Raw genomic sequence first — 56,566 nt, 5'->3', positions numbered from 1 at the left:
CCTGGAAGCGGCGGTCGGGCATGAGCGTCACCAGCACGCGCCAGAGCGGGGTGCGCAGCGACGGGACGGTCACGGGGTGGGCGGGGTCGGCACCGATGAGCTGGTCCTCGGTGGCCGCCGCGCCGAGCCATTCGGTCAGGCGGAACATGTGGCCCGTGACCGGCGCGGACTCCGAGGAGCGCAGCCAGTGCAGGACGCGTTCCTCGGCCGTGCGCTGGGCCTGGGAGAGCGCATCCCGGTCGACCAGCATCTTGTGGGCGAGCGTGCGCAGGCTGACCGGGTCCTCCGCGAACAGCCGGTGCACGGCCACCGCCAGCTCCAGCTTGTCCAGGCTGCGGAACAGGTTGTCCACGACCCGGACCATCGCGTGGTCGGCGTCGGTCGGCACGGGACTGGCGGGGACCGCCGGGGCGCTGGGCACAGGCGCGGGCACGGGCGCGGGGTAGCTCGGGGTCCCGTTGCTCTTGGAGGCGTTCGCCGCGCCGGGGACGGCGGGCATGGATCCCGTGCTGGGGCCGCCGGGGATCGCCGGCATAGAGCCGGTGCTGGGGCCGCCGGGGACGGCGGGCATGGATCCCGTGCTGGGACCGCCGGGGATCGCCGGCATGGACCCGGTGCTGGGACCGCCCGGGACGGCTGGCATGGAGCCGGTGCTGGGGCCGCCGGAGGCGGAGCCGTGGTCCTGGCGGCCGGGCTGAGAGCCTGCCTGGGAGCCGGATTGGGGACCCGCTGGGCGCTGCGGGGTGCGTTCGGGCTGGCCGGGGGCCGGGCGCGGCGGGAGGCCCTCGCCGGCGAAGCCCTGCCGCGGCTCCTCTCCCTGCTGCGGCGCGGGGAACGAACCGGTCTGCGGCTGGGCCGAGAACGAGCCGGTCTGCGCGGGGAACGACCCCGTCTGGCGCGGCGCCCCGCTGCCGTCCTGCCCCGGCTGGACCGGGAAGGAGCCGGTCTGGCGGCTCGGCGACGCGGGCGAGGAGCGGTCGGGCACCGCGGGGAAGGAACCGGTCTGCGGCCCCTGGCCGCTGTCCTGCCCCTGGGCGGCGAGCGGCCCGGTGCCCGGGGGCTGCTGGACCGGGAACGAGCCCGTCTGGCGCGGGCCCGCGGCGGCGGCCGGGCGCTGCGGCGCGGCGTCGGCGGCCTGGCCCTGGTTCGCGAAGGGGCGTTCAGCGGCGCCGCTCTGGGCGGCGAACATGCCGGTCTGGGGCACCGGGTCGGTTTGTACGGGGAAGGGGCCCGTGCCACGGACGAGCGGCCGGGTGACCTCGGGATGATCGGCCGCGGGGGCCTCACGCTGGGCCGGGATGCGGCCGAGGATCTCGCGGAAGACCGAGCCGATCACCACCTCCGGCGTCGCCGACGGCGTGCCCAGGTCGCTGGGGGACAGGCGGCGCAGCCGCTGCCAGCCGCCGAGCCCGGTGATCGCCGTACGGGTGGCCTCGGGCCAGCCCGGCAGCGCCGGATCGATGTGGTGAACCGTCAGCGCGGGCAGTAGGTCGGCCAGCGGCAGGTAGTCCCAGCGGGAGGAGGCCAGCCGCGCCAGGCGCTCGCAGATCCAGTCGAGCCCCGCCGTGCCGAGTGCCCTGGACAGCGCGAGGGAGTGCCACCATCCCGCCGGCAGCCGTGGATCGCCCAACGCCTCGGCCACCTGCTGTGGTCGGCTCCAGCGCAGAGCAGGGACTAGGTCGCTCAGGCAGATCGATGACTCGACTTCCATCGGCGGACCTTATCCTCCCCAGTGAGCCGCGTGGTGCTGACCGAAACGCGTGTGGCTAATGGTGCAGCTTACGCGGCAAGCTATCAATCAGTGTGAATAGGGTAAAGACGGTTCAGCTCCAAACCGTACCGTGGCCGACCGCCCACCTGGGCCACACATGCGGCACCAGCACGGCAACCTGCCTCCAAAGCCGCCTCTTCGCTGACACCCTGCAAAACCCCGGTGAGGTACCCGGCGGCGAACGCGTCACCCGCTCCCGTCGAGTCCACGACCTCGGTGGACGCGCCTGCCGCCGCCGCGACGACCTCGCCGTCCACCGCGGCCAGCGCGCCCCCCGCTCCCAGCTTCACGATCGCTGTGCCGTATGTCTCACTCAAGAGTACGGCGGCGCGCTCCGCCGTCGTGGCCCCACTGAGCAAGAGGGCCTCATCAAGATTCGGGAGGATCAGGCCGGCAGGGGCGGATTCGCGGATGAAACGTTCAACCCCGAAGTCGCGCAGCGGGCCGGTGGAGGCCGGGTCGACGCTGATCGCGATCCCCGCGGCGGCGGCCTCGGCCATCGCCAGCCTGGCCAGCCGCAGCCCGCCCTCGGCGAACAGCAGGTAGCCGGACAGGTGGAGCCGGGCGACGCCGTCGAGCAGGGCCGGGTCCCAGTCGGCCTCGGAGATCAGGCCGCCCGCGCCGCGGTTGGTGAGCATCGTCCGCTCGCCGCTCCGGTCCACCATCGCGATCACGACGGCGGTGGGGCGGTCGGGATCGACCGAGACGTACGGGCGCACCCCCGCCTTGGCCAGTTCGGCGGTGTGCCACTCGTTGCTGTCGTAGCCGAGTCTGGCCAGCAGGCGCACGTCGGCGCCGAGACGGGCGGCCCAGGCGGCGGTGTTCGCGCCGGAGCCGCCGGGGCGCAGGACGATGTCGGCGGCCGTGTCGGTGCCCGACATGACCGGCGAACCGTGCAACGCCACCACATCGGTGACCACGTCGCCGATGACGAGCAGAGCGTTGCCCGGCACGCTGCCCGTCGCGTCACGTCCCGTCGCATCACGTGTCGCATCGCCCGTCTGAGCGCCCGTGAGATCGCCCGTCAGGTCGCCGGTCTGGGCGCCCGTCAGGTCGCTGGTCCGGGTGCCCGTCAGGTCGCCTGTCCGGGCGCCTGTTTGGGCGCCCGTCAGGTCGTTCGTCATGGTCGTGCCCATGAGAGGGCGATCTGGGAGGCCAGGGCGACGTTGCCGCGTACGGCGGCCAGGTTGGCCTCCAGGGAGGCGCCGCCGGTGCCGTCCACCAGGTAGCCCAGCAGGAACGGCGTGATCGCCTGCCCCTTGACGCCCTGCCCCTCCGCGGCGGCCAGCGCCTCGGCCAGCACGCGGTCGTGGAGCTCGGGGTCGAGCTGCTGGTCCACGGGGACGGGGTTGGCGACGATCAGCGCCGTCTCCTGGCCGCCGAGCGCGTCCTGGCCGCGCATGATCGCCGCCGCCTCGGCGGGCGACTCGATCCGCCACTCGATCGGCTGGCCGGAGGAGTGCAGGTAGAAGCCGGGGAAGGTGTCCGTACGGTAGCCCGCCACGCTCACGCCGCGCGTCTCGAGGCGCTGCAGCGTCGCGGGCACGTCGAGGATCGACTTGACGCCGGCGCAGACCACGGTGATGCGGGTGCGGGCCAGCGTGTCGAGGTCGGCGGACTCGTCCTGGTCCTCGGTCCAGCCGCGGTGCACGCCGCCGAGGCCGCCGGTGGCGAAGACGCGGATGCCGGCGCGGGCGGCCAGGAAGGACGTGGCCGACACGGTGGTCGCGCCGCTGGCCTTCAGCGCCGCCGCCACGGGCAGGTCCCGCTGCCCCAGCTTGCGCAGGCCGGACTCGGTCGCGATGCGCTCCAGCCCGATCTCGTCGAGACCGATGCGGGGCACGCCGTCCAGCACGGCGATCGTGGCCGGGACGGCGCCGGCCGCCCGTACGATCCCCTCCAGCTCGCGCGCCACCTCCAGGTTGCGCGGCTGCGGCAGCCCGTGGGAGATGATCGTGGACTCCAGGGCGACGACGGGCGCGCCGTTCGCCAGGGCCTCGGCGACCTCGTCGGACGGCTGCAGAACGGAGTCGGGGGTGGTGCGCATGGTGAGTTTCGTGCTCCTTGGGTGGTCCGGGCCTACTAGGGCGAAAGACGTATTTTACGGGATTTGTCGGGAAAGTAGCTGGTTACGGCGCTGATCAAGTGGCGGTCCACCTGAGGATCACACAGGGACGCGGCGCCCGCCAGTGATCCCCTTGGTGTCGGGTGGGGCCGGGAGTTAGGGGAGAAATGTCCGCGATTGAGCGTTGACGGGTGGTGTGGGTGGGGTCGTATGGTGCGGAGATGGGGTCGTATGACGTGATCGTGGCCGGAGGCGGGCACAACGGGCTGGTGGCGGCCGCCTATCTGGCCGGGGCGGGGCGCAGCGTGCTCGTCCTGGAGCGGCACGACCACGTGGGCGGCCTGGCGATCTCCGCGCGGGCCTTCCCCGGCGTCGACGTACGGCTGTCGCGCTACTCCTACCTGGTCAGCCTCCTGCCTTCGGCGATCGTCCGCGATCTGGGGCTGGACCTGGAGCTGCGCCGCCGGCGCTACGCCTCGTACACGCCCACGGGCGAGACCGGCCTGCTCGTCGACAACGAGGACGCCGCGGCGACGGCGGCCTCCTTCCGGGGTGTCACCGGCGGTGAGGCCGACCACAAGGCGTGGCAGGACTTCTACGGCATGACCGCGCGGGTGGCGCAGGCCCTGGCGCCCACGCTGCTCGAACCCCTCCCGTCCGCCGCCGAGGTCGAACGGCTCGTCGGCCCCGAGGCGTGGCGAGACCTGTTCGGGCGGCCGATCGGCCGGACCGTGGAGGAGCGGTTCGGGCACGACACCGTGCGCGGCGTCGTGCTGACCGACGCGCTCATCGGCACGTTCGCCGACCCCGCCACCGATCTGGCGGCCAACCGGTGCTTCCTGTACCACGTGATCGGCGACGGCACCGGCGAGTGGAACGTCCCCGTCGGCGGCATGGGCGCCGTCTCGGGGGCCCTAGAGGCGGCGGCCAGACGGGCGGGCGCCGAGATCAGGACCGGGGCCGAGATCGTCGGGATCTCGCCGTCCGGCGAGGTCACGTTCGCGGACGAGGGCGGCGAGCACACGGTGAACGGCGGCCACGTGCTGGTCAACCTGCCGCCGGCCGTGCTCGACCGGGTGCTCGGCAGGCCCGGGAGGGTCCCCGAGGGCGCGCAGCTGAAGGTCAACATGGTGCTGACGAGGCTGCCCCGGCTGAAGGACGCGTCCGTGGACCCGCGGGCGGCCTTCAGCGGCACGTTCCACATCAACGAGAGCCGGGACCAGCTCGCCGCCGCCTACGGGCAGGCGGCGCGAGGGGAGATCCCGGAGGTGCCGCCGGCCGAGGTCTACTGCCATTCGCTGACCGACCCGTCGATTCTCGGGCCCGGGCTCAGGGGCGAGGCCGAGACGATGACGCTGTTCGGCCTGCACATGCCCGCCCGCCTTTTCCGGGAAAATCCGGATCAGGCGAGAAAGGCGGCCCTGGACGCCACCTTCGCCTCCATCAACTCCGTCCTCGCGGAGCCCATCGAGGACTGCCTGCTCAGGGCCCCCGACGGCACCCCGTGCGTCGAGGCCAAGACCCCGGTCGACCTGGAGAACGAGGCCGGGCTGCCGGGCGGCCACATCTTCCACACCGACCTGAGCTGGCCGTACACGGAAGCTGGCGAGAGGTGGGGCGTGGAGACCGAGCATGAGCGCATCCTGATGTGCGGCGCGAGCGCCCGCAGGGGCGGCGGCGTGAGCGGGATCGCCGGCCACAACGCGGCCATGTCGGTGCTGAAACGCTGACCCCGCGCGCCGCTCCTCCGCACCAGCCCCCGCCGCCAGCCCGGTGTGCCGGTCGCGTGCGGCAGTGCCCCTGGCGCTAGTCCTCCGCGATCAGTCTCGTGGCGACCTCCATGGCCACGGACGCCCGCTCCGCCTCCGGCACGTCCAGGTCGAAGAGGAACGGCACGCTGCCCAGGATCACCGCGAACACCGCCAGCCGGGCCTCGAACTTCCGCACCGGACCGGCGTCCGGGTCCTCCAGCAGGGACACCATCTTGACGATCCCCGTCTGCATTCGCTCGCCGGCCGGCAAGCCCTGCATCACGCCCTGGTTCACCTGCGCGAACTTGAACAGCGGGCGCCACTGCCCCTCCAGCAGCTCGCCGATCCGCCGCAGGATCTCCCGCCTGGACCCGGCGGTCTTGGGCTGCGCGTGCCCCCACTCCACCAGCTCGTCGATCGACTCGGCCAGCCGCTCCCCGACGCTCTCCAGGATCGCCTCTTTGGTGCTGAAGTGGTAGTAGAGCGCCGGCCTGGTGATCTGCAGCCGCTCCGCCACCTCCTGCAGCGTGGTCTGCTCGTAGCCCTGCTCGGCGAACAGCTCCAGCGCAACCTGCCGGATCCGATCCCTCGTGTCCGTCCGCCGCCCTGCCATTCCGCTCCCATCACTTGACGGCCGGCCCCACGATTGCTTACTTTCGCGTAAGTAAGCAATGCGATCCGGCTTGTAGGGAGCAGACTATGGCGGAAAACTTCCCTGTCCAGCGTACGTGCCCGTTCGCGCCCCCGCCCGAGTACGAGCGGATGCGCGAGCAGGCCCCTCTCGTGCGAGCCACGCTCCCCGGCGGGGACGTCTGGCTCGTCACCCGGCACGCCGCGGCGAAAGAGGTCCTGGCGGGCACGGGCATCAGCACCAACCCGGCGACCCCCGGCCACCCCAACTGGGCGTTCAGACCGGAGCCGCCCACTCCCGAGGAGCGGGCCGCGGCGGCGGAGTTCGCGATCGGCCACTTCATCGACCTCGACCCGCCCGAGCACAGCCGGTTCCGGCGGCTGCTCATCCCCGAGTTCACCGTCAGGCGGATCAAGGAGCTGCGGCCCGGCATCCAGCGCACCGTGGACGAGCTCATCGACGTCATGCTGGCCGAGGGCGGCGAGGCTGATCTGGTGGAGGCGTTCGGGCTGGCGCTGCCGTCGCTGGTCATCTGCCAGCTGCTCGGCGTCCCCGTCGACGACCGCGAGTTCTTCCAGTCGCGTACCCGGCAGATGCTCTCCCACGCCGACGGCCCCGAAGCGAGCCTCCGGGCGATCACGGAGCTCAGGGACTACCTCGGCACCCTGATCACCGAGGCGACCAAGCAGCCCAAGGACGACCTGCTCGGGCGGCTGATCGAGAGCGGCCGGCTCACGCACGCCGAGCTGGTGGGCGTGGCCTTCCTGCTGCTCGTCGCGGGCCACGAGACCACGGCGAACATGATCCCGCTCGCCGCCCTCACCCTCCTGCGCCACCCCGGCCAGCTCGCCGCCCTGCGCGAGAACCCGGACAAGTGGCCCATGGCGGTGGACGAGCTGCTGCGCTACCACTCGATCGTGGACTGGGTGGCCTTCGACCGGGTGGCCGTCGAGGACCAGGAGATCGGCGGACAGCTCGTCAGGAAGGGCGAGGGCATCTTCGTGCTCGGCGCCTCCGCCAACAGGGACGAGCGGGCGTTCGAGCGGCCGGACGAGTTCGACGTCGAGCGCGGGGCCCGCCACCACGTGGCCTTCGGGTACGGTGTTCACCAGTGCCTCGGCCAGAACCTGGCCAGGGCCGAGATGGAGATCGCGCTGCGCACGCTGTTCGAGCGCATCCCGGGCCTGCGGGTCACCGTGCCGGACGAGGAGCTGCCGATCAAGAGCGACGGCCCCATCTTCGGCCTCACCTCGATGCCCGTCGCGTGGTGATCCTCATGGAACGCGCATGAGTGCGTTTATCAGGTTTTCATGATGAGCCTCTAGCGTTTGTCGCATGAGTGAGCCCGTACGGTTGCTGGTAGTGGACGACGAGCCCGCGTTGCGCGAGGCACTGCAGTCGAGCCTGGAGTTCGAGGGCTACAAGGTCGTCACGGCCAACGACGGGCAGGCGGCGCTGGACGCGGTCGCGGCCGACTCCTTCGACGCGGTGCTTCTGGACGTCATGATGCCCCGGCTCGACGGCCTGACCGCCTGCCGGCGGCTGCGGGCCTCCGGCAACCACATCCCGGTCCTCATGCTCACGGCCCGCGACGCCGTGGGCGACCGGGTGTCGGGGCTCGACGCGGGGGCCGACGACTACCTCGTCAAGCCGTTCGAGCTGGACGAGCTGCTGGCCCGCGTCCGCGCCCTGCTGCGGCGGGGCGCGCTGAACGCGAGCCCCGCCGAGGGCGGCGACACTCTCACGTACGGCGACCTGCGCATGGACCTGGCGACCAGGGAGGTCACGCGCGGGGACCGCCGGCTGGACCTGACGCGCACCGAGTACCTGCTGATGGAGCTGTTCCTGGCGCATCCTCGGCAGGTGCTGACCAGGGACCAGATCCTCAGCGAGGTGTGGGGGTTCGACTTCGAGCCGACGTCCAACTCGCTCGACGTGTACGTGATGTACCTGCGGCGCAAGACCGAGGCCGGGCGCGAGCCCCGCGTGATCCACACGGTGCGCGGGGTGGGGTACGTCCTACGGACCACGCCGTGATCTGGCGCAGCCTCCGCACCCGCCTCACGCTCCTGGTCGCGGTGGCCGTCGCCCTGGCCATCGCGGTCAGCGCGGGCGCGTGCTTCATGATCGTGCGAGCGCAGCTCTACGAGCAGGTGGACCGGCAGCTCGGCAATCCGCCCGGCAAGAATCCGCGTCAGCAGTTCGAGTACCTCCAGCGGGTGTGCGGGCCGGTCCCGCGCTCCCAAGAGCACTATGGCCCGCAGCGCTCGACCCAGATCATCTTCGCCGACGGCAGCCCGTCTTGTTACGAGGGGCCCGCTCTCGTGATCACCGAGGAGGACAAGTGGGTGGCGGCAGGCGGGCGTGCGCATCCGCACAACGGCCTCAGGGCGGACGGCACGGAAATGCGCATTCTCACGGAGAGTGTGGCACCGGGCGTGGCCGTGATGGACGCCGTCCCCCTGGGCGAGCTGCGCAACACGCTGAAGATGGTGGCGTTGCTCCTCGGCGCGGTGGCCGCGCTGGGGGTGTTGGCCGCGGCGACCGCCGGGTTGCTCATCGCCCGTGCCGCGCTGCGCCCGGTGGGCAGGCTGACCAGGGCGGTCGAGCACATCGCGCGGACCGAGGACCTCGACACGCGCATCCCCGTCGAGGGCAACGACGAGATCGCCCGCCTCTCCTCCTCCTTCAACGCCATGACCACCGCCCTGGCCGGCTCCCGCGAGCGCCAGAAACAGCTCGTCGCCGACGCCGGCCACGAGTTGCGCACCCCCCTGACCACCCTGCGCACCAACATCGACCTCCTCCTGCGCAGCGAGCAGACGGGCCGCAGCCTCGACCCCGACGCCAAGAAGCGCCTGCTGACCAACGTCAAGGCCCAGTTCGCCGAGCTGTCCACGCTCGTCGCCGACCTCCTCCAGCTGGCCAGGGGCGACACCGAGCACGAGCCGCACGTCGAGCTGGCCTTCCACGAGATCGTGACGGCGGCCGTCGAGCGGGCCAGGCTGCGCGGCGCCGAGGTGGTCAGCGACCTGCGGCCCTGGTACGTCGTCGGCAGCGCCACCTCCCTCGAACGCGCCGTGCTCAACCTCATCGACAACGCCGCCAAGTTCAGCCCCGGCGGCCAGGTCGAGGTGTCGTTGTGGCAAGGCCGGCTGTCCGTGCGCGACCACGGCCCAGGGCTGCCGGAGGAGGAGCTGCCGCACGTCTTCGAGCGGTTCTGGCGCTCCCCGTCCGCCCGTGGCCTGCCCGGGTCCGGGCTGGGCCTGGCGATCGTGGCACAGGCCGTCACGGAGGCCGGAGGACAGGTAAGCCTGTCGAACGCGCCAGGTGGCGGAGCGATCGCGACTATGGACCTTCCCGGAACTCTCATGCGTAACTCAGAATCGGATAAGTCCCGTTAAAGACCCGACCCGTGAGCTGGCTGCATGGAGATAACAGCAGTGAGGACGCGCCTGGTCGAGGTGGTCGTCCCGGTCTACAACGAGCAGCGGGCGCTCCGTGCGAGCATCACCCGGCTGCAGACGTACCTGATGAGTAACTTCCCCTACGGGTTCCGCATCACGATCGCCGACAACGCCAGCACCGACAACACCTGGCAGATCGCCACCGAGCTCGCCAAGGAGCTCCGGCACGTGCGGGCCGTGCACCTCGACGAGAAGGGGCGCGGCCGGGCGCTGCGGCGGGTCTGGTCGCAGAGTGAGGCCGACGTCGTCAGCTACATGGACGTGGACCTGTCCACCGACCTCGACGCGTTCCTCCCGCTGGTCGCGCCTCTCCTGTCCGGCCACAGCGATCTGGCCATCGGCACCCGCCTGGCCAGGGCCTCCCGGGTGGAGCGGGGGCCGAAGCGCGAGTTCATCTCCCGCTCGTACAACCTGCTGCTGCGCTCGGTGATGGGGGCCGGGTTCTCGGACGCGCAGTGCGGGTTCAAGGCGGTCCGTACGGAGATCGCGCAGGCGCTGCTGCCGGGCGTCGAGGACGAGCAGTGGTTCTTCGACACCGAGCTGCTGCTGCTCGCCGAGCGGCACGGGCTGCGCATCCACGAGGTGCCCGTGGACTGGGTGGACGATCCGGACAGCCGGGTCGACATCGTTCAGACGGCGCTCGACGACCTGCGCGGCCTGGCCAGGGTCGCGCACAAGACGCTGTCGGGGGCGGCCCGCATCCCGGTGCCGGCCCGGGTCGAGCGGGCCGAGCTGCCGAAGGGGATGGCCAAGCAGCTGCCCAGGTTCGCGATCGTCGGGGTGGTGAGCACGCTGGCGTACCTGGCGCTGTTCTCGCTGCTGCGGCAGCTGGTCTCCCCGCTGGCCGCCAACGCGATCGCGCTGCTGGTCACGGCCGTGGCCAACACCGCCGCGAACCGCCGCTTCACGTTCGGCGTCAAGGGCTCGGGCGGGGCGATGCGGCACCAGTTCGAGGGCCTGATCGCGTTCTTCGTCGGGCTGGCGCTCACCTCGGGGAGCCTGTCGCTGCTGCCTGACGGCGTCTCGCACGGGGTGGAGCTGGTCGCGGTGATCATCGCCAACGCGGCGGCCACGCTGGTCCGCTTCCTGCTGCTGCGCGTGTGGGTCTTCAACCCCAAGCGGAGGTCGGCACGATGACCGACACCGCCATGCGGTCCGGGCACCGGGCCGCACCGAGCCGCAGCCTGCCCGCACGCGTCTTCCTGGGCGCCGAGGAGGACCCGCGCTGGTCGCGGCCCGCCATGTGGGCGGTGCTCGCCGTCGCTTTCGTCCTGTACGCGTGGGGGCTGAGCGGCAACGCCAACGAGTACTACGCCGCCGCCATCCTCTCCGGCACGCAGAGCTGGAAGGCGTTCTTCTTCGGCGCGCTGGACGCCGGGTCGTTCATCACCGTGGACAAGCCGCCGCTGGCGCTGTGGGTGATGGGGCTGTCCGCGCGGATCTTCGGTTACGGCACGTGGAGCATGCTGCTCCCGCAGGCCCTGGCCGGGGTGGCCGCCGTCGGCCTGGTCTACTCCGCCGTGCGCCGCGCCTGCTCCGGCAGGACGTACGCCGACGCGGCGGCCCTGGTCGCGGCCGTGGTCATGACGCTCACCCCGATCACCGTGGCGATCAACCGGGACAACAACCCCGACACGATCCTCGTGCTGCTGCTCGTACTGGCGGCCTGGTTCTGCCTGGAGTCGCTGCGTACCGGCCGTCTGCGGCCGCTGCTGATGTGCGCCCTCTTCGTGGGGCTGGGCTTCAACGCGAAGATGCTCCAGGCGTACCTGGTGGTGCCGGCCTTCGCGCTGGCGTACCTGCTGTGCGCCGGCCTGCCGTGGCTCAGGCGGGTGGGGCACCTGCTCGCGGCCGGCGTGGTCATGCTGGTGTCGAGCGCTTGGTGGATGGCGATCGTCGACCTCTGGCCCGCGGACTCGCGGCCCTACGTCGGCGGCTCCACGGACAACTCCGTCTGGGACCTGGTGATCGGCTACAACGGTCTCGGCCGGATCTTCGGCCAGGGCGGCGGTCCTGGTGGCGGCGCCGGTGGTGGGGGCGGTGGTGGCGGCTTCGGCGGGGAGTCCGGGGCCGGGCGGCTGTTCAACGACATCCTTGCGGGGCAGATCTCCTGGTTGCTGCCGTTCTGCGTGGTGGCGCTGGCGTTCGCCGTGATCATGCGGGTGCGCCGGATCGAGGGCCCGTCCGGGGCGGCGTGGCTGGTGTGGGGCGGCTGGCTGGTCGTCCACTACGTCGTGTTCAGCTTCTCCAGCGGCACCTTCCACCCGTACTACACGACCGCGATGGCGCCTGCCGTGGCAGCGCTGTGCGGGATGGGCGGGGCGGCCATGTGGCAGGAGTACCGGCGGTCGCGGACCTGGGCCTGGGCGCTGCCGCTGGCGGTGGCGCTGACGGGCGGCTGGTCGTTCGTGGTGCTGCGCCGCACGCCAGACTGGGCGCCGTGGCTGGCCTGGGTCGTGCTCGGGGCGACCTTGGCCGCCGTGGTGGTGCTGGTGCTGGCCAGGGTGCGGGCGCAGGTGACGGTCAGGATCGCCGCCGTCGCGCTGGCGGCCACGGTGGTCGCCGGCCTGGCCGGGCCGGCCGCGTTCGCCGTCACCCCGCTGGGGTCGCAGGTGAACGGGACGAACCCGACCGCCGGGCCGAACGCGGGACAGATGGGCTTCGGCCGGATGGGCGGCGGCCCGGGCGGCCAGTTCCCCGCCGGTCAGTTCCCCGGCCGCGACTTCCGCAACGGCCAGACCCCCAACGGCCAGACCCCCAACGGCCAGACCCCCAACGGCCAGACCCCCAACGGCCAGACCCCCAACGGTCAGCTGCCCGGCGGGCAGGACGCGGGTTCCGGGACGGGGCGGACCGGCCGGGCGGGCTTCATGGGCGGCGGCGGTCCCGGCGGCGGGATCGGCGACTCCATGGTCAAGTACCTCCTGGCGAACCAGGGCAAGGCCACCTGGCTGGTCGCGGTGAACAGCGCCATGCAGGCGTCGCCGACCATCCTGTCCACCCGCAAACCGGTGCTCTCCATGGGCGGCTTCACCGGCAGCGACGCGGCGATGACCGTGGATCGGCTCAAAGAGCTCACCTCCTCTGGTCAACTCCGCTACGTTCTGTCGGGCGGCGACCGCGGCGGTCCGGGCCGGGGCAACACCGAGGTGACGACCTGGGTCCAGCAGAACTGCAAGGCCGTGGACGGCCAGGACGGCCTCTACGACTGCGCCGCGTGACGGGAGAGGGGCGCCTCGACGGCGCCCCCACCACCAACCCGCTCATTCCTGGGCCATCTGCGCATAAAGGCCGAAGTCACCTCAAGACTGGATGAAATATGGCCAACGAGACCGGCATCTCCGCGCGTCGCATGCGGCTCTCCCGCCCGCCTGCCGCCTAACCTGCGGAAAGTCGAGCACTTACGAGGGAGACACCATGGCGATCAGCATCGTCAAGCGCCGTGCCTGGAACGCCCGCCCGCCGAGAGACCCGGACGACGTCATCCAGGTCCCGTGGTCGAAGCGCGTCGAGTTCGTCGTCCACTACACCGAGGGGCCGACGACGCAGACGCCGCGCGAGATCCAGGACTTCCACATGGACGAGCGGGGGTGGAACGACATCGGCTACAACTTCCTCGTACGGGACGACGGCACCGTGTACGAGGGGCGCGGCTGGGAGGTGCAGGGAGCCCACGCCACGAATCACAACGTCAGCGGCATCGGATGCGCCTACATCGGCCTGAACCATGCGAGCGACGAGGCGAAGCTGAAGATCCGCGCCCTGTACGACGAGGCGTGCGCCAAGGCCGGCCGTACGCTGGCCAAGCGCGCCCACACCCAGGTCGGCAACACCGACTGCCCCGGCACGAGGCTGCTGGCCTGGGTGGAGGCCGGCATGCCGGTCCCCGCCGCGACGGGCGCGGACCTGCCGTCGGACGACGACCGGCTCGCGTGACGGCGGGGACGGCACCTCAGTCCGTGACGCGGGACCTGTGCCACGGCGCGAACGCGTTGTCCACGCCGTGCAGGGCCGGGCGCAGCTCCGGATGGTGGCGCAGGATCACGGAGGCCATGGTGCTGTTCGCGATCCAGTCCAGCCCTGCCTTCGTGTAGACGCGCTCGGCGTAGTCGGGAGTGTAGAACCGGTCGCTGTTGAGCCGCCGGGAGGCCATGAGGATGAAGACCCGGAAGGCCGTGTCGCTGAAGGCGAACCCTTCCGGGCGCTTCTCGGCGAACATGCCCACGATCAGGTCGACGTCCTCCAGCCGGCCCTCGTACACCTCACGCAGCTCCTCCGCCAGCGCCGGATCGTCCGTGAGCGTGTCGAACCCGGTCGCCGGCTTCAGGTCGAGCAGCCTGCGGAACTCGTTGTAGCGGGGCACGCCCAGCTCCCGGCAGCGGATCAGGTCCGTGGCCGCCAGGTCCACCAGCTTGCCGTCGGGGCGTTCGAACTCCTGCAGCAGGCGCGGGAAGTTGTGCAGGACGATCGCGCCCGGGTGCTCGGTCCCGAAGGAGTACAGCAGGTCGGCGGCTGAGATGGCCGAGGCGACCCGCAGCGCCGCGGGGCCGGACAGCTCGCGCAGCGTGCTGTTGCGGATCCCGGAGTCGTCGCGCAGGTGGCGCAGGCTGTAGTCGTCGGGGATCAGCGGGTGCATCCGGTAGACGGCCGAGAACTCCTCGGTGATGCTGAACGGCACCCCGAAGTGGTCAGTCCGCGAACCCGGGATGCCGCTGATCGCCTCACTCCGGCTGATCCGTCCCAGCGCTCTGTTGATCCGCTCGGAGGCCAGGCCCCACCAGTTGGCCCGCAGGCCCGTCACCGCCGTGGGGTGGCTGATGGCCGCGGGCGTCCACTCCACGGTGTGGATCTTGGCGACGAGCGCGGCGTTGATCAGCCTGGCGCGCTCGAACAGCTCGTCGTCGCCCCAGGCGGGATACTCGGCGTGGAGCCGTTCGCAGATGGCGTTGTGCTCGTGCTCGAACAGGCCCTGCATCATCACCAGGCCGAGCCAGAAGCCCGGCTCGCGGGTCGGGTCGGCCTTGCCCCCGGCCATCGCGCGGGTCCCGGACGGGCGATGACGGATCCTGCCCCGGGTGCCGGTGCGCAGGGCGCGCTGCTCCTCGTCGCCGACGCCGTAGACCAGCGACAGGTCCCACCAGTGGGTGAGCGTGTTCAGCGAGGTCGCGGGCCCCTCGTAGCCGGGCGGGCGGGTCGGGTCGGGAGGGACGCGCGGGATCGTCAGCAGGGGCTGGGGCCAGTCGTCGCCCGGCTCCAGCGGGATGGTCCACGGGTCCTCCGACGGGCTGATCCCGTGGCTGAACCAGTCCCTGATCATGAACTGCAGCCAGGTCGCGGCCAGCACGTTGAGAGAGCGCGCGGGCTGGAACCGGGTGCGCGTCATGAGCCGCCGGCTGATCGTGCGCGGGTTCGGCGTCATGACCCGCTCGGGCGGCTCGGCGTAGGTGTGGTCGAGCGGGACGTTCCGCCCGAACCGGGTGCCGGCCATGCCCATGGAGGGCTGGTCCACGTCGTTGTACGAGCCGTCGGCGGTCCGCCGTACCTCGTGGCCCTTCGGGTCCGGGGCGGGTGGCGGCGGGCCGAGGGCGGGCAGGCGGCCGGTGTCGTACAGGTTGTGTTTACGCAGCCGGTTGCGGACGCCCACCAGGACCGCCAGGCCGAGCGGGGTGGGCAGCCGGTGCCAGCCGAAGCGGCGGTCGAGAGCGTGGGCCAGGGCCTCGTAGGCGGTCCAGAACCACGAGCGGCGGTAGCCCGCCCCGGCGACCGGCCGTTCCCAGTCGGCGGGCGGCCGGGCGCGCTCGGGCGCCTCGACGCGGGTGGACTCGGCGGTGGAGTCGGCGGTGGGCGCGGTGGCGTGGGCGGAGGCGGCCGTGAGGCGCGCGGCGGTACGCAGGCGGTGCTTCATCGGATCTCCCCGTGGGTGGTCGGCGGTCGGCTACGGCGCGGGAGTGACGTACTCGCGCGGCCGGGACGGGCTCAGCAGCCGGTCCGTCGCCGCGCGGTCGGGCGGCGGCAGCCGGTCCTGCCCGAGACCCAGCCCGACCACGGACTCCAGGCCCTCCCGGGACGGCGGGGGAGGCGTGGCCGAGGTGAGGAACCAGCTCTCCACGTGGTCGTCGAGCACCCCGCTCACGGACGGGAGGTAGGCCGTCAGGATCGGCCGGTCGCGGATGTCCAGCCGCTTCAGCCACGCCGCGCGTTCGTGCTCGCCGATGAGGAGCCGGTCCTCCGGGCCGCCGCCCCACGTCAGGCCCATCCGGCCGCGGAGCGCGACGGACGACTTCCAGAGCATCCCGCGGAAGGAGGCGTAGCCGGTGGCGGTGTAGCGCAGCGGCAGCCACGCCCGCGGCGGTCGCGGCACGTCCACGCGCATGACGAGCTGCCCGTCGAGGTCGTACTGGCTGCTGACCGTGGACTCGCTCGTCACGAAGTCGAGTGAGGCGCGGCGCTTGGGCATGCCCCAGATGCCGAGGCCGCCCTTGACGGAGATCTCCGTGCTCACCGGCATGTCGGCGATGTAGACGCCGGTGCCGAAGAGCGAGCCGAACAGCAGCGGCAGCAGCGGCGGCGCGGGCCGATCACCCGGCGTGCACAGGATCCCGGTGGCGAACTCCACGTACGTGCCGATCGGGGTGTCCTGGTAGTCGATGACCGCGATCACCAGCACCCCCTCGCCGCGCACCCGGTACGGGCTCAGCTCCTGCGGCAGCGCCTCACGCGCGCCGCGCGGGTCGATCGGGTACGCGGCGATGAGCGCCGGGCTGCCCAGCGTCCCCACCGGCATCCGGAACGGGATGCCGTCCACGTCGGCGAATCGGCCTGAGACTCTGCCGGCTGGGCGCCGGCGTCGTGCGATGAAGGTCATCGGTCCCCCCTGTGCCGGGCCGGCGTGCCGGCCAGCTCCTCGATGATCAGCGGAAAGACGTCGCGGTGGGCGCGCTCGCCGAAGAACACGTCCAGATGGCTGTATCCGCAAAGGAGATGGAGGGAGTGGTGGGAGGCGAAACGGGAGAAGAAGTCGTAGGAGCGGCGCTGGCTCTCCGGCAGGAAGCAGCGGTTCAGCTCGCCGGCCAGGAAGACGATCCGGGCGTCGGTACGCGGCTCCTGCGCCGTGTAGTCGTCCGGCAGGCCGTCGAAGTGCTCGTAGGCGACCAGGTGGCCGCTGCGCACGCATTTGTCCATCTGCTGGAAGAAGGTCAGCGGCACCGGGCCGAACTCGTGCGGGATCCAGAGGTCGTGCGTGGCCGCGCCGAGGTTCTCGTGCCGCCACAGCGCGGGGGCCCCGCTGCCGTACGTGAAGCTGACCAGCTTGCACACCGTGCTCCCGCACTCGGCGTGGGCCGCCTTCACCAGCTGGGTGATCAGCGCGGCCGCGCCCGGCGGCGGGTGGTCGCCCCAGGAGGGATCGAGGTACGGCAGGAACCTGCGCGTGACCGGCACCGCGTACCGGAGCTTGGCCCGCGACCAGCGCGGGACGACCGGATGCAGGGAGACCGCGTTCGTGACGATCGTGTCGACCTGGGGCACCAGGCCCGCGCACGCGGACATCATGAACGAGGTCGAGCCCTGGCAATGGATGATCGCCTTGATCCGGTCCGCGCCGGTCTCCTCGACGATCTTGCGCACCGCGGCGGGGTGGTCGTACTTCGCCGCCTGGTCCAGCGTCCACGGGTTGGGCGGGAGGTCGATGCTGGCCCGCCAGTCCTCCAGCCAGACGTCGTAGCCCTCTGCGACGAGCACGTCCACGATGCTGGCGGGTACGGGGGCGCGGAACACCCTGGACCGGACCCCCGCGCCGTGCGCGAGGATGACCGGGGCCTTCGCCGGCGGGGTGTGCCCGCGCACGTTGACGAGCCGCAGGCTTTTGCCGTCTCCGGCGGTGAAGGGTACGACGCGTTCGTGTGTAGCGGGTCGTCCATGCATACCGATCGCCATCTCGGGTTGCCGCCGGCCGCGGGCCGGCAGTCCTGGTCTGGACTCCTGATTCCGGTGCTCAGCTCACCGATCGGTTACTCTTGCATTCTACCTCTCCCCCCATTTCGGACCATTCCGGACGAGGGAGAGAACAATGCGCCATAACGGTCCTGACCTGGCAAGACGCCCTGCCGGTGAGCATGCCGACGTCGTCGTGGTGGGCTCGGGGTTCGGGGGCTCCGTGGCGGCCTACCGGTTCGCGGAGGCGGGGCTGCGGGTGGTCGTGCTGGAGCGCGGCCGGCCGTACCCGCCGGGCTCGTTCCCGCGGACGCCCGCCGCGATGGCCCGCAACCTGTGGGACCCGAGCGAGGGCTTGCTCGGACTGTTCGACCTGTGGAGCTTCCGCGGGCTCGACGCGGTCGTCTCCAGCGGGCTCGGCGGCGGCTCCCTCATCTACGCCAACGTGCTGCTGCGCAAGCCGGAGCGATGGTTCGTCAAGGAGAGCCCGCTGCCCGGCGGCGGCTACGAACACTGGCCGGTCACGCGCGCCGACCTCGACCCGCACTACGACGCGGTGGAGCGCATGCTGCAGCCCCAGCGCTACCCGCTCGGCCGGCCTCCGTACGACACCACGGCCAAGACCCTCGCCATGCGCGAGGCGGCCGGGCGGCTGGGGCTGGAGTGGGAGCTGCCGCCGCTGGCCGTCGCCTTCGCCCCCGAGCCCGGCGCCCAGCCCGCTCCCGGCCTGCCGATCCCGGACCCGGAGTACGGCAACCTGCACGGCCTGCCGCGTACGACGTGCAGGCTGCGCGGCGAGTGCAACCTCGGCTGCAACGACGGCGCCAAGAACTCCCTCGACCACACCTACCTGTCGGCGGCCCGGCACGCCGGCGCCGACCTGCGCACCCTGCACGAGGTGCGCTGGCTGGCCCCCGCCCCGGGCGGCGGCTACACCGTGAGCTACGTGGTGCACGAGCCGCGCGAGGGGCGGCGGCGGGTCAACACCCGGCGGCTGCCGCAGCGCACGATCACCTGCGACCGGCTCGTCCTGGCCGCGGGCACGCTCGGGACGACGTACCTGCTGCTGACGTGCATGTCGGAGTTCCCCGGCCTGAGCCCCATGCTCGGGGCCCGCTTCAGCGGCAACGGCGACCTCCTCACCTTGATCCTGGACGCCCGCGACGGCGCCGGCCGCCACCGCTCGCTGGAGGGCAGCCGCGGGCCGGTGATCACCAGCGCCATCCGGGTGCCGGACGCGGCCGACACGGGGCAGGGGGACCGCCGGGGCATGCTGGTCGAGGACGCGGGCTATCCGCCCTTCGCCGAGTGGCTGGGGGAGTTCGCCGGGGCGCGCGGCCAGGCCAGGAGGGCCGGCAGGTTCCTGCTGGGCAGGATCGGGGCCCTCCTCGGCCACTCGCCGCAGAGCCGCATCAACGCGGAGCTGGCCGCGCTGCTCGGCGACGGGCACCTGTCCGACGGGTCGCTGGCCCTGCTGGGCATGGGCCGCGACATCCCCGACGGCCTCATGCGCCTGCGCCGCGGCTTCCTCGACGTCGACTGGACGACCAGCACGTCCATGCCGTACTTCGGCACGCTGCGCTCGGTCATGCGGGACATGGCACGGGTCCTGCGGGCCGGCTACCGCGACAACCCCCTGTGGCTGGCCCGCAGGGTGATCACGGTGCACCCGCTCGGCGGCGCCCCGATGGGACGCCACCCCGCGGAGGGCGTCGTGGACGAGTACGGCGAGGTGTTCGGGCATCCGGGCCTGTACGTCCTGGACGGCGCGTGCATGCCGGGCCCGGTCGGCGTCAATCCGTCCCTGACCATCGCCGCCCTCGCGGACCGGGCCTGCGAGCACGTCCTGGAGACCGCGCCCCAGACGGCGTCCGTGACGGCGCCCCGGACGGCCTCCCGGACGGAGCGGCAGGCCGGGGCCGCGTCGTCGGGCCTGAGCTTCACCGAGGAGATGCGCGGCCACGTCATGCCCGGCTCCGCCGACCCGGAGGAGGGCGAGCGGCTGGGGCGCGCGAACGGGCACCCGCTGGCGGTCCACCTCACCATCTCCACCGGGGACGTCGAGCGGTTCGTGGCCGACGCCGGGCACGAGGCGTCCGTCGCCGGGTGGGTGACCTGCCCCGTGCTCGGCGGTGGCCGCCTGCGGGTGGAGGACGGGTCGTTCAACCTGTTCGTGGCGGGCGAGGAGCCGGCCCGCCGGCGCATGCTCTACCGCCTCCACTTCACCGGCGACGGCGACGCCCCGCTGACGCTCGCCGGGTTCAAGGACGTGCACGACGACCCCGGGGCCGACATGTGGCCCGACACCTCCACCCTGTACGTCCGGATCCTGCGCGGGCACACCCGCCCGGCGCAGGACGCGGAGGCCGAGGTGGTGGCCGCGGGGATCATCCGGATCCACCTGCCGGACTTCCTGCACCAGCTGACGACGTTCCGCACGTGGGGGCCCGACGGGGCCGCGGGGCTGGCGAGGTTCGGCCGGTTGTTCCTGGGCGAGCTGTGGGACGCCTACCACGACCTCGCTGCGGGGGCGCGGGTGCCGTAGACGGCCGGGCGGCCTTGACAACGATGTCAATCGCCTTCTTGATGTTCTTATGGCCGTACCACTGATCGCCGCCCACGGGATCATGAAGAGCTACGGCCATGTCGAGGCGCTGCGCGGCGCCGACTTCACCCTGCGGCCGGGCGAGGTGGTCGCCTTGATCGGCGACAACGGCGCGGGGAAGTCCACGCTGGCGAAGATCCTCTCGGGCGTCGAACGGCCGGACGCCGGGACGGTCGAGATCGACGGCGAGCCGGTGGCCTTCGGCTCCGCCGAGGAGGCCAGGGGCGCCGGGATCGAGACCGTCTACCAGGACCTCGCGCTCTGCGCCGACCTCAGCCCCGCGGCGAACTTCTTCCTCGGCAGGGAACTGCTCAGGCCCGGCCTCCTCGGCCTGCTGGGCGTGCTGGACAACGCCGCCATGCGCCGGGCCGCGCGCGAGGCGTGCGAACGGCTCGGCGTGCGGCTCGCGTCCCAGACCGCGCCGGTCTCCGCGCTGTCCGGCGGGCAGCGGCAGGGCGTCGCGGTGGCCAGGGCGGTGACGTGGGCGCGGCGGGCGGTGTTCATGGACGAGCCCACGGCCGCGCTCGGGGTCGTGCAGACCCAGCGCGTGCTCGACCTCATCCGCGGCGTGCGCGACTCGGGCGTGTCCGTGGTGCTGATCAGCCACAACATGCAGGACGTGATGGCGGTGTCCGACCGGGTGGAGGTGCTGCGGCTCGGACGCCGGGTGGCCCGCTTCGAGACCGCGCGGGTGTCGATGGAGGAGCTGGTCGGGGCCATGACCGGGGCGCTGGCGGCCCAGGAGGAGGCCGACGGGCCCGGTGGACCGGACGGGGCGGGTCCCGGCGGGCTTCCCGGGCGGGACGGCGCGGGCTCCGGTGGTCCTGACGGGCGGGACGGCGGCGCGGGCGGCGAGGGCGGGGGCGGCGCATGAAGGGTGTGCGGCTGGGCGAGCTGCAGGTGGTGTGGATCGGCGTCGTGCTGGTCGCGCTGCTGGCGGCGTTCTCGGTCCTGGCGCCCACCGCGTTCCCGACCTCGTTCAACCTGCTCAACCTCGTCAGCGACGCGGCCATCCTGCTGCTGCTCGCCACCGGCATGACGTACGTGATCATCACGGCGGGGATCGACCTGTCGGTGGGCGGGGTGCTGGTGTTCTCGGCCGTGGCGGCGGCCGAGGTCATCGACGCCACCGGCTCCCTCGCGCTCGGCACCCTGGCCGCCCTGGTGACCGGGCTGGCGTGGGGCGTGCTGAACGGCGTGCTGGTCGCCCTGGGCCGCATCCCCGCCCTGATCGTGACACTCGGGACGCTGGGCATGTCGCTCGGCGGGGCCCTGCTGCTCACCGGCGGGGTCGATCTGCGCGCCCCCACGGACCTGAACCTCGGTCTCGGGCTGGCGCGCTGGCTGGGCGTACCGCTGATCGTGTGGATCTGCGCCGCCATCACGGCCGCGCTCGCGCTCATGCTCGCCCGCACCCGCTTCGGGCGGCACACGTACGCGATCGGGTCCAACGCCGAGGCCGCCCGGCGCGGCGGCGTGGCCGTGCGCCGGCACCTGATCAAGGTGTACGGCCTGGCGGGGCTGCTGGCCGGGCTGGCCGGGCACCTGTCGCTCGCCAAGTACGGCATCACCGGCGTGTCCGCCCACTCCACCGACAACCTGCAGGCCATCGCCGCCGTGGTGATCGGCGGCACGTCGCTGTTCGGCGGGGTGGGGACGGTGGCCGGGACGGTCATCGGGGTGTTCATCCCGGTCGTGCTGCAGAACGGTTTCCAGATCCTGGGCGTGCGGCCGTTCTGGCAGCAGGTGGTGGTGGGCGCCGTGCTCATCGCCGCCGTCTACGTCGACCAGTGGAGGCGCAGGGCCCGGGACCAGTAGGAGGAGGCACCACCATGCGCAAGGCTGTGGCAGCTCTGGGAACGCTGCTGTTGACGATCGCCGCCTGCGGCGGGCAGGGCGGGCAGAGCGGAGGCGGCGGCCAGATCAGGATGACGCTCGTGCAGGGGCTGGCGGGCGAGGAGTTCTACGAGACCATGGCCTGCGGGGCGAAGGCCAAGGCCAAGGAGCTGGGCGTGGCGCTGGACGTCCAGGGGCCGCAGAAGTTCGATCCGACGTTGCAGACGCCGATCGTCAACTCCGTCGTCGCGGGCAAGCCGGACGCCATGCTCATCGCGCCGACCGACGTCAAGGCCATGATCGCGCCGCTGACCCAGGCCAAGCAGCAGGGCATCAAGATCATCCTGGTGGACACGGTGGTCGAGGACCCCGGCATCGGGCTGTCCAGGATCAGCACCGACAACCTCAAGGGCGGGGCGGCGGCGGCCAAGGCGCTGGCGGATCAGATCGGCGACAAGGGCAAGGCGCTGGTCATCTCCACCGACCCGGGCGTGAGCACCGTGGACGCCCGCATCAAGGGCTTCGAGGAGGAGATCAAGGCTTCGCATCCCGGGATCACGTACCTGGGCGTGCAGTACTCGCACAACGACGTCACCGAGGCTTCCAAGATCGTCAACGCGGCCCTGGCCAAGGACCCCGACCTGGCGGGCGTCTTCGCCACGAACCTCAACTCGGCCACCGGCGCCGGCTCCGCCCTCCAGCAGGCGGGCAAGCTGGGGCAGGTCAAGATGGTGGGCTTCGACGCGGGGCCCGCGCAGGTGAAGCAGCTCAAGGACGGCGTCGTACAGGCGCTCATCGCTCAGCTGCCCGGTGACATCGGGGCCAAGGGGGTGGAGCAGGCGGTCGCGGCGGTCAAGGGGCAGCAGGTCACGCCGTCGATCCCCACGGACGCCACCATCGTCACCGCGCAGAACGTGGACCGGCCGGACATCCAGAAGCTCCTCTACAAGGCCGGCTGCTGACCCGACCCGCCAGGCCGGGACTACGCGAAGTTGGTGGACAGGCTCGTCCAGGAAGTGTTCTGCGGCGGGCAGGCCGGGGCGGCTGACGAGGTCAAGCCGGCTCGGTAGACGAGGCCGAGCAGGTAGAGGGACGTCCCGGTGGGCAACCACGCGGAGACGGCGCAAGCCGCCGCCGTTGACCGTCGTCGGCACGCCTGGCGCGCGGGGTGTCCCGGGGCGCTGGGCGTGCTCTGGCGGGCGCGGGGGTGGGCGGCGGCGTTGTGGGGCCGAAAAGCCGCGGCGGAGGCCGTAAGCCGTGTTTCGGGCCGTGTGCGAGGAGAGTCAGGCGGGGAGGGCCGCGAGGAGGTAGGCGAGGCGGGCGGCGGCCGACTCGACGTCTTCGGCTGTGCCCAGCCGGTAGCCCCAGGACGTGATGTACGCGCCCTCGTCCGAGCACGTCACCGTCTCCGTCAGCGTCGCCGAGAAGCGATTGCGGACCGACACGTAGGCCGGGTCGCTCGACAGGGCGAGGCTCTGGACGGTCAGGTCAGCGTGACGACCCGCGTGCCAGGCGAACCGCTCGAGGCACAGCGCGGTATCAAGCATCATGCGTCACCTCCGCAACGTCTCGCGACAGAATTGCACGATCTTGGGTGGGGAGGCAAGCAATTGCTGCGTTTAATGTGATGTTTGTTTGCGGTAATCGTGAAGAATTCCGATGATGACGTCCCGCCCGGCTTCCTCGAACTCCGCCACCTTCGCGTAGTCGTCGAATGCCCGGACGTAGAAGCCGATGTCATCGGGATCGCGAAGGACCAGGTCTTTCGTCATGGTGGCCACCGCGACCATGGCCTCGTTGTAGATCCAGAAGCCGTTGATCGGGCTCGCCGGCAGCTCCGTGCTGAACGGGATGACGCCGAACTCGACGTTCGGCAGCGTGCTGACCGCCAGTAATCGGTCGAGCTGGCCGCGCATCACCTCGGGCGGGGCGAGGGCGGTGCGCAGCGCCGCCTCCGTCACCACGAACCTGAACGTGCGCGTCCGGTCGTAGAGGATCTCCTGGCGCTGCATCCGCACCCGGACCGCCGCGTCGATCTGGTCGGCCGCGCTGTAGAGGCGCTTGACCTTGCGGAAGACGTGCCTGGCGTATTCGGAGGTCTGCAGCAGGCCCACGATGATGCCCGGTTCGAACACGCGGAACAGTTTTGTGCGCGCCTCCAGGTCGCGGATGTCCTCCTGGAGCGCGGCCAGGCCGCTGCGGTGGCGCTGCTTCCAGTCGTCGTGCCGTTCGAGCAGCGCGATGGCCTGCCTGATGAGCTCGTCGGTCGTGTCGGGCGAGGCGCGTACGGCCTGCGCCCACACGACCACGTCATCCTCCGTGGCGGTCTGCCGGGCGTTTTCCAGGCGCGAGACCTTGGACGGCTGCCAGCTCAACCGCTGGGCCAGCTCCTTGCCCGACAGATGCGCGCCCTCGCGCAGCTGGCGTAGCTGGCCGCCGAGGTCGATGCGCGCCTGCTGAAACGACGTCACGCCGCAAGAGGCTAGCCCTGCTTGCGTGGATCATGCCAGCATCACTCGCAATTGTGATCAACCGGTTGCCGAGAGTGTTCCTCCGCTGGTCGGGAAAGCGGTTGCCGGGCCGTCGGGGAGGACCCGGCGGGCGATTTCGGTGATGAGCTCGCGCGGAACTTCGACCGCGGTCTCGCCGTCGAGCACGTCGCGGAGGTCCGCGAGCGCCTCCGCGTCGGTGACTTGCAGACCTTGCACGACGATGGTGCCGCGGTCGGTCTCGTACAGGGTGGGACAGGCGCCCGCCTCCGAGGTGGAGCCGAGGAACCGCATTCGCATGACGATCCTTCCCCGATAACAAGTGCAATTGCGCGCAATTGTACGACTCTGGGGTTAAGAAGTGATCGTTTTTCCGGAAATCAGCTGAGAACGCCGTCCATAAACTCTTGTGCCCGTTCGAACAGCTCCAGGGTGGTTGCGTGGAGAGCGTCCCCTATGTCCTTTGGTGCCTTGCCCGCGAACGCCCTGGCGTGTGAGCCCTCCAGGACGATGCCGAGCTTGAAGCAGGCCATCACCGCGTACCAGCCGACGGCCGACAGGTCGCGCTCGGACAGCGCCGCGTAGTACTCGATCAGCTCGCGCGGCTCCGGCAGCCCGGGGACGTGGCCGTTGTTGCTGGGCCAGGTGGCCAGCAGCCAGCCGAGGTCGAGCAGGGGGTCGCCGATCGTGCACATCTCCCAGTCGACGATCGCGGCCACGCGGGGGCCGTCGCAGGCGAACATCAGGTTCGCGAAGTGGTAGTCGCCGTGCATGATCCCCGGGGTGAACGTCCGGGGCAGGTTGCTCTTCAGCCAGCCGGCCGTCTCGGGCAGGCCCGGGATGTCGGGGCCCGGATAGCCGTCCAGCTCGCCGTACGAGTCGAGCTCCTTGAGCCAGCGCGGCACCTGCCGCTCCAGGAACCCCTCCGGCCTGCCGAACCCCGGCAGCACCCCCGGATCGACCCGCCCCAGCTCGGCCAGCGCGGCGGCGGCCTCCAGCCCCATCCGGTGCCTGATCGCGGCGTCGGAGGCGTGCGGCTCCGGCAGCCCTGTCGAGGGGTTGAACCCGTCGACCGGCTCCATCAGGTAGAACACCGGCTCCCGCGCGGTCTGCGCGGCCACCAGCCTGGGCGCGGGCACCGCCGTGTCGCGCAGCGCCGCCAGCACCCGCGCCTCACGGCGCAGCACCTCGTTGCTCCTGCTGCGGGCGTGCAGGGGAGGCCGGCGCAGGATGTACGGGTGGTCGCCGCGCTCGAAGCGGACCATGACGTTCTGCGTGCCGCCCAGGACCGGCGCCACGCCCGCGATCGGGCCGCCGGGCAGGCCCCGGGTGTCCATCCACGCGCTGAGCTCGGCGAAGTCGATGGCGCTGACGTCGATGTGGGTGGAGGTCATGATCGCCCTTCGGCAGAATCATATTCTGGCCGACCGACCCTACGAGAGCGCCGCGCGCCCGGTCAACCCGTGGCGGCCGTGTGGTGGCCTGGGCGAGCCGCCCGTCCTGGCCCCGTGGTGGCCTGGGCGAGCGGCCCGTCCGGTCAGCCCAGCGCCTGCATGAACGGCAGGAACTGGCGGGCCCGGTCGCCGGGCAGGTCGCCGCCGTACACCATCCTCGCGGTCCGCCACGGGTGGCCCATGCCGTGCGCCACCGCCCACGTGACCAGGCCGGCCATCGTCTCGTCCAGGTCCATCCGAACCTCGCCGCCCACGTCCAGCGCCAGGTCGCCGATCAGCGCCCGCGCGGTCTCCTCGTCCCGCGCCACGACCGGGCCGATCACGGTGTTGTCGTCGTTGCGCCAGCAGTGGCCGAAGCCGCCGTCCGCGACCCGTACCCGCTCGCCGAAGTCGAACATCCGCCCCAGCAGTGCCGACCTGTCCGTCCCGAACAGCTCGGCGTCCAGCTTCACGATGTCGTCCAGGTCAGCCTCCGCGGCGGGGCGGGTCCGGCCCGACGGCTCGCCCTCGAACACGCCCGTGTGCTTGACGACCCCGCCGACGGTGCGGAACCCCAGCTGCTCGTAGAGGGGCCGGCCGTTGTCGGTGGCGAAGAGGGAGACCGTACGGTCGCCGGCCTGCTCCATGACGTGCTCCATGAGCCGGCGGGCCAGCCCCTGCCTGGCGTACCTGGACGCCGTGAGGACCATGCTGACCACGGCCTGGTCGTCGCCGTAGCGGGTCAGGACGTTCGTGGAGGCCAGGCCGTCGCCGTCGGGGGCGTCGATGCCGTACACCTCGCCGACCTCGAACAGGAGGCTCCACTTGTGGCGCTCGGGGAGCCAGTTGCGGTCCTCGGCCAGGCGGGTGCAGTCGTCCAGGTCGTCTTGGGCCAGGCGGCGGATGGTCATGCACGCACCCTACGGGACGATGGCACGATGGATTACGTCGTTGCACTCGATGTCGGCGGTACCACCCTCAAAGGCGGATTTGTCGCCCGTGACGGGACAATTCTGCATTTTGAGCGACGTGCGACGCCGCGTGGCGCCGACCAGGTGATCGCGGCCGTCTCCGCCTTCGTCGCCGACCTGGCGCGGCCCCGCGCCGGGCGGCGCCCGCTGGCCGTGGGGCTGGCGGTGCCGGGGCTGGTCACGCCCACCCACGCCGTCTACTCCGCCGCCTTCGGGTGGCGGGACGTGCCCGTCTCATCGTTCGCGGATGTGGACCTCCCGGTGGTGCTCGGGCACGACGTCCGCTCGGCGGGGGAGGCCGAGCTGGCCTACGGGGCGGGCGGGGAGGACGTGCTGTTCCTGCCCATCGGCACGGGTATCGCGGGCGCGGTCGTCCTGTCGGGCTCGCCGTACGGGGGAGCCGGGGGCTTCGCCGGGCAGATCGGGCACATCCCGGTCCGGCCCGGCGGGCTGGAATGCGGATGCGGGCAGCGGGGCTGCCTCTCCGCGTACGCGTCGGGCGGGGCCCTCGCGGCCCGGTACGGCTCGGGAACCGCCGCGGACGTCGTGCGCCTGGCCTCCGAGGGGGACGCGCGGGCGGCGGAGGTGTGGTCGTCGGCCGTGGACGCGCTTGCCCTGGCGCTGGCGACGTACACCTTGCTGCTCGACCCGGCGCGCATCGTCATCGGGGGCGGGGTCTCGCTGGCGGGGGACGCGCTGCTGGTGCCGCTGCGGGAACGGCTGGCGGGGCGGCTGGCGTTCCGGCCGGCGCCGGAGGTGGCGGCGTCATCCCTCGGGGTGCGGGCGGGGCTCCTGGGGGCCGGGCTGCTGGGCTGGCGCTCAGTCCCGTAGGTGCGGGGGGATGTCCACCTCCTTCGCCCGCAGCTCCTCGCCCAGCGCCTTCGCCTGGGGGTCCATCCTCGGGCTCGCCGCCACCCCCCTGCCCAGGAGGCCGTGGATGACGAAGTTGAGCGCCTTGATGTTGGGGAGCTCGTGGCGTTCGACGTGGTGGTGGGTGAGGGCTGGGAGGAGGTGCTTGAGGGTGCCGGGGGTGAGGTGGGCCGCCAGCCATTCGTACCGCTCCTGCGTGTCGGCCCACACGCCCAGGTTCGCGTTCCCACCTTTGTCCCCGGACCGCGCCCCGGCGATCCTCCCCAACGCCACCCGCACCTCCTCCTCACGGCCCGCCACCGCCCGCCCAGCCGCTTCTCGCCGACCCGGCGCTGGGAGGGCCGGCGCGGGGTGCGCTTCGGCGGCCTTGAGGACGCCGCTCGCCGCCTTCACCGTCCCCACCCCCGACGCGCGGGCCGCCTCTCCTGCGTCCGCCGTCTCCGTCGCGCTCGCCGCTTTCGGTGCGCTCGCCGGCTGCGGTGCGCCCGGCGTCTCCGCCGCCTGCCCGTGGTCCGGAGACGCGTTCCCGGCCGTCTGCCCGTCACCCACGGACGTCTGCCCCGCTGCCCCCGGTGCTGCGACGGGCTGGGGCGGGAGTTCGCGGCCGTTGACGAAGACCCGGGGGTGGACCTCCGAGGCCGGGACGAGGACGGGCCAGTAGACCCCGTACGGCGTGGCGTTGCCCGGTGGGGTCAGGGCGTAGAAGCCCGGGTAGCTGGCGAGCCCCGTTTCCACCACGGCGGAGGAGAACGCCCGTCCCGCCCGGCGTTCGTCGGCGTCCATGACCGTGATCCGCAGCAGACCCGAGTCCGTCAGCTCCACGTCCACCCGGTCGAACGAGTCCCGGGGGACCCGGGCCCAGAGTGCGTCCTCGGCGGCCCGGGCCTTGGCCTCCACGTCCAGGCCCGTCAGCACCAGGGTCATCGTGTTGCGATAGCCCGCCAGGTAGTTGACGGCCACCTTGAGGGTGTCGGGCGGCGGCTCACCTCGGACGCCCGAGATCAGGACGCGGTCGGGGCCGTCGTCCGTGAGCGTGATCGTGTCGAAGCGGGCCACGACGTCGGGCCCCAGGTAGCGCGGGCTCCCGAGTTCGTACACGAGCTGCGCCGTGACAGTGCCCACCGAGACCAGCCCGCCGGTGCCGGGGTGCTTGGTGATCACGGCGGAGCCGTCCGCGTTCAGCTCGGCGATGGGGAAGCCGCAGTGCGCCAGGTCCGGTACGTCCTGGAAGAACGCGTAGTTCCCGCCCGTCGCCTGGCAGCCGCACTCGATGACGTGCCCGGCGACCACCGAGCCCGCGAGCTGGTCCAGGTCGCCGGGCCCCCACCCGTACCGCCAGATGCCGGGGCCGGTCACCAGGGCGGCGTCCGTCACGCGGCCGGTCACCACCACGTCCGCGCCCGCCGCGAGGGCGGCGGCGATCGGGCGGCCGCCGAGATAGGCGTTCGCGGTCAGGGGAGTGGCGGTGAGGGGCTCGCCGGTGTCGGCGTTGGTGAGGTCCAGAGGGCGGCCGGTGAGGTCGTCGCCCGTGACGTGGGCGACCGTGGGGGAGAGGCCGAGGCGCGCGGCCAGGTCGTGGACCGCCTCCGCGCAGGCGGCCGGATCCAGGCCACCGGCGTTTGCCACGATTTTGATGGATTTATCAAGACAAGGGCCCAGGACGTCCTCCAACTGGCGGAGGAACGTCGGCGCGTACCCGGGACGGCCCTTGAGCCGGTTCCCGGCGAGGATGAGCATGGTCAGCTCGGCCAGCCAGTCCCCGGTGAGCACGTCGATCGGCCCGCCCTCGACCATCTCCCTGGCGGCCGAGAGGCGGTCGCCGTAGAAGCCGCTGCAGTTGGCGATACGCAGCGTCATCGCGCGGTCCACTTGGGCGGCCGCTTCTCCCTGAACGCCGCGATGCCCTCCTGCCCCTCCTCCGAGGTGAAGCGCTCGGCGGACAACTCGGTCATCCGCCGCAGCCCCTCCTCGAACGACATCGCGGGCACCTCCCGAACCAGCCGCTTCGTGATGGCCAGCGCCTCGGGGCCGCCCTTGATCAGCAGCTCGGCGAAGTGCTCGACCGTCGCGTCCAGTTCGTCCTCCGGCACGGCCCGCGAGAGCAGCCCGATCTCCGCCGCGCGGGCCGCGTCGAACACCTCCCCGGTCAGGAAGTACTCGGCCGCCGCCCGGGGCTCGACCCTGCGCAGCACCGGCACCGAGATCATGGCGGGCACGACGCCGAGCCGTACCTCGGAGAAGGCGAACGACGCCGTCACCGGCGCGATCGCGAAGTCGCACGCCGCCACCAGCCCCAGGCCGCCCGCCCGCGCCGTGCCGTTCAGCCGGCAGATCACCGGCTTCGGGCTCTCCCAGAGCAGCGTGAGGACGTCGGGGAACGACGCCGTCACCGCCGCTCCCGAGGCCTTCTGCTCCTTGAGGTCGGCGCCCGAGCAGAACACGTTCCCGGTGCCGGTCAGCACGATCACCCTGGCCTCCGGCTCGGCCAGCGCCCAGCGGAGCCGGTCGGCCAGGTCGGCGAGGAGCCGTACGGACAGGGCGTTGCGGTTGGGCGGCGAGTCCAGCGTGACGGTCGCGACGCCCGCCGCCAGATCGCTGTGCACCAGGCTCGTCATGAGGTCCCCTCCTGGATGATCGCCAGCACCGCGCCCGCTTCGACCTGCCGGCCCTTTTCGACGGGTACGTCCGACACCACGCCGTCGGACGGCGCCGTGATCCGATGCTCCATCTTCATCGCCTCCAGCACCAGCACCGGCTGCCCCTTCGTCACCCGGTCGCCGGGCTCCACCTCGACCCGGAGCACGCTGCCCGGCATGGGGGCCAGCAGGGATCCGGGGGCGACGTGCTCGACCGGCTCGGGCAGGAGGGGGACCGGGGTCAGCTCGGCGCACCCGCCGACGTGGTCGACGTAGACCTTGCCGTCCTCGTCGTATCGGGCCACCTCGAAGGTGTGCCGGACGCCGTCGCGTTCCAGGATCACCTCGTACGGCTCCGCGCCGATCACCGTGACGCCCTGGGGGAGCGGGTCGTAGACGACCTCGGCCTCCTCGAAGCGGGCCCGGCGGGGCTGGGAGCGCACGTTGCGCCAGCCGCTCGGCAGGCCCGCCAACACCTTGGCCCGGCGGCGGTTGGCGGCGGCCATGGCGAGCGCGGCGGCCAGCACCGGCAACTCACCGACCGCCCCGCCGGCCCCAGCCGCGTCGGTCCCGGCCGCGTCGGCCGCAGCCCCATCGGCCCCAGCCCCATCGGCCTCGTGCGGATGGCCGCCGTGCAGAGGGCCGTCGGGGGCGAGGAAGCCGGTGTGGGTGTCACCGGCCCCAAAAGCCGGATTTGTCAGGATTTTTACAAGCAAATCCCGATTCGTCGTAACCCCGTGGAGCCTCGCCCGCCGAAGCGCCGTGACCAGCTTCCGCACCGCCTCCCCCCGCGACGACCCGTACCCGATCACCTTCGCCAGCATCGGGTCGTAGTACGGCGAGATCACCGACCCGGACTCCACCCCCGAATCCACCCGCACCTCCCCGGAGACCTCGAACCGCCGCAACACCCCGCTCTGCGGCAGATAATCCCCGTCCTCCGCATAAAGCCGCACCTCCACGGCATGCCCGGACGGTTCGGGCGGCGTCACCGGCAGCGCGGCCCCTTCGGCCACCTCCAGCTGCAGCCGCACCAGATCGACCCCGTGGACCAGCTCGGTGACCGGATGCTCGACCTGGAGCCGGGTGTTCATCTCCAGGAACGCCACCCGGTCCCCCTTGACCAGGAACTCCACCGTCCCGGCCCCGACGTAGCCGATCTTCCGCGCGGCCCTGACCGCCGCCTCGCACAGCCGCTCCCGCAGCTCGGCCGGGATCCCCGGCGACGGGCACTCCTCGACGACCTTCTGGTGCCGCCGCTGCACGCTGCACTCGCGCTCGCCCAGCGCCCACACGGTGCCGTGCCGGTCGGCCAGCACCTGCACCTCGATGTGCCTGGCGTTCTCCAGCAGCGGCTCCACGAACACGGTCCCGTCGCCGAACGCCGCCGCCGACTCGCGCCGCGCCGACTCGACCTCCCGCGCCAGCTCCCCGGCCGCGCGGACGATCCGCATGCCGCGCCCGCCCCCACCGGCCGACGCCTTGACCAGGACCGGGAACTCCCCGGGCGCCTCCGGGTCGAGCGAGGGGAGCACGGGCACCCCCGCCTCCGCCATCAGCCGCTTCGCCCCGACCTTGGACCCCATGGCCGCGATGGCCCCGGGCGGCGGCCCGACCCACACCAGCCCGGCGTCCAGCACGGCCTGCGCGAACTCCGCGTTCTCGGACAGGAAGCCGTATCCGGGATGCACGGCGTCCGCACCGGAGGCGCGGCAGGCGTCCAGGATGCGGCCGATGTCCAGGTACGTGTCGGACGGGCGGGCGCCCGGCAGCCGTACGGCCAGGTCGGCCTCGGCCACGTGCGGCGCGTCCGCGTCGGGGTCGGAGAAGACGGCGACCGTGGAGATGCCGAGCGAACCGCAGGTGCGGAAGACGCGGCGGGCGATCTCGCCGCGGTTCGCGACGAGCAGCCGGGTGATCATGGCCGGAACACCCCGAATCCCGCCGGTTCGGGCACCGGCGCGTTGTTGACGGCTGACAGGCACAGGCCCAGGACGGTACGGGTGTCGCGCGGGTCGATGACCCCGTCGTCGTACAGGCGGCCCGACAGGAAGAACGGCAGCGACTCCGCCTCGATCTGGGCCTCCACCATCGCGCGCATCGCCGCGTCGGCCTCCTCGTCGTACACCTGCCCCTTGGCCTGCGCCGACGCGCGGCTCACGATGGACAGCACCCCGGCGAGCTGCGCCGGGCCCATCACCGCCGACTTGGCGCTCGGCCAGCTGAACAGGAAGCGGGGCTCGTACGCGCGCCCGCACATGCCGTAGTTCCCCGCCCCGTACGAGGCGCCCATGACGACGGTGAGGTGGGGGACGGTCGAGTTGGACACCGCGTTGATCATCATGGCGCCGTGCTTGATGATGCCGCCCTGCTCGTAGTCCTTGCCGACCATGTAACCGGTCGTGTTCTGGAGGAACAGGAGCGGAGTGCGCGACTGGTTCGCGAGCTGGATGAACTGGGTGGCCTTCTGCGACTCCTCGCTGAACAGCACGCCGCGCGCGTTCGCCAGCACGCCCACCGGGTAGCCGTGGATCCGCGCCCAGCCGGTCACGAGGGAGGCGCCGTACAGCGGCTTGAACTCCTCGAACTCGCTCCCGTCCACCACCCGCGCGATCACCTCGCGGGGGTCGAACGGCACCTTCAGATCCTCGGGGACGATCCCCAGCAGCTCCTCGGCCGGGTACACGGGCTCCCGGGCCGCGTGCGGGGTGACGCCCTGCTTGTGCCAGTCGAGGGAGCGGACGATCCGCCGGCCGATCCGCAGCGCGTCGTGCTCGTCCAGGGCGAGGTAGTCGGCCAGTCCGCTGGTCCTGGCGTGCATCTCGGCCCCGCCCAGCGACTCGTCGTCCGACTCCTCCCCGGTGGCCATCTTCACGAGGGGCGGGCCGCCGAGGAACACTTTCGCTCGTTCCCGCACCATCACCACGTAGTCGCTCATGCCGGGCACGTACGCGCCGCCTGCCGTGGAGTTCCCGAACACCAACGCGATGGTCGGAACGCCCGCCGCCGACAACCGGGTCAAGTCTCGAAATATCCGGCCACCCGGGATGAAGATCTCCTTCTGCGTCGGCAGGTCCGCGCCGCCGCTCTCGACCAGGTTCACGTACGGGAGCCGGTTCTGCAGCGCGATGTCGGCCGCCCGGAGGGATTTCTTCAGCGTCCACGGGTTCGAGGCGCCGCCGCGGACCGTGGGGTCGTTCGCCGTGATCACGCACTCGACGCCCTCGATCACGCCGATCCCCGACACCATCCCGGCCCCGACCGGGAACTCGCTGCCCCAGGCGGCCAGCGGCGACAGCTCCAGGAAGGGCGAGTCGGGGTCGATCAGCAGCTCGATCCGCTCCCTGGCCAGGAGCTTGCCGCGCCGGCGGTGCCGTTCGACGTACTTCTCGCCGCCCCCGGCCACCGCCTTGGCGTGCTCGGCGTCGAGCTCGCCCAGCTTGGCGAGCATGGCCGCGCGGCGCCCGCGATGGTCGTCGCCCTCGGTGTCGAGCCTGCTCCTGATCATGCGCCCGCCTCCCGCGAACCTGACGTCCCCGTCAACCCGATCGCCCGCGCCCACAGCCGCGTCAGGTGGTCGACCGCCACCTGCTCGCCGGCCCGCTCCCCGAGATCCAGCCACACGTGGGCGAAGTGCTCCACCATCCCGCCCAGCATGACGGCGGTCAGCCGCGGGTCCAGCTCCGGATCGGCCAGCCCCTGCTCCTGCAGCCGCCGCAACCCCTCCGCGCCCCGCCGCACGAACACCTCCCGCAGCTCGAGCAGCAACCGCCCGAACCTCTCCTCGGACGTGGCCGCCTGCTCCACCATCCGCACCAGCCGCGAGTTCGCCGCCCAGGCCCGCAGGTACAGCCGGTTGGCCGCCTCGATCCGGGCGTACGGGTCGTCCGGCGCCGCCGCCGCGCCGACGACGCTCGCCGCGAACATCTCGCCGACCACCGCCGCCGCCACCTCGCCGAACAGGGCTTCCTTGGAGTCGAAGTAGGTGTAGAACGTGCCATGGGACACCCGCGCCCGCCCGCACACGTCGTCGATCCGCACGGCGTCGTACCCGTGCTCCTCGAACGCCTCCCGCCCAGCCTGCAGAAGCGCGGCCCGCGTCCGCCTACCTCGGGACGTCGGCACCGAAGACCTGACGATCACGTCAACTACGCTAACGCAAAAAGGGCCCCGCACAAGGGGGCCCTTTTCGGTGGATGTCGCTGTCAGGTCAGGTGCAGTGGCTCCAGCCGGACTTCCAGCTCTGCCCGCCCCAAGCGCCGCCCCAGATCACGCACTTCGCCTTTCCGGGCAGGCGGATCGGACCCGCATATGCGGTGAAGTTGCCGGGGTTGCTGGCGCTGGAGCCGCCCTTCACCTGAAGGATGGCGTTCATCTGCACCTTCTCCGGGTACAGCATCTGCGACATCGTGATCACGCAGTTCTTGCCCGCGGCGGCGTTGTACAGGAGATAGACCTTGGCGTTGCCGCTGGCGATCGAGCGCGAGTCGATGATCTTGTATCCCGAACCGCAGACGGCCGCCGCGCTGTACGTGTTCGGCTTGCGCGGGCCGTAGGTCTTGGTCGGCTTGCTGCTGGGCCGGGTCGAGACCGTCGTGTTGGGTTTCGGCTGCTCGGTCGTGTCGCTCAGCGTCGGCTCCACCACCGGGTCGATCATGTCAGAAGATTTCTTCTTCTTGGTCGGGGTCGGGGTGGGCGCCGGATGCTTGGTCGTGGGCTGGGTCTGGGGCTGAGGCGGCGGCGTGACCGGGTTCGGGACCTGGGAGATGGGGTCCGGCTGCTTGGTGTGCTTGGCCTTCTTGGACTCCGTCGGCTCCAGGCTCAGGGTGGGCACCGAGACCGAGTTGTCCGTGGGCATCGGTGCCGGGGTCTGGTCGCCGGGGGGCGGGTCGACGGGCTGGCCGCCGCCCGAGGCGTCGCCGTTGGTCTTGTTGGAGGAGTTGCCGACGGCCACCACCGGCACCTCCTTGCTGTTCGCCTGCACCACCACGGCGCCGACGACCACGAGGAGGGCGGCGGCCGCGGCTCCGGACAGGGCGAGCGTCAGCGTGCGGCGCTGCTTCGCGGGCGCACTGTCACCGGGGCCCGACGGGCCGCCGGGGCGGGTGGGGCCGCCCTGGGGGCCGGGCCTGCCCGGTCCGCCCGGGCCGGCTGCTCCCGGCTGGAAGGGGGGCTGGCCCTGAGGCGCTCCGGGGCCGTGCGGCGGCATCCCCGAAGCGGGCATGCCCTGAGGGCTGCCGGACGCGGCCATGCCCTGCGGGGTGCCCTGAGGCGTCTGCGGGCCTGCCTGGGGAGCTCCATGGGGTGCTCCCGCCTGCGGGCCGTTGCCGGGCATGGCGGCGGCGTTCCCTGGCATCCCTCCCGGAGGCATCCCTCCGGGCTGAGGCGCGCCGGGCGTTCCCGCCTGAGGGCCGCCTTGGAGGGCTCCCGGCTGGGGGCCGCCCGGGGCGACGGGGCCGGGCTGCGGGCCGTTGCCGGGGGTGCCCGGCATGGGAGAGGCGGCCTGGGCGGCGGCGGGGCGGCCGTACGGGCCCGTCTGCGGGGGAGCCGGGACGGGGCCGGTGGGCTGGGTCCAGGGGCCCGGGTAGACGTCCTGGCCAGAGGCGGGGGCGCCGCCCTCCGCGCTCGCCTGGACTCCGGCGGCGGCTGCGGCTGCGGCTGCGGCGGCTGCGACGCCGCCGACGAGCTGCTGGCCCGTCACCGGCTCGATGGCGGACTTCGGGGCCGGCTGGCCGGTGAGGCGGACGATGAGCTCGTCCGCGCTGGGCCGCTGCGTGGGGTCCTTCGAGAGGCAGAGGCCGACCAGCTCTCCGAGCACGCCCTCCATCCGCCCGAGCTCCGGCTCCTCGTTCAGGATCCGGTTCATCACCACGGGAATGGAGTCGGCGCCGAAGGCGGGCTTGCCCGTCGCCGCGAACACCATCGTGACGCCCCACGCGAACACGTCGGCCGCCTCCGACACCGCGGCCCCGCTGAGCTGCTCGGGCGCCAGGTACGAGGGCGTGCCCATGGCCATCCCCGTGGCCGTCGCGCCGGGCGAGTCCAGGGCGCGGGCGATGCCGAAGTCGATCACGACGGGACCCTCGGGCCCCATCAGCACGTTGGCGGGCTTGAAGTCGCGGTGCAGGATGCCGGCGCGGTGGATGGCCGCGAGCGCCGTGGCGGTGCTGATCGCGAGCCGTTCGAGCGCCGCGCCCCGCCGCGGTCCCTCGTTGATGACCATCTCACGCAGCGACGGCCCCGGGACGTACTCGCTCACGATGTACGGCCGGCTGCCGTCGAGGTCGGCGTGGAGCACCGGAGCGGTGCAGAACCTGGCCACCCGCTGCGCCACCGCGACCTCGCGCAGGAACCTCGTCCTGGCGTCGGCGTCGGCCACCAGGGCGTTGTGCAGCAGCTTGACCGCTACCTGCTCCCCGGACTCGCTCTTACCCAAATAGACAACGCCTTGGCCGCCCTCGCCGAGCCGGGCGACGATTTCATACGTCCCCAGCCGCCGCGGATCGTCCGCCGCCAGCGGCTGGAACTGATTCACGTCGAACCCCCATAACAAACCCACTAGATGGGGCAAAACGCTACCAGCGTGATGGTTGGGACGTCTGCCGGACCTGTCAGAAGTTTCATGTTCTGACGAAGAATGTCAGGCCAGTGTCAGTGCTTCCTCGCAGGTCGGAGGGGGATTGGAGCCCAATGTCACGGCTTGGTGAAGGTGCCCACGGTTCGAGATTCGGCAGGCCAGAGCTAGATCGCCTTGCCCGGATTGAGGATGCCCAGGGGGTCGAAGACCGCCTTGATGCCCTGCTGGACCTCGGTGACCACCGGGCCGGACTCCAGGTCGAGCCAGCGCCGCTTCAGCAGGCCCACCCCGTGCTCCCCGGTCAGCGTGCCGCCGAGCTCCAGCGCGCGCGTGAACACCTCGTCCGCCGCCGCCCACACCTCCGCCGGCGGCTCGGCCGTGCCGCGGTCGAAGATGAAGACCGGGTGCAGGTTCCCGTCCCCGGCGTGCGCCACGGTGAGGATCTTCACCCCGTGCCGCGCGGACGTCTCCTCGATCGCGGTGATCATGTCGGGCAGCAGGGACCGGGGCACGCACACGTCCTCCACCAGGCACGCCCCGAGCCGCTCCTTGGCCTGGTAGTCCAGCCGGCGCAGCTTGATCAGCTCCTCGGCCTCCTGCGGGCTGGACGACACGGCCACGAACGAGGCGCCGTTCTCCACGCACAGCCGCTCCATGCGCTCGACCACGGCCTGGCTGTCGGTGGCGTCGGACTGGCCGATGAGCGTGGCCTGGGTGCCCGGTTCGAGCCCGATGTTGAGCCAGTCGTCGAGGGCCTCCAGCGAGGCGCGGTCGATCAGCTCCATGAGGGACGGCTGGCAGCCCGCCGCCATGATCGCCGAGACCGCCGCGCCCGCGTCCCGGAGCGAGCCGAACTCCGCCGCGAACGTGGCCGGCGGCGCCGTGGGCGCCCGCCTGAGCCGGACGGTGGCCGCGGTGATGACGCCGAGCGTGCCCTCGGAGCCGACGAACAGGCCGGTCAGGTCGTAGCCGGTGACGCCCTTCATCGTGCGCCGGCCGGTGCCGATCACGCGGCCGTCGGCCAGCACCACCTCAAGCCCGAGCGCCGAGTCCCTGGTCACGCCGTACTTCACGCACCGCAGCCCGCCCGCGTTGGTGGCCAGGTTGCCGCCGATCGTGGAGATCTCGTACGACGAGGGGTCCGGCGCGTACATGAGCCCGTGCTCCCTGGCGGCCCGGTCCAGGTCGGCGGTGATGACGCCGGGCTCCACGACGGCGATCTCGTCGGCGGGGGAGAGCTCCCTGATCGCGTTCATCCCGGCCAGCGACAGCACGATCGAGCCGTCGCCGGCGACGGCGGCCCCCGCCAGGCCCGTGCCGCCGCCCCGCGGAACCACGGGCACCCGGTGCTCGGTGGCCCACCTCATCGTCGTCACCACGTCGTCGCGCGAGGCGGCCAGCACCGCTCCGAGCGGCTTGCCCGGCGCCACGAACGTCCGGTCGCGGGCATAGGAGTCGATCACGTCGGGGTCGGTCACGACGCGGCCTTCGGGCAGGGAGCCGACCAAGGCATCAATAGGCTTCACACCATGAACTTTAGGTGTGAACCGCCCGGCCGGAGCGGGCCGGCCGGACACGCTCCGCCTCACAGTTTGCGCGGGTTGTGACTTAAGGCCAAACTGCCCGAGTGGAAGTCAGGTGCCCGGTGTGCTCGCAGGCTGACCAGGTCGTAGCGGTCCCCGGGGCGGTCGCCGCCGGGACCACGTACAAGATCGGCAGGGTCAGGCTGCCCGGCGTGCGCGAGGTCGCGGACCTGCCCACGGCGGCGGCTCTGGGCGCCTCGAAACACGTCATGAGCCGTACGCAGCTCGCGGTCTGGCTGTCCTTCCCCAGCCGCCACTACACCCCGTGGGCCAGGAACCAGGGCTACGTCCTGCTCCTTCTGGCGGCCCTGGTGCACCTGGTCGTGTCGCTGGTCATCGCGATGGGCCAGGACCCCAAGTGGGGCGAGGTGCTGCTCGCCCCGTTCTGCCTGACCGGCCTGTTCTGGGGGCTCGGGCTGCTGAACGTGCTCGGCTCGTACGGCGCCAGGAGGCGCGACGACATCGAGGCCCCGGCCAGGGAGAAAGCCCTGGCCGTGTGGGAAGGCCTCTATTACTGCGCGCGCGACAACGTCGTGTTCGAGCCGGGGGTCGGCGTCTCGTTCCATCCGAGCGAGACGCGCGAGTACATCTTCGGCTTCAGGAGCGGTCGCTAGGTCAGCCCAGCTCCTCCGCCACCGCGCGGGCGCAGACGGTCAGGCCCTCGATGGCCTGCTCCAGCTCGTCCAGCTCGGGGAAGGTGGGGGCGATCCGGATCGTGCGGTCGGCCTCGTCCTTGCCGTACGGGTGCGTCGCGCCCGCGGGCGTCAGCGCGATGCCCGCGGCCTTGGCCCTGGCCACCACCTCGGCGGCGTGCGGCACCTCAAGGCTGACGAAGTAGCCGCCCGCGGGGCTCGTCCAGGTGCCGAGGTCGCTCAGCCGCTCGGTCAGCACCTTGTCGACCAGCTCGAACTTCGGCCCGATCAGCTCCGCGTGCCGCCGCATGTGCGCGGCCACGCCCGCCGCGTCGCGCAGGAACTCGACGTGGCGGAGCTGGTTGATCTTGTCGGGGCCGATGGACTGCTTGCCCGTGTTGTGCAGGAACCACTCGACGTTCGCGGGCGAGGAGCCGAAGAACGACACGCCGGAGCCCGCCAGCGTCACCTTGGAGGTGGAGGCGTAGACGAAGACGCGGTCGGCGTTGCCGTGCTCGGCGGCCAGCGCGAGCAGGTCGGCCAGCTTGGCCGGGGTGTCGGTGAGGTGGTGCACCGCGTACGCGTTGTCCCAGAAGATCCGGAAGTCGGGCGCGGCGGCCGGCATGGCGGCCAGCCTGCGGACCGTCTCGTCGCTGTAGGTGACGCCGGACGGGTTGCTGTACTTCGGCACGCACCAGATGCCCTTGACGCTCGCGTCGGCGGCCACCAGGCGCTCGACCACGTCCATGTCGGGGCCCTCGGCGTTCATCGGGACGGGCACCATCTTGATCCCGAACCGCTCGGTGATCGTGAAGTGCCGGTCGTAGCCGGGGACCGGGCACAGGAACGTGACCGCCGGCTCCTCCACCCACCGCCGGGCGGCGCCCGGCACCTTGGTCAGCAGCGCGTGCACGATCGTGTCGTGCATGAGGGCCAGGCTGGAGTTGCCGCCGACGACGAGCTGGCCGGCGGGCACCTGGACCAGCGGCGCGAACAGCTCGCGCAGCTCGGTCAGGCCCTGCAGGTTGCCGTAGTTGCGGCCGTCGGTGCCGTCGGCCGCCCGGTACGACGTGGGCAGCCGGAGCAGATCGTCGGAGAGATCGAGCTGGCGCGGCGACGGCTTGCCCCTGGTGAGGTCGAGCGAGAGCCCTCGCTGGACGAGGGCGGCATAGTCAGCCTGAGCGGTCACGAGATCTTCTCCTCCGAAGTCGGGTCCGGTACGAAGGATAGAAGACCTCACCAGCTGAGCCCGCGAATATCCGCAATATGGGACACGCGGCGGGTCAGACGAGGAGGCGGCCGGGGGCGTCGCGGCGAAGCAGGTCCTCCAGCTCCGCCAGGGACAGCCCGGGCGGATGGGGCAGGACGAGGCGGTCCACCCCCGCGTCCGCGTAGGCGCGCACGGTCCCGGGGTCGAGCGGGCGGGCCGGGGTGACCGAGACGTGCAGGGTCCTGCCCGCCGCCGCGGCCTCGGCGCGTACGGACTCCACCTGGCTCGCCGCCGCCCGCAGGCCCAGCATCCAGCCGTACCAGCCGTCGGCCAGCTCGGCGGCCCGCCGGTGCGCGGCGCGCGTGTGGCCGCCCATGACGACCGGCACGCGCCCGAGCGGGCGGGGGTGGGCGTCGACCCCCTCGAACGACACGTACCGGCCGTGGAAGGCGGGCTCGTCCTCCTCCCACAGCGCGCGCATCGCCCGCAGGTACTCGGCCGTACGCTCGCCGCGGCCCTCCAGGGGCACGCCGAGCGCGCGCAACTCCGGCTCCAGGTAGCCGGCCACGGCCCCGAACACCAGCCGCCCGCCGCTGAGCACGTCCACGCTCGCCAGCTGCTTGGCCAGCACCAGCGGGTCGCGCTGCGGCAGCACCACGCAGCCGGTGGCCAGCAGGATCCGCTCGGTGTGCGCGGCCAGGAACGCCAGCGAGACCACGGCGTCCAGCAGCGGCGCGCCGGGGTCGAGCGGCGAGGGATCGACCCGCGGGCTGGGCAGGACCACGTGGTCGGCCGTCCACAACGAGTCGTAGCCCAGCTCCTCCGCCAGCGCGGCGATCCTGGCGGCGCCCCGGCGGCCGGCGCCGGCACCACCGTTGGGCATGTGAAATCCGAGCGTCATCGACACGCCTGGAAACGCTAGGCCGGATCCAGGCGATCCACCAGCGACGATCACGCATGGGTGGCATGCCCCGGCCGCATGGCAAACCTTCCGGGCGAAATGTTAAAGAACACCTTCCCGAGCGGCGCTGCTTGGCGTGGAATGGGTAGATCGGGGCAGGCCATGGTGGGCCGCATCCGGCGGTCCGCCGCAGGTAGCCGAATCGCGCCTGAGGCGGGCGGCGTCCAGCGGTCCGTCGCAGGTAGCACTCCTCACTGGAGGGAGCAGCCGTGACGACTGTTCGCGAGACCTCGATCGAGCAGGTCAGGCGTCGCCGCACCGGGACCGTACTCGCCTCCTGGCTGTCGACGACCGACCACAAGGTCATCGGGTACCTCTACCTGATCACCTCGTTCGGGTTCTTCCTCGTGGCCGGCGCCATGGCCATGATCATCAGGGCCGAGCTCGTCGCCCCCGGCATGCAACTGGTCAGCCAGCAGCACTACAACGAGCTCTTCACCATCCACGGCACGGTGATGCTGCTGCTGTTCGCCACCCCGCTGTTCGCCGGGTTCGCGAACGTGGTCATGCCGCTGCAGATCGGCGCGCCCGACGTGGCCTTCCCCCGGTTGAACGCGGTCGCGTACTGGCTGTTCCTGTTCGGCGGGCTGATGGTGGTGGCCGGGTTCTTCACCCCGGGCGGGGCGGCGGACTTCGGCTGGTTCGCCTACGCGCCGCTGTCGACGGCGATGTACTCGCCGCAGATCGGCGGCGATCTGTGGATCATGGGCCTGGCGCTGTCGGGCCTGGGCACGATCCTCGGCTCGGTCAACTTCATCACCACGATCATCGGCATGCGGGCGCCCGGCATGACGATGTTCAGGATGCCGCTGTTCACCTGGAACGTGCTGCTGACCAGCATGCTCGTGCTGATGGCGTTCCCCGTGCTGGCCGCGGCGCTGCTGGTGCTGGAGTCGGACCGCAAGCTGGGCACGCAGGTCTTCCACAGCGAGAACGGCGGCGCGATGCTCTGGCAGCACCTGTTCTGGTTCTTCGGCCATCCCGAGGTCTACATCATCGCCCTGCCGTTCTTCGGGATCATCTCCGAGGTGATCCCGGTCTTCAGCCGCAAGCCGCTGTTCGGCTACCTGGGGCTCGTCGGGGCGACCATCACCATCGCCGGGCTGTCGATGACCGTGTGGGCGCACCACATGTTCCCGACCGGCCAGGTGCTGCTGCCGTTCTTCTCGTTCATGACGTTCCTCATCGCGGTGCCGACCGGGGTGAAGTTCTTCAACTGGATCGGCACGATGTGGCGGGGCCATCTGAGCTTCGAGACGCCGATGCTCTTCGCCGTGGGGTTCCTGGTGACGTTCCTGCTCGGCGGGCTCACCGGGGTCATCCTGGCCTCGCCGCCGCTCGACTTCCACATCAGCGACACGTACTTCGTGGTCGCGCACTTCCACTACGTCGTCTTCGGCACGGTCGTGTTCGCCATGTTCTCCGGCTTCTACTTCTGGTGGCCGAAGATGACCGGCCGGATGCTGGACGACCGCCTCGGCAAGGTGCACTTCTGGACGCTGTTCATCGGCTTCCACACCACGTTCCTGGTGCAGCACTGGCTCGGCCAGATCGGCATGCCCAGGCGCTACGCCGACTACAGCCCGGCCGACGGCTTCACCGCGCTCAACGAGGTCTCCTCCGCCGGGGCGTTCCTCCTCGGGGCCTCGACGCTGCCGTTCCTCTACAACGTCTGGAAGACGGCCAGGCACGCGCCCAAGGTCACCCTCGACGACCCGTGGGGGTACTGCGGCTCCCTCGAATGGGCCACCAGTTGCCCGCCGCCGCGCCACAACTTCGTCAGCATGCCCCCGATCCGCTCCGAACGCCCCGCCTTCGACCTGCACTACCCCCGTGAGCAGGCGGAGCTCCCCTCCGCGGCCGAGGAGAAGGCCGAGGAGGAGGCCGGGCACGACCCTGAGCCCAACCCTGGGCACGACGAAGCCTCAGGGGCCGAGCCTCGCTCGGAGAACCCCGACTGATCATGAAATTTCGCCTATCTAGGGAGATCGGCGATGACAGGCACGCGAATCCCCTTCACCCCCGAGACGGCCCCCTGCGGGAAACAGTACGGCGGTGAGCGCCTCGTCGACGACGACGGCTACGGCCTGGTGATCCGTGACCAGCTCTTCGACTGCGGCTGCCGCCGGATCCGGCATGAGTACCACGACGGCAGCATCCACCTGTCCGCCATCCGGCACGACGGCAAACGGGTGAAGGACCCGATACAGCCCGACCACGGGAAGTGACGTAAATGATCGACGTGCTCATCGTCGGAGGAGGCGGAGCGGGCCTGCGGGCGGCCGTCGCGGTCGCCGAGATGGATCCGTCCCTGAAGGTGGCGGTCGTCTCGAAGGTCTATCCGATGCGCAGCCACACCGTCTCCGCCGAAGGCGGCGCCGCCGGGGTGATCGGCGTCGGCGACACGCTGGACGAGCACTGCTACGACACGATCTCCGGCGGTGACTGGCTCTGCGACCAGGACGCCGTCGAGGCGTTCGTGGCCGAGGCGCCCGAGGAGCTGATCCAGCTGGAGCACTGGGGCTGCCCGTGGAGCCGGGAGAGCGACGGGCGGGTGGCGGTGCGCCCGTTCGGCGGCATGAAGAAGATGCGCACGTGGTACGCGGCCGACAAAACGGGCTTCCACCTCCTGCACACCTTGTTCCAAACAACCCTGAAATATCAGGACGTGTTGCGGTACGACGAGTGGTACGTCACCAAGCTCGTCGTCGACGACGGCCGCGTCCACGGCGTCGTGGCCGTCGAGATCAGGACCGGCCGCATCGAGACCATCGCCGCCAGGACCGTCATCCTGGCCACCGGCGGCTGCGGCCGCGTCTTCCCCTTCACCACGAACGCCGCCATCAAGACCGGCGACGGCATGGCCCTGGCCTACCGGGCGGGGGCGCCGCTGAAGGACATGGAGTTCGTCCAGTACCACCCGACCGGCCTGCCGTTCACCGGCATCCTCATCACCGAGGCGGCCAGGGCCGAGGGCGGCTGGCTGATCAACAAGGACGGCTACCGCTACCTGCAGGACTACGACCTCGGCAAGCCCACGCCCACCCCGAAGCTGCGCAGCATGGAGCTGGGCCCGCGCGACCGGCTCTCGCAGGCGTTCGTGCACGAGCAGGAGAAGGGCCGCACGGTGGACACCCCGTACGGCCCGGTCGTCTACCTGGACCTGCGCCACCTGGGTGAGGGCAAGATCGACGCCCGCATCCCGTTCGTGCGCGAGCTGTGCCGCAGCTACCAGAACCTCGACCCGGCCACCGAGCTCATCCCGGTGCGCCCGGTCGTGCACTACATGATGGGCGGCGTCCACACCGACATCGACGGCGCCACCCCGGTCGCCGGGCTGTTCGCGGCCGGGGAGACCGCCTGCGTGAGCATCAACGGCGCCAACCGGCTCGGCTCCAACTCGCTGCCGGAGTGCCTGGTCTTCGGCCGCCGGGCCGGCCTCGCCGCCGCCGAGTTCGCCAGGTCGCACCGGGACGGCGAGCCGCCCGCCGTGCGCAGCCAGGGGGCCGACGAGCGGCGCCGGTTGGAACGCGTGAGGGAGGGCAGCAGCACCGGTGAGCGGATCGCCGACCTGCGCGAGGAGATGCAGCACACGCTCGAAGGGGCCGCCGGCATCTACCGCACGGGCGACGTGCTCGCCAAGGCCGTCGACACGCTCGCGGAGCTGCGCGAACGCGCCGAGGAGGTCCGCATCGACGACACGAGCACCGCGTTCAACACCGAGTTGATCAACCTGCAGGAGCTGCACACCATGCTGGAGGTCGCGCAGACCATCGTGGCCTGCGCTCTCGACCGGCAGGAGTCGCGCGGCGCGCACCAGCGCACCGACTTCCCGGCCAGGGACGACGCCGCCTACCTCGCGCACTCGCTGGTCCACCGCGCGCCCGACGGCACCCCGTCCGTCGGGCTGCTCCCCGTGACGATCACCCGCTGGCCCCCGGGAGAAAGGGTGTACGGCCGTGACTGACGTGACGCCGACGATCAGGGTGGAGGTGGCGCGCTTCCGGCCCGGCCAGGACGAGGAGCCGGTGCTCCAGGGCTACGACGTGCCGCTCATGGCCGACTGGGCGGTCCTCGACGGCCTGAACCACATCAAGGACCAGCTCGACGGCAGCCTGTCGTACCGCTGGTCGTGCCGGATGGGCGTGTGCGGCTCGTGCGGCATGACCGTCAACGGCGAGCCCAGGCTGACCTGCGGCACCTTCCTCACCGAGTACGGCGGGGGCCCGATCAGGATCGAGCCGTTGAAGGGCTTCCCGGTCATCAGGGACCTGGTCGTGGACATCGACGGGTTCCTGGCCAAGCTGTCGTCCGTGCGGCCCTGGCTGGTCAGGGAGGGCGAGGAGCTGCCGCTGACCGCCGAGTACGCCCAGACGCCCGAGCAGCTGGAGGCGTACAAGCAGTACAGCATGTGCATCAACTGCCTGCTCTGCTACTCGGCCTGCCCCGTCTACGTGCTCGACCCCGACTTCCTCGGCCCGGCCGCCATCGCGCTCGCCCAGCGCTACAACCTGGACTCGCGCGACATGGGCGACCGGTTCGACGTGCTCAACCAGGACGACGCCGTCTGGGGGTGCACGTTCGTCGGCGAGTGCACGCGGGTCTGCCCCAAGCACGTGGACCCGGCCGAGGCCATCCAGCGCTACAAGCTGACCGCCGCCCTGCGTTCGGTCCTGCCGTGGAGCAGGCGATGACGACCGCCTACCGCCCGCCGCGCGACGGCCTGTGGTTCATCCGCACCCGCCATTACGGCGTTTTCGTGCTGCGCGAGCTGACCAGCGTCTTCGTGGCCTGGTCGATCGTCTTCCTGCTGATGTTCGTCGACGCGGTGCGGACCGGGAGCCTCCAGGAGTTCGCGGCCCTGGCCGCCCGGCCGTGGATGATCGCGATCAACGTGCTCGCGCTGGCCGCGACCGTCTTCCACACGATCACGTTCCTCAACCTCGCCCCCAAGGCCACGGTCGTCCGCCTGGACGGCTGGCGGGTGCCCGCCTGGATGATCCAGGGCGGCAACCACTCGGCCTGGGTGGTGATCTCCGCCCTGATCGCCTTCTTCATCCTGAGGTCGCCATGAGACGCACCCTGGAGCCGTACCTGTGGCTGCTCTTCAGTGGCGGGGGAGTGGTGGCGGCGCTCGTGCTGCCGGTGCTCGTGCTGCTCTTCGGGGTGCTCATGCCGCTCGGAGTGGTCGACTGGCCCTCCGCCGAGCACCTGGGCGCGCTGCTCGGCCACGTGCTCGTACGGCTCGCGCTGCTCGGGGTCGCCGTGCTGTGTCTTTTCCACGCCGCGCACCGGATCAGGTTCACCAGCGAGGAGGTGCTCGGCATCGCCAGGTTCGACCTGGTCATAGCGGTGATCTGCTACGGGGGCGCGGTCGCGGGTGGGATTGCGGCCGGTCTCATATTGTTCTGATCCCCTGCGCCAACGATGCGCTAAATGTCCCCCTTTGATCACGTTTCAACAACGTACTTTACGATTCGTTGAAGTACCCTCTAGCGTCCGGCATTGCACACCCCTATGGCCATGCGCCCGGCCACCCCGGGCAGAGAGGGTTCCTGGTGCCCAGCACGAAGCGCTTATTAGCAGCTTTCCCGGTGGTCGCCCTTCTCGGCGCCGCCCTGTCCGCGCCCACGGCTCAGGCGGCGTCAGCCGCCAACTACGAGCCCACGGCCGCGGACCAGTACATCAACTACGCTCCTCCGGCGGTGGAGAGGGACCCGCAGGAGCCGGCGGTCAACGGTCAGAACCAGCGCTCGCTCACTCCGGCACAGAAGTTCGACCGCAAGTTCACCAGTGGAAATCCGGCAGCCGGTCGCATTCTCGCCGCCCGCGAGAACCAGGCCATCAGGACCGGCCGCAATCCCGCTGAATGGATTTTCAAGAACTCCAAGCAGACCCGCACGGCCAAGCTCCTGACGATCCTCGTCGAGTTCAACGAGCAGGCCAACGACGACTTCTCGGGCTTCAACCGGCTGCGCACGACCCAAAGCGAGTCGAACGACTGCGTGGTGGAGCCGCCCGGCACGCTCAAGAACGGGCCGCTGCACAACAACATCCCCGACCCGGCCACGCTGCCGCACAAGGACAACAACTCCTTCTGGGTCAAGGACTTCAGCCCCGCGCACTTCAACAAGATGCTCTACACCGACAAGGGCATCACCGAGCGCGTCCGCCCCGACCTGAAGGACCCGCGCGACGGCAAGCCCGGCATCGACGTCTCCGGCTACACGATGAAGAAGATGTACGAGGAGATGTCCAAGGGCGCCTACTCCGTCACCGGCTCGGCGGTCGGCTGGATCAAGGTCCCGCACTCCGAGGCCTGGTACGGCGCCGCGGCCTGCGGCGGTCCCCCGCAGGACATGTCCGGCCACCCCGACAACCCGCGCGGCGCCCAGCAGCTGCCGATCGACGTGGTGGAGAGCCTGGTCAAGGCCCAGCCGAACTTCCCGTGGGCCGACTACGACGTCGAGGACGTCGCCGACGCCGACGGTGACGGCAACTTCAACGAGCCCGACGGCGTGATCGACCACCTGGTGCTGGTGCACGCCGGCAAGGACAAGTCCTCCGACGGCGGCGCCGAGGGCACGTACGCGATCTGGGCCCACTCCAGCGCGGTCGCCGGCGGCTACAAGGTCCCCGGCACCGACAAGAGGATCTCCAACTACATCGTGCAGCCCGAGGACTCCGGCGTCGGCGTCTTCGCCCACGAGTACGGCCACGACCTGGGCCTGCCCGACCTGTACGACACCTCGGGCCAGGCCAGCTCGGCGGTGGACTTCTGGGACCTGATGTCCAGCGGCTCCCACTCCGGCCCGATCTTCCAGTCGATGCCGTCCCACATGGGCCTGTGGGACAAGTGGGTGCTCGGCTGGGCGAACCCGAAGACGTTCAACCCGGGCGACGCCTCCAAGCTCGTCACGGTGGGACAGTCGTCGCGCACGCCCAAGTTCACCGAGGACGGCGTCCGGGTGAACCTGGCCTCCACCCCGCTCAAGATGATCGACGTCCACAGCGGCTCGAACGCCTGGTGGAGCGGCCTGGACCAGGATTGGGCCAACCTCACGGTGACCCGCGACCTGCCCGTCCCCGCCGGAACCGATCTCAGGTTCTGGATGTGGAACAACTACGTGATCGAGCAGGACTGGGACTTCGGCTTCGTCGAGGTCTCGACCGACGGCGGCCAGACCTGGGCCCAGCAGAAGATCTTCGACGAGGCCGGGGCCGAGGTCAGCACGCCTGACGACTACCCGGACCCGAACAAGAACCTGCACGCCTTCGGCGAGAAGAAGTACGGCCTCACCGGCGACAGCGGCGGCTGGCGGCACGACTACGTCAACCTGACGCCGTTCGCCGGGAAGACGATCAAGCTGCGGCTGACGTACAACACCGACGCCGCCTTCCAGGAGCGCGGCTGGCACGCCGACGACTTCCAGCTCACCAACGGCGGCACGGCCGTCTGGAGCGACGACGTCGAGAACGGCGACAACGGGTGGAAGGCCGTCGGCGGCACGTTCACCAACACCAGCGGCGGGGGCTGGACCCGGAACAACGGCAGTCGCGAGATCTCCCGGTTCTACCTGGCCGAGTGGCGCAACTTCGACGGCTTCGACAAGGGTCTGCAGTACACCTACGACACCGACTACCTCCGCGACGGGGCGTGGAAGGTGCAGAAGCTGAAGTACAACGCGCCGGGCCTGCTGGTGTGGTACCGCGACTCGACGTTCATCAACAACAACGTCGGCAACACCCTGCGGCTCCCGCCGAGCCTCGGGCCCAAGGGCAGCCTGCTGGTCGTCGACTCGCACTTCGACCCGCTGCGCCGCACCGGGACCGCGGCCGAGAAGGACCCGACGCTGCAGAAGAACCTCCAGGGGCGCGTCCAGTCGTCCAACGCCGCGTTCGGGTTCGGCAAGACGTACCCGTTCAAGGAGTGCATCGAGGCGGCGGACGAGCCGTTCAGCGCGTACTGCACGGACCTGCCCGCGCTGAAGGGCGTCTCGGCCTTCACCGACGCCAAGACCTGGTTCCCGGGCCTCGAGGTGATCGACAACGGTCTCTACTACCGTGACTTCGACGCCTCGGCGGTCGTGCCGTCGAAGGGTGACCAGACCTACAGCAGCCGGGTGGTGCACCAGGACGGCACCCCCGCCACCGAGCTGTACGGCCAGGTGGCCGCCGGCTCGGTGCTCGGCACCGGCAACCCCGGTGACGAGGGCAAGGCACTGGGCGTCCAGTTCAAGCTGGTGAGCCCGCTGCCGGGCAACCTGGGCGCCGTCGTCCAGGTCGTCCCGCCGAAGAAGTAACGATCACGAGGGCCGCCGGGGTGTCCCCGGCGGCCCTCCTCGTCCGGCCGTAGGCGACGCGGTCTGCACCTACCATTGGTGACCATGAGCGAATTGCGCACCAAAGACGAGCACACCGAGGCGATCCGGAGGGATCGCAAGGTGGCAGTGGTGGTGAACACTCGCTCGCGCCGTGGCCGCCGCCACTACTTCGAGGTGATCGAGCAGATCCACAACCTCGGCTTCGAGCCGCTGGTGGAGCTGTCGGTCTACAACCCCAAGCGGCTGCGCGAGTTGCTCGACGCCGCCCTGGCCACCGAGCCCGACCTGCTCGTCGTGGGCGGCGGCGACGGCACGCTCTCCTCGGCCGTACGCCATGTGGCCCACCGCGACGTGGCGCTCGGCGTGCTGCCGCTCGGCACCACCAACAACTTCGCCCGCAGCCTCGGCCTGCCGCTCGACCTGGCGGGGGCGATCAGGGTGTTCGCCGAGGGCAAGGTGGCCGACATCGACCTGGGGATGGCGGACGACCGGCCCTTCGCCAACCTGGCCAGCTTCGGGGTGTCCGTCGAGGTGGCGGGCAAGGTCAAGCCGTGGCTCAAGCGCATCGTGGGGCGTCCGGCCTACCCGCTGACCGCCCTGACGATCCTGCCGGGGCACACGCCGTTCCGGGCGTACATCACGGTCGAGGGGCAGCGCCACGAGCTGCTCACCCACCAGCTCAACATCGCCAACGGCCGCTTCCACGGCGGCTGGCAGGTGGCCAAGGACATCAGCATCGACAACGGCATGCTGGTGGCCTACCAGCTCGGCTCGGGCAAGAAGCTGCGGCTGCTCGGCGAGACCCTGATCAGGGCGACCACCGGGCGGTGGCGCAGCATGGCCGGCGGGCCGTTCGTGGTGGCGCGGGAGATGCTGCTGGAGACCGACCCGCCGATGGCCGCCGACGTGGACGGCGAGGTGCGGCTGCGCACCCCGATCCGGCTCCGCGTGGTCCCCAACGGCGTGCGCGTGATGGTGCCCGCCTCCTTCGAGGACCGCTGACCACCCGGGCCCTCAGGAGTCGGCGAGCCGCCGGTACGCCGGGGTGAGCGTGCGGGCCAGATCGGCGGGCGGCGGGAAGACGCGCAGGAGCAGGTCCGGGGCGGCGGCCGCGGGGCGGCGTTCGGGCCGGTGCGCCGTGGCGCCGGGGGCGTAGAAGTCGGCCAGCCGGTCGACGAACGGCACGTCCGGCACCTCCAGCCTGGGGGCGTCCTCCGCCAGCGACCCCAGCAGCTGCTCCCGGGTCCGGCCGCGCCAGGCCAGCACCAGGAACGGGTCGTCGTCGAACGACTCGGCCAGCAGGTAGAGCGCCGCCGACAGGTGCTTGCACGGGAACCCCCAGTCGGGGCACGAGCAGTCCATGTCGAGATCGCGCGGGAACAGGTCGATCCCGAGCGCCGCGAACAGCTCCTCGATCTCCGTCGGCATCTCTCCCGCCAGCAGCTTGGCCCGGTAGACGGCCTGCTCGGCGATCGACTCCTCGATGGCGGCCCAGCGCCGCTCGCCGTACGCCTCGACCCTGATCACGACCTCGTACGGCTCGGGCCGCGAGCCCTGGACGGCGGCCCTGACCTCGCCAGGGGACAGGTCGATCGACAGGACCTGGCCCTGGCGGGCGTAGGCGCGGCCCCGCGAGAGCCGGCCCTTGTCGCAGACGCGCTCCAGGATGTCGATGAAGCGCCTGGACCACCAGGTGGACCCGATGGTGCCGCGCCGCGTGCGGGCCCTGATGCCGCCCTCGACCTTGATCGGCCCGGTGGCCTGGAACCGGTCCGGCATCCTCAGCCCACCCCCTCCGCCGTGAGCCTGAACACCTCGCGCAGCTCCTCGGTCGACAGGTCCGTCAGCCAGTCCTCGCCGGTGCCGACCACCCGCTCGGCCAGGGCCTTCTTGCGCTCGATCAGCTGGTCGACGCGCTCTTCGAGGGTGCCCGCGCAGATGAGCTTGCGCACCTGCACGTTCTTGCGCTGCCCGATGCGGAAGGCCCGGTCGGTGGCCTGGTCCTCGACGGCCGGGTTCCACCAGCGGTCGACGTGGACGACGTGGTTGGCGGCGGTCAGGTTGAGCCCGACCCCGGCCGCCTTGAGCGACAGCACGAACAGCATCGGCTCCTCGTCGTTCTGGAACCGGTCGACCAGGCGGTCACGGGTCTTCTTCGGCAGGCCGCCGTGCAGCCACAGGACCGTGGTGTCGAGCCTTTGGGCGAGGTACGGCTGCAGCATGGTGCCGAACTCGGCATATTGCGTGAAAAGCAGGGCCTTTTCGCCCTCAGCCAGGATTTCCTCGGACAGTTGCTCCAGCCGGGTGAGCTTGCCGGACCGGCCCGCCAGGAGGGAGCCGTCCTTGAGCAGGTGGGCCGGGTGGTTGCAGACCTGCTTCAGCCTGGCCATGGCGGCCAGCACCAGCCCGCGCCGCTCGATGCCCTCGCTGTCGTCGATCTTGGCCAGCATGTCGTCCACGACCGCCTGGTAGAGCGTGGCCTGCTCCGTGGTGAGCGGGCACCACTCCTTGACCTCCAGCTTCTCCGGCAGGTCGGAGATGATCGACTTGTCGGTCTTGACGCGGCGCAGGATGAACGGGCCCGTCGCCCGCTTCAGCGCCCGCGCGGCCTGCTCGTCCTGGCGGGCCTCGATGGGCTCCTGGAAACGGGTCCTGAACCGCGAGCGCGGCCCCAGCAGCCCCGGGTTGGCGAACTCCATGATCGACCAGAGCTCGGCAAGGTGGTTCTCGACCGGGGTGCCGGTGAGGGCGAGCCGGCCGCCCGCGGGGATCGACCGCACGGCCTGGGCCTGAAGCGTGCCGCTGTTCTTGATCGCCTGGGCCTCGTCGCACACGACCCTGCGCCACTCGTGCCCCTTGAGCGTCTCGAGGTCGCGCTGGGCGGTGCCGTACGTGGTGATCACCAGGTCGGCGCCGGGGATCAGCGTCGCGTCGCGCCCGCTGCCGTGGTGGACGTAGACGCGCAGGCCGGGCGCGAACCTGGCGGCCTCCCGCTGCCAGTTGCCGACCAGGGACATCGGGCAGACGAGGAGCGTGGGCGCGCCGGCCCGCTCGTGGACGAGCAGGGCCAGCGTGGTGATCGTCTTGCCCAGCCCCATGTCGTCGGCCAGGACCCCGCCCAGGCCCAGCTCCGACAGGAAGCTGAGCCAGGCCAGCCCGCGCTCCTGGTAGGGCCGCAGCGTGGCGTCCAGCCCCGCGGGGGTCGCGATGGGCGTCAGCCGCCGCTCGGCCTGGCCGGACAGCAGGTCGCCGAGCACGCCGTCGGCGTCGATCTCCAGCAGCGGCAGCTCGGCGTCGTCCTCCCGCACCACGTGGCGCAAGAGGTCGGCGGCGCTCGCCTCACCCGTACGGGCGCCCTCCACGGCCCGGAGCGCGGCCTTGAGCTGCCGGTCGTCCAGCTCCACCCACTGGCCGCGCACCCGGACCAGCGGCACCTTCAGCCTGGCCAGCTCGGCCAGCTCCTCCTCGCCGATCGTCTGGTCGCCCACCGCCAGGTCGACGCGGAAGTCGACCAGCTCGCGCAGGCCGAACCCCTGGCCGGTGGCCGCCGTCTGCGCCTTGGTCCTGGTGGTCAGCTTCAGCCCCAGGCGCGTACGCCCGGCCCAGCGCGGCAGCTGCACCCCGAACCCGGCCGCCTGCAGCAGGGGCGCCGCCTGGCGCAGGAACCCGAACGCGCCGGCCGTGTCCAGCGCCAGCTCGCTCGGCGCGGGCCCGCGCAGGGCGCGGTCGAGCTCGGGATAGAGCCTGACGGCCCGTCCCAGCCCGGCCAGCAGCTCGCGTTCGGGCCTGCCGGGCAGCCCCGTCACCGTCCCGCCGCTCCAGACGCGGGCGGCCGGGACGTACAGGCTGGGGTCGTCGGCGGCCTGCAGCGCCAGCTCGACCCGCCAGTCCTCGGTGTCGGCGGGCTCCAGCAGCCGGAAGCACACCCGGGTCGCGCCCTCGGCCGACTCGACGCTCTCGTGCCACCGCTCCAGCTCCCGGCGCAGCTCGGGCACGTCGGGGCACTCGGGCGCCGGGCCGGTCAGGGCGGCCAGCCAGCGCTCGTGGAGCGTCCTGGGCCGGGCGACCAGGGGCTCGGTGAGGGTCTGGCGGACGAGGGCGTCGGTGAACGCCTCAAGGGCCTCGCGCAGGACGCCGGCGGACGGGCGCTCGACGCGGGAGGTACGGCACGCGGGCGGCATGGCCAGCGCCAGCTCCCGGAAGTATCCGGCGTCGGCCCCGGTCACCACCGGCCGCCAGACGGCCCGCGCACCGGCCTCCGGCACGGCCCACATGGCCATGTCGTCGTCGGCCTCGCGGCCGGGGCTCGTGGGGGAGGGGCTGAGCTGCGGGATGACGCGGCCCCGGCGTACCAGGTCGCGGGCGAAGGCCACCACGGCGGCCCAGTGGCGCATGGTCGCGGTGCCGGTGTGCTCCGCCGGCACGTGCAGGGCCTCCGCGGTGGTCGGCAGCACGGCGGGGACCTGCCAGAGTCGCAGCCGCGGCCGGGTCGTCTCCGGCAGGCGGCCGGTCTCGGGCGAGGGCAGGGGCTCCTTGGCCGAGCCCGGCAGGAGCAGCTCCAGCGTCCGGGACGGCGGGTCGTCGAGGCCGAGCGCGGCGGCGACGCCGGACGCGGGGGCGGCGAACGGGTGGCGCGCGGGCCCGGCCTGCCGGCGCGGGGCGGCCACAGGGGACCCGTCGCCGGCCTCCGCCCAGAAGGCGAGCCCGCCGCCCGCCCAGACCCCGTGTACCAGCACCCCGGCAGGCTACCGCCACCCACGCGAGATCAGGCCCGCCCGGCCCCCGCGCCGCGCCACCACCCCGCCCCCACCGGGCCCGCGCCGCGCCCTCAGACGGGGGGTCTGCGGTGGGTGGAAGATCGGGTCCGCCTAGGATCCTGCACATGAGGTTCTCAGGGGCAGAGGGCAGATGGTCGGCCGGGCTGGGGACGCTGCGTGACGTCGTCCGGCAGGACCTCGTCACCCGCCAGCTCGCCGAGCACCTCCCCAAGACCTCCTGCCGCATCCTCGACGTGGGCTCCGGCCAGGGCACGCAGGCCCTCAGGATGGCCGCCAGGGGCCACCACGTCACCGCCCTCGACGCCTCCCGCGACCTTCTCCGCCTCCTGGAGGCCGGGATCCAGCCGGGTATGGGCATCCGGACGGTCCAGGCCCCGGCCGAGCGGCTGCGCGAGCTGTTCGGGCCGGGGAGCTTCGACGTCGTCCTGTGCCACGGCGTGCTGATGTACTTCGACGACCCCGACCCGCTGCTCGCCGACCTCGCCCGCCTCCTCGCGCCCGGCGGCGTCCTGTCGCTCCTCGTCCGCAACGGCGACGCCCTCGCCATGCGCGACGGGCTCATGGGCGACTGGGCGCGGGCGCTGCGGGCGTTCGAGGGCACCGGCTACGTCAACAGGCTCGGCGTCCCGGCCAGGGCCGACCGGCTCGACGAGCTCACGCGGCGGCTGGCCGTACAGGGGCTGGGGGTGCGGCAGTGGTACGGCGTGCGGGTGTTCTGCGACGCCGCGCCCTCTGACGCGCCCGTCCCCGAGGACATCGACGACGTGCTGGCGGCGGAGGAGCGCGCGGGCAGGACCGACCCTTACCGGAGGGTGGCCGCGCTGGTCCACCTCATCTGCGCAAAAGGTGAGGAAAGGCTTATATAAGCCGTACCTGAAGTTGTACCATATTCGGTATGAACCCTCCCGGATCGTGGTGCGAGCGGCCCAAGCCGCAGGCTCCCTCTTGTGAGCTCCCGTCTCCGTGGAGCAAGCCCAAGCAGCCGGACAACTGGTGTGAAACGCAGAAGGATCCGGTGCTGTCGGCCCTGGGATTCCTGCTCAGGGTCGCCAAGCGGTAAAACCGCGTGATAGAGGGCCGTTTGTCTGGGTAGTCGCCTTCCTCAGCGGAGGAGGCGAGCGTCGTGAATGACACCCACAAGCTGGTCAACGACCTCTCCGAGCAATTCTCCAGGCTCGTGAGGGACGAAGTCCGCCTGGCGAGGATCGAGCTGGCGGAAAAGGGCAAGCACGCGGGCTTCGGCGCGGGGCTGTTCGGCGCGGCGGGCATGGCCGCGTTCTTCGGCGGCGCCGCACTCGTGACCACCGTCATCCTGCTTCTGGCCCTGGTGCTGCCCGCGTGGGCGGCCGCCCTCATCGTGGCGGGCTTGCTCTTCGTCATGGCCGCACTGCTCGGCCTGGTCGGCAAGGGCCAGGTACGACGCGTCGGTTCGCCGATCCCGTCGGAGACCATCGCGAGCGTCAGGGCCGACATCGACATGGTCAAGGAGAGGGCACGGCGATGAGTGAGACCGATCCGGGACATCCCGGACAACACGCCGGAGACGTCGGCGCCCGCAGGGCGATGGTGGGCACGCCGACCGAACGCGAGTCCATCAACGTGCCCCCGACCCGGCCGGGGGCCGCCGAGAACGCCCGGCGGGTAGAGGAGGAACGCATGGCACACGAGACATTCCCCCCCGAAGCCCCCTTCGACAAGGAGCAGACCGAGGCCCTGGAACGCGAGTGGGCCGAGGCGGAGTCGCCGCGCCACCACCGCGGCGGGACGCGCCAGGCACACGGGACGACGGGACGCGGGACAAAGCACCGGGAAGAGGGCGATGTGCGCAAGGAGATCGAGGAAACCCGCAGGGAACTGGGCGACACCGTTTCGGCGCTGGCCGCCAAGACCGACGTGAAGGCCAGGGCCGCCCACGCGGCCGAGGCCGCCAAGGACAGGGCCGCGGGCATGGCCGGGTCCGCCAGGGACAGGGCGGCGGGTATGGCCGGGTCCGTCAAGGAGAAGGCGTCGGAGATGGCGGGCAAGGTCCGCGAGGGCACGCCCC

Annotated in this window: 47 protein-coding genes and 1 pseudogene (1 of these 48 running past the window's edge); 25 read left to right on the top strand and 23 right to left on the bottom strand. The window is 71.6% G+C overall.

The window, feature by feature from the left end; genetic code table 11:
* The 3 genes and pseudogenes from ABZS69_RS13395 to ABZS69_RS13385 all read right to left on the bottom strand — a co-directional run.
* Window positions 1-1,711 (bottom strand): annotated as a pseudogene (locus ABZS69_RS13395) (hypothetical protein); the annotation flags it as partial.
* 83 nt (window positions 1,712-1,794) lie between these two features.
* Entirely contained in the window at window positions 1,795-2,895 is a 1,101-nt protein-coding gene (locus ABZS69_RS13390) for a PfkB family carbohydrate kinase (protein ID WP_355370640.1), read from the bottom strand.
* Entirely contained in the window at window positions 2,892-3,818 is a 927-nt protein-coding gene (locus ABZS69_RS13385) for a pseudouridine-5'-phosphate glycosidase (RefSeq protein WP_355370637.1), read from the bottom strand. The genes ABZS69_RS13390 and ABZS69_RS13385 overlap by 4 nt, the downstream gene beginning before the upstream one ends.
* Window positions 3,819-4,057: 239 nt before the next feature.
* On the opposite strand from ABZS69_RS13385, the gene ABZS69_RS13380 reads away from it, so the two are divergent.
* Window positions 4,058-5,566 carry an NAD(P)/FAD-dependent oxidoreductase gene (locus ABZS69_RS13380; protein WP_355370634.1) on the top strand — a complete coding sequence of 503 codons (1,509 nt, stop codon included), beginning with the start codon at window positions 4,058-4,060 and terminating at the stop codon, window positions 5,564-5,566.
* A 76-nt stretch (window positions 5,567-5,642) separates the two neighbouring features.
* Here the strand turns inward: ABZS69_RS13380 and ABZS69_RS13375 are convergent, their stop codons facing one another.
* Entirely contained in the window at window positions 5,643-6,200 is a 558-nt protein-coding gene (locus ABZS69_RS13375; protein ID WP_355370631.1) for a helix-turn-helix domain-containing protein, read from the bottom strand.
* 86 nt (window positions 6,201-6,286) lie between these two features.
* Between ABZS69_RS13375 and ABZS69_RS13370 the strand changes: the two genes are divergently transcribed.
* The 6 genes from ABZS69_RS13370 (at window position 6,287) to ABZS69_RS13345 (ending at window position 13,621) form a co-directional block, all read left to right on the top strand.
* Window positions 6,287-7,489, top strand: a complete 1,203-nt coding sequence (locus ABZS69_RS13370) for a cytochrome P450 (RefSeq protein WP_355370629.1) — start codon at window positions 6,287-6,289, stop codon at window positions 7,487-7,489.
* Window positions 7,490-7,553: 64 nt separating this feature from the next.
* Window positions 7,554-8,255: a response regulator transcription factor gene (locus ABZS69_RS13365; protein WP_355370626.1), complete on the top strand. Its 702-nt coding sequence runs from the start codon at window positions 7,554-7,556 to the stop codon at window positions 8,253-8,255.
* Window positions 8,252-9,622 carry a HAMP domain-containing sensor histidine kinase gene (locus tag ABZS69_RS13360; protein ID WP_355370623.1) on the top strand — a complete coding sequence of 457 codons (1,371 nt, stop codon included), beginning with the start codon at window positions 8,252-8,254 and terminating at the stop codon, window positions 9,620-9,622. Before ABZS69_RS13365 ends, ABZS69_RS13360 begins: the two co-directional genes overlap by 4 nt.
* A 39-nt stretch (window positions 9,623-9,661) precedes the next feature.
* A complete protein-coding gene (locus tag ABZS69_RS13355) occupies window positions 9,662-10,822 on the top strand; it encodes a bifunctional glycosyltransferase family 2/GtrA family protein (RefSeq protein WP_355370620.1) in 1,161 nt (386 codons plus the stop codon).
* Window positions 10,819-12,906: a glycosyltransferase family 39 protein gene (locus tag ABZS69_RS13350; RefSeq protein WP_355370618.1), complete on the top strand. Its 2,088-nt coding sequence runs from the start codon at window positions 10,819-10,821 to the stop codon at window positions 12,904-12,906. Before ABZS69_RS13355 ends, ABZS69_RS13350 begins: the two co-directional genes overlap by 4 nt.
* Before the next feature lie 196 nt (window positions 12,907-13,102).
* Window positions 13,103-13,621: an N-acetylmuramoyl-L-alanine amidase gene (locus ABZS69_RS13345; RefSeq protein ID WP_355370615.1), complete on the top strand. Its 519-nt coding sequence runs from the start codon at window positions 13,103-13,105 to the stop codon at window positions 13,619-13,621.
* A gap of 16 nt (window positions 13,622-13,637) precedes the next feature.
* On the opposite strand, the gene ABZS69_RS13340 is transcribed toward ABZS69_RS13345, so the two are convergent.
* Genes ABZS69_RS13340 through ABZS69_RS13330 form a run of 3 tightly spaced genes read right to left on the bottom strand, consistent with a single transcriptional unit; the run spans window position 13,638 to window position 17,608 of the window.
* Complete coding sequence (locus ABZS69_RS13340) at window positions 13,638-15,590, bottom strand: peroxidase family protein (protein ID WP_355370611.1); 1,953 nt, start codon at window positions 15,588-15,590, stop codon at window positions 13,638-13,640.
* Between the two features lie 30 nt (window positions 15,591-15,620).
* Window positions 15,621-16,550: an acetoacetate decarboxylase family protein gene (locus ABZS69_RS13335; RefSeq protein WP_355370608.1), complete on the bottom strand. Its 930-nt coding sequence runs from the start codon at window positions 16,548-16,550 to the stop codon at window positions 15,621-15,623.
* Window positions 16,547-17,608 carry a hypothetical protein gene (locus ABZS69_RS13330; protein WP_355370606.1) on the bottom strand — a complete coding sequence of 354 codons (1,062 nt, stop codon included), beginning with the start codon at window positions 17,606-17,608 and terminating at the stop codon, window positions 16,547-16,549. The genes ABZS69_RS13335 and ABZS69_RS13330 overlap by 4 nt, the downstream gene beginning before the upstream one ends.
* A 145-nt stretch (window positions 17,609-17,753) precedes the next feature.
* On the opposite strand from ABZS69_RS13330, the gene ABZS69_RS13325 reads away from it, so the two are divergent.
* From ABZS69_RS13325 to ABZS69_RS13310, 4 genes are read left to right on the top strand one after another with little or no spacing between them, the layout of a single operon-like run.
* A complete protein-coding gene (locus ABZS69_RS13325; protein WP_355370604.1) occupies window positions 17,754-20,162 on the top strand; it encodes a GMC oxidoreductase in 2,409 nt (802 codons plus the stop codon).
* Between the two features lie 49 nt (window positions 20,163-20,211).
* A complete protein-coding gene (locus ABZS69_RS13320) occupies window positions 20,212-21,096 on the top strand; it encodes an ATP-binding cassette domain-containing protein (protein ID WP_355370601.1) in 885 nt (294 codons plus the stop codon).
* A complete protein-coding gene (locus tag ABZS69_RS13315; protein WP_355370599.1) occupies window positions 21,093-22,040 on the top strand; it encodes an ABC transporter permease in 948 nt (315 codons plus the stop codon). The genes ABZS69_RS13320 and ABZS69_RS13315 overlap by 4 nt, the downstream gene beginning before the upstream one ends.
* Window positions 22,041-22,054: 14 nt before the next feature.
* The gene (locus ABZS69_RS13310; protein WP_355370596.1) at window positions 22,055-23,020 is read left to right on the top strand and encodes an ABC transporter substrate-binding protein; all 966 of its coding nucleotides are present in this window, start codon (window positions 22,055-22,057) and stop codon (window positions 23,018-23,020) included.
* Between the two features lie 321 nt (window positions 23,021-23,341).
* Here the strand turns inward: ABZS69_RS13310 and ABZS69_RS13305 are convergent, their stop codons facing one another.
* The 5 genes from ABZS69_RS13305 to ABZS69_RS13285 all read right to left on the bottom strand — a co-directional run bounded on the left by ABZS69_RS13305 (window position 23,342) and on the right by ABZS69_RS13285 (window position 26,891).
* Window positions 23,342-23,608 carry a hypothetical protein gene (locus ABZS69_RS13305; protein ID WP_355370593.1) on the bottom strand — a complete coding sequence of 89 codons (267 nt, stop codon included), beginning with the start codon at window positions 23,606-23,608 and terminating at the stop codon, window positions 23,342-23,344.
* Window positions 23,609-23,677: 69 nt separating this feature from the next.
* Window positions 23,678-24,529 carry a helix-turn-helix transcriptional regulator gene (locus ABZS69_RS13300; RefSeq protein ID WP_355370590.1) on the bottom strand — a complete coding sequence of 284 codons (852 nt, stop codon included), beginning with the start codon at window positions 24,527-24,529 and terminating at the stop codon, window positions 23,678-23,680.
* Window positions 24,530-24,586: 57 nt separating this feature from the next.
* Window positions 24,587-24,847, bottom strand: coding sequence for a hypothetical protein (locus ABZS69_RS13295; RefSeq protein WP_355370587.1), 261 nt, complete (start codon window positions 24,845-24,847; stop codon window positions 24,587-24,589).
* 80 nt (window positions 24,848-24,927) lie between these two features.
* The gene (locus ABZS69_RS13290) at window positions 24,928-25,941 is read right to left on the bottom strand and encodes a phosphotransferase family protein (protein ID WP_355370584.1); all 1,014 of its coding nucleotides are present in this window, start codon (window positions 25,939-25,941) and stop codon (window positions 24,928-24,930) included.
* A gap of 143 nt (window positions 25,942-26,084) precedes the next feature.
* Window positions 26,085-26,891, bottom strand: coding sequence for a GNAT family N-acetyltransferase (locus ABZS69_RS13285; RefSeq protein ID WP_355370581.1), 807 nt, complete (start codon window positions 26,889-26,891; stop codon window positions 26,085-26,087).
* A gap of 27 nt (window positions 26,892-26,918) precedes the next feature.
* Here ABZS69_RS13285 and ABZS69_RS13280 point away from each other — a divergent pair, with 27 nt between their 5' ends.
* The gene (locus ABZS69_RS13280) at window positions 26,919-27,782 is read left to right on the top strand and encodes an ROK family protein (RefSeq protein WP_355370578.1); all 864 of its coding nucleotides are present in this window, start codon (window positions 26,919-26,921) and stop codon (window positions 27,780-27,782) included.
* Here ABZS69_RS13280 and ABZS69_RS13275 read toward each other — a convergent pair.
* The 7 genes from ABZS69_RS13275 to ABZS69_RS13245 form a co-directional block, all read right to left on the bottom strand.
* Complete coding sequence (locus ABZS69_RS13275) at window positions 27,771-29,678, bottom strand: acyclic terpene utilization AtuA family protein (protein ID WP_355370575.1); 1,908 nt, start codon at window positions 29,676-29,678, stop codon at window positions 27,771-27,773. The two genes, ABZS69_RS13280 and ABZS69_RS13275, sit on opposite strands and share 12 nt — an antisense overlap.
* Window positions 29,675-30,436: an enoyl-CoA hydratase-related protein gene (locus ABZS69_RS13270; RefSeq protein ID WP_355370573.1), complete on the bottom strand. Its 762-nt coding sequence runs from the start codon at window positions 30,434-30,436 to the stop codon at window positions 29,675-29,677. The genes ABZS69_RS13275 and ABZS69_RS13270 overlap by 4 nt, the downstream gene beginning before the upstream one ends.
* Window positions 30,433-32,379, bottom strand: coding sequence for a biotin carboxylase N-terminal domain-containing protein (locus ABZS69_RS13265; RefSeq protein ID WP_355370570.1), 1,947 nt, complete (start codon window positions 32,377-32,379; stop codon window positions 30,433-30,435). Before ABZS69_RS13265 ends, ABZS69_RS13270 begins: the two co-directional genes overlap by 4 nt.
* The gene (locus ABZS69_RS13260) at window positions 32,376-33,965 is read right to left on the bottom strand and encodes a carboxyl transferase domain-containing protein (protein ID WP_355370567.1); all 1,590 of its coding nucleotides are present in this window, start codon (window positions 33,963-33,965) and stop codon (window positions 32,376-32,378) included. Before ABZS69_RS13260 ends, ABZS69_RS13265 begins: the two co-directional genes overlap by 4 nt.
* Window positions 33,962-34,600, bottom strand: coding sequence for a TetR/AcrR family transcriptional regulator (locus ABZS69_RS13255; protein WP_355370564.1), 639 nt, complete (start codon window positions 34,598-34,600; stop codon window positions 33,962-33,964). The genes ABZS69_RS13260 and ABZS69_RS13255 overlap by 4 nt, the downstream gene beginning before the upstream one ends.
* Window positions 34,601-34,667: 67 nt before the next feature.
* Window positions 34,668-36,992 (bottom strand): protein kinase, encoded by a 2,325-nt coding sequence (locus ABZS69_RS13250; RefSeq protein ID WP_355370562.1) that lies wholly within the window; start codon window positions 36,990-36,992, stop codon window positions 34,668-34,670.
* A 206-nt stretch (window positions 36,993-37,198) separates the two neighbouring features.
* Complete coding sequence (locus ABZS69_RS13245; RefSeq protein ID WP_355370560.1) at window positions 37,199-38,560, bottom strand: FAD-linked oxidase C-terminal domain-containing protein; 1,362 nt, start codon at window positions 38,558-38,560, stop codon at window positions 37,199-37,201.
* A 101-nt stretch (window positions 38,561-38,661) separates the two neighbouring features.
* Here ABZS69_RS13245 and ABZS69_RS13240 point away from each other — a divergent pair, with 101 nt between their 5' ends.
* Complete coding sequence (locus ABZS69_RS13240; protein ID WP_355370557.1) at window positions 38,662-39,231, top strand: hypothetical protein; 570 nt, start codon at window positions 38,662-38,664, stop codon at window positions 39,229-39,231.
* Between the two features lies 1 nt (window position 39,232).
* On the opposite strand, the gene ABZS69_RS13235 is transcribed toward ABZS69_RS13240, so the two are convergent.
* Both ABZS69_RS13235 and ABZS69_RS13230 read right to left on the bottom strand, forming a co-directional pair.
* Window positions 39,233-40,438, bottom strand: coding sequence for an aminotransferase class I/II-fold pyridoxal phosphate-dependent enzyme (locus tag ABZS69_RS13235; protein WP_355370554.1), 1,206 nt, complete (start codon window positions 40,436-40,438; stop codon window positions 39,233-39,235).
* Window positions 40,439-40,532: 94 nt separating this feature from the next.
* Window positions 40,533-41,360, bottom strand: coding sequence for a TIGR03619 family F420-dependent LLM class oxidoreductase (locus ABZS69_RS13230; protein ID WP_355370551.1), 828 nt, complete (start codon window positions 41,358-41,360; stop codon window positions 40,533-40,535).
* Window positions 41,361-41,629: 269 nt separating this feature from the next.
* Here ABZS69_RS13230 and ctaD point away from each other — a divergent pair, with 269 nt between their 5' ends.
* From ctaD to ABZS69_RS13190, 8 genes are all read left to right on the top strand, one after another.
* Window positions 41,630-43,381: a cytochrome c oxidase subunit I gene (gene ctaD, locus ABZS69_RS13225; protein WP_355370548.1), complete on the top strand. Its 1,752-nt coding sequence runs from the start codon at window positions 41,630-41,632 to the stop codon at window positions 43,379-43,381.
* 33 nt (window positions 43,382-43,414) lie between these two features.
* A complete protein-coding gene (locus ABZS69_RS13220; RefSeq protein WP_355370545.1) occupies window positions 43,415-43,648 on the top strand; it encodes a hypothetical protein in 234 nt (77 codons plus the stop codon).
* Between the two features lie 5 nt (window positions 43,649-43,653).
* The gene (gene frdA, locus ABZS69_RS13215) at window positions 43,654-45,387 is read left to right on the top strand and encodes a fumarate reductase (quinol) flavoprotein subunit (protein ID WP_355370542.1); all 1,734 of its coding nucleotides are present in this window, start codon (window positions 43,654-43,656) and stop codon (window positions 45,385-45,387) included.
* Complete coding sequence (gene sdhB, locus ABZS69_RS13210) at window positions 45,380-46,114, top strand: succinate dehydrogenase iron-sulfur subunit (RefSeq protein ID WP_355370540.1); 735 nt, start codon at window positions 45,380-45,382, stop codon at window positions 46,112-46,114. Before frdA ends, sdhB begins: the two co-directional genes overlap by 8 nt.
* Window positions 46,111-46,494, top strand: a complete 384-nt coding sequence (locus ABZS69_RS13205; protein WP_355370538.1) for a hypothetical protein — start codon at window positions 46,111-46,113, stop codon at window positions 46,492-46,494. The genes sdhB and ABZS69_RS13205 overlap by 4 nt, the downstream gene beginning before the upstream one ends.
* On the top strand, window positions 46,491-46,832 hold the full coding sequence (gene frdD / locus ABZS69_RS13200; protein ID WP_355370535.1) for a fumarate reductase subunit FrdD: 342 nt from the start codon (window positions 46,491-46,493) through the stop codon (window positions 46,830-46,832). The genes ABZS69_RS13205 and frdD overlap by 4 nt, the downstream gene beginning before the upstream one ends.
* A gap of 146 nt (window positions 46,833-46,978) precedes the next feature.
* Complete coding sequence (locus ABZS69_RS13195) at window positions 46,979-49,723, top strand: immune inhibitor A domain-containing protein (protein ID WP_355370532.1); 2,745 nt, start codon at window positions 46,979-46,981, stop codon at window positions 49,721-49,723.
* Between the two features lie 84 nt (window positions 49,724-49,807).
* Window positions 49,808-50,746, top strand: a complete 939-nt coding sequence (locus ABZS69_RS13190; protein ID WP_355370529.1) for a diacylglycerol kinase family protein — start codon at window positions 49,808-49,810, stop codon at window positions 50,744-50,746.
* A gap of 12 nt (window positions 50,747-50,758) precedes the next feature.
* Here ABZS69_RS13190 and ABZS69_RS13185 read toward each other — a convergent pair whose 3' ends face one another.
* Entirely contained in the window at window positions 50,759-51,523 is a 765-nt protein-coding gene (locus ABZS69_RS13185) for an SWIM zinc finger family protein (protein WP_355370526.1), read from the bottom strand.
* A 2-nt stretch (window positions 51,524-51,525) separates the two neighbouring features.
* Window positions 51,526-54,480 carry a DEAD/DEAH box helicase gene (locus ABZS69_RS13180; protein ID WP_355370523.1) on the bottom strand — a complete coding sequence of 985 codons (2,955 nt, stop codon included), beginning with the start codon at window positions 54,478-54,480 and terminating at the stop codon, window positions 51,526-51,528.
* A 146-nt stretch (window positions 54,481-54,626) separates the two neighbouring features.
* On the opposite strand from ABZS69_RS13180, the gene ABZS69_RS13175 reads away from it, so the two are divergent.
* The 4 genes from ABZS69_RS13175 to ABZS69_RS13160 all read left to right on the top strand — a co-directional run.
* Window positions 54,627-55,388, top strand: coding sequence for a methyltransferase domain-containing protein (locus ABZS69_RS13175; protein ID WP_355370520.1), 762 nt, complete (start codon window positions 54,627-54,629; stop codon window positions 55,386-55,388).
* Between the two features lie 29 nt (window positions 55,389-55,417).
* Window positions 55,418-55,582, top strand: a complete 165-nt coding sequence (locus ABZS69_RS13170) for a hypothetical protein (protein WP_355370518.1) — start codon at window positions 55,418-55,420, stop codon at window positions 55,580-55,582.
* Between the two features lie 63 nt (window positions 55,583-55,645).
* Window positions 55,646-56,026: a phage holin family protein gene (locus tag ABZS69_RS13165; protein ID WP_355370515.1), complete on the top strand. Its 381-nt coding sequence runs from the start codon at window positions 55,646-55,648 to the stop codon at window positions 56,024-56,026.
* Window positions 56,023-56,566, top strand: the 5' portion of a protein-coding gene (locus ABZS69_RS13160) for a DUF3618 domain-containing protein (protein ID WP_355370512.1). 155 nt of this gene lie beyond the right edge of the window; only the first 544 of its 699 coding nucleotides appear in the window; the start codon lies at window positions 56,023-56,025; the stop codon falls past the right edge of the window. Before ABZS69_RS13165 ends, ABZS69_RS13160 begins: the two co-directional genes overlap by 4 nt.

It is taken from the genome of Nonomuraea sp. NPDC005650 (genome assembly GCF_040605375.1).
GTDB lineage: Bacteria > Actinomycetota > Actinomycetes > Streptosporangiales > Streptosporangiaceae > Nonomuraea.
Note: the sequence above shows the minus strand (reverse complement) of the source record. Positions and strands in the feature narration are given on the sequence as shown.

Excerpts from the sequence above, each read along its gene's own strand:
- ABZS69_RS13390 (WP_355370640.1), bottom strand. The coding sequence starts at position 2,895 with ATGACGAACGACCTGACGGGCGCCCAAACAGGCGCCCGGACAGGCGAC.
- ABZS69_RS13385 (WP_355370637.1), bottom strand. The coding sequence starts at position 3,818 with ATGCGCACCACCCCCGACTCCGTTCTGCAGCCGTCCGACGAGGTCGCC.
- ABZS69_RS13380 (WP_355370634.1), top strand. The coding sequence starts at position 4,058 with ATGGGGTCGTATGACGTGATCGTGGCCGGAGGCGGGCACAACGGGCTG.
- ABZS69_RS13375 (WP_355370631.1), bottom strand. The coding sequence starts at position 6,200 with ATGGCAGGGCGGCGGACGGACACGAGGGATCGGATCCGGCAGGTTGCG.
- ABZS69_RS13370 (WP_355370629.1), top strand. The coding sequence starts at position 6,287 with ATGGCGGAAAACTTCCCTGTCCAGCGTACGTGCCCGTTCGCGCCCCCG.
- ABZS69_RS13365 (WP_355370626.1), top strand. The coding sequence starts at position 7,554 with ATGAGTGAGCCCGTACGGTTGCTGGTAGTGGACGACGAGCCCGCGTTG.
- ABZS69_RS13350 (WP_355370618.1), top strand. The coding sequence starts at position 10,819 with ATGACCGACACCGCCATGCGGTCCGGGCACCGGGCCGCACCGAGCCGC.
- ABZS69_RS13345 (WP_355370615.1), top strand. The coding sequence starts at position 13,103 with ATGGCGATCAGCATCGTCAAGCGCCGTGCCTGGAACGCCCGCCCGCCG.
- ABZS69_RS13340 (WP_355370611.1), bottom strand. The coding sequence starts at position 15,590 with ATGAAGCACCGCCTGCGTACCGCCGCGCGCCTCACGGCCGCCTCCGCC.
- ABZS69_RS13335 (WP_355370608.1), bottom strand. The coding sequence starts at position 16,550 with ATGACCTTCATCGCACGACGCCGGCGCCCAGCCGGCAGAGTCTCAGGC.
- ABZS69_RS13330 (WP_355370606.1), bottom strand. The coding sequence starts at position 17,608 with ATGCATGGACGACCCGCTACACACGAACGCGTCGTACCCTTCACCGCC.
- ABZS69_RS13325 (WP_355370604.1), top strand. The coding sequence starts at position 17,754 with ATGCGCCATAACGGTCCTGACCTGGCAAGACGCCCTGCCGGTGAGCAT.
- ABZS69_RS13320 (WP_355370601.1), top strand. The coding sequence starts at position 20,212 with ATGGCCGTACCACTGATCGCCGCCCACGGGATCATGAAGAGCTACGGC.
- ABZS69_RS13315 (WP_355370599.1), top strand. The coding sequence starts at position 21,093 with ATGAAGGGTGTGCGGCTGGGCGAGCTGCAGGTGGTGTGGATCGGCGTC.
- ABZS69_RS13310 (WP_355370596.1), top strand. The coding sequence starts at position 22,055 with ATGCGCAAGGCTGTGGCAGCTCTGGGAACGCTGCTGTTGACGATCGCC.
- ABZS69_RS13305 (WP_355370593.1), bottom strand. The coding sequence starts at position 23,608 with ATGATGCTTGATACCGCGCTGTGCCTCGAGCGGTTCGCCTGGCACGCG.
- ABZS69_RS13295 (WP_355370587.1), bottom strand. The coding sequence starts at position 24,847 with ATGCGAATGCGGTTCCTCGGCTCCACCTCGGAGGCGGGCGCCTGTCCC.
- ABZS69_RS13290 (WP_355370584.1), bottom strand. The coding sequence starts at position 25,941 with ATGACCTCCACCCACATCGACGTCAGCGCCATCGACTTCGCCGAGCTC.
- ABZS69_RS13285 (WP_355370581.1), bottom strand. The coding sequence starts at position 26,891 with ATGACCATCCGCCGCCTGGCCCAAGACGACCTGGACGACTGCACCCGC.
- ABZS69_RS13280 (WP_355370578.1), top strand. The coding sequence starts at position 26,919 with ATGGATTACGTCGTTGCACTCGATGTCGGCGGTACCACCCTCAAAGGC.
- ABZS69_RS13275 (WP_355370575.1), bottom strand. The coding sequence starts at position 29,678 with ATGACGCTGCGTATCGCCAACTGCAGCGGCTTCTACGGCGACCGCCTC.
- ABZS69_RS13270 (WP_355370573.1), bottom strand. The coding sequence starts at position 30,436 with ATGACGAGCCTGGTGCACAGCGATCTGGCGGCGGGCGTCGCGACCGTC.
- ABZS69_RS13265 (WP_355370570.1), bottom strand. The coding sequence starts at position 32,379 with ATGATCACCCGGCTGCTCGTCGCGAACCGCGGCGAGATCGCCCGCCGC.
- ABZS69_RS13260 (WP_355370567.1), bottom strand. The coding sequence starts at position 33,965 with ATGATCAGGAGCAGGCTCGACACCGAGGGCGACGACCATCGCGGGCGC.
- ABZS69_RS13230 (WP_355370551.1), bottom strand. The coding sequence starts at position 41,360 with ATGACGCTCGGATTTCACATGCCCAACGGTGGTGCCGGCGCCGGCCGC.
- ABZS69_RS13220 (WP_355370545.1), top strand. The coding sequence starts at position 43,415 with ATGACAGGCACGCGAATCCCCTTCACCCCCGAGACGGCCCCCTGCGGG.
- frdA (WP_355370542.1), top strand. The coding sequence starts at position 43,654 with ATGATCGACGTGCTCATCGTCGGAGGAGGCGGAGCGGGCCTGCGGGCG.
- ABZS69_RS13205 (WP_355370538.1), top strand. The coding sequence starts at position 46,111 with ATGACGACCGCCTACCGCCCGCCGCGCGACGGCCTGTGGTTCATCCGC.
- frdD (WP_355370535.1), top strand. The coding sequence starts at position 46,491 with ATGAGACGCACCCTGGAGCCGTACCTGTGGCTGCTCTTCAGTGGCGGG.
- ABZS69_RS13190 (WP_355370529.1), top strand. The coding sequence starts at position 49,808 with ATGAGCGAATTGCGCACCAAAGACGAGCACACCGAGGCGATCCGGAGG.
- ABZS69_RS13185 (WP_355370526.1), bottom strand. The coding sequence starts at position 51,523 with ATGCCGGACCGGTTCCAGGCCACCGGGCCGATCAAGGTCGAGGGCGGC.
- ABZS69_RS13175 (WP_355370520.1), top strand. The coding sequence starts at position 54,627 with ATGAGGTTCTCAGGGGCAGAGGGCAGATGGTCGGCCGGGCTGGGGACG.
- ABZS69_RS13170 (WP_355370518.1), top strand. The coding sequence starts at position 55,418 with ATGAACCCTCCCGGATCGTGGTGCGAGCGGCCCAAGCCGCAGGCTCCC.